This is a genomic window from Streptomyces sp. GSL17-111 (genome assembly GCF_037911585.1).
In the GTDB taxonomy this organism is placed as follows: domain Bacteria; phylum Actinomycetota; class Actinomycetes; order Streptomycetales; family Streptomycetaceae; genus Streptomyces.
Genome location: NZ_JBAJNS010000001.1, coordinates 4,589,852 through 4,644,365, shown reverse-complemented (window position 1 = coordinate 4,644,365; position 54,514 = coordinate 4,589,852). Strand labels below are relative to the sequence as shown.

The window sequence follows — 54,514 nt, the reverse complement described above, 5'->3', positions numbered from 1 at the left end:
CGCCGCCTTCGACGCCGACCTGGCCGCCACCGTCCAGAACGGCTCCCTCGGCGACATGGAGCGGGCCTCGCTGACCGCGCGGAAGGCCGTGAGCCCCGAGGGCGACACGGAGTTCGACCCACTGGAGCTGGGCGAGCCCGAGTTCCACATCCCCCGACAGGCGGGCTGGCCGAAGTACTTCCTGGCCTCCGCCCCCGGGCAGGTCGGTGACACCGAGGCGCACTGGCTGGTCATGTTCTCCCGCGACGGGGTCGACGCCGACTGGAAGGCGTCCTACCTGACGGTGCTGGACCCGAAGGACGTCCCGGCCTTCGCGGAGGACGAGGAGGGCTACGCCGAGCCGCTGCGCGCGGACGCGGAGGACGACCTGTTCGTGCCCCCCGCCGACCTGGGCGAGAAGTACACGGACTTCCTGCGGACCGGCGAGGGCGAGGTCTTCGCCCCGGGTCCGTCGACCACCGAGCGGCGCGAGACGCGGGCCGAGGCGGCCAACCGTCCGGCCGCCCGCAACGAGTGGGACGACAGCCCCGCCGACCCCGAGCGGTACCCGGTGATGGGCCTGTACACCGAGGACGGCGGCGCGGTGGCGTTCTTCACCGTGCACCAGCACACCAGGCAGACGGTGGCCGACGGCTACACGCCGACCGTCGACCCGCTGGTGAAGCCGCTGCTCAAGGGCGAGGCCGAGCGGTCGCTCACGCAGGCCTACCTCTACCAGCAGCTCGTCACCGTGCCTGAGGCGCCGGACCCCGGCGCGCGCGTCGACTTCCTGGGCCAGCGTTCCGCCCTGGTCTCCGCCGAGGGCGCCTGAGCCCCACCGCTGCGGCCGCGTCCCGATGACCGCGTCCCGATGACCGCGTCCCGGTGACCGGCCGCGCGTTCGGGGCCCGTCCACCGGCTCGACCGAACGACCCCTCCGTACCGGCGCGGCGGGCGGGAACACCGGCCCCCGGGCCCGCACCGCCGCGAGCCCGCTTGGCGTCGCCGCACCGGGGGTACCAGGATCAGCGTCCCACTCATCGGACGACAGGGAGGATCGGTGCCGGACATCAGCGCACTCACCTGGACGGTCACCATCGGCCTGATCCTGGTGCTTCTCGCGGTGGACCTGACCCTGGCGGCGGCGCGCCCGCACCGGGTCCGCTTCGGCGAGGCCACCGCGTGGTCGGTGTTCTACATCCTGGTCGCCGTGGCCTTCGGGGTCTGGTTCACCGTGCGGTACGGCGGCGACTTCGGCACCGAGTACTTCGCCGGGTACATCGTCGAGAAGAGCCTGTCGGTCGACAACCTGTTCGTCTTCGTCATCATCATGACGACCTTCGCCGTGCCGGAGGAGCACCAGCACAAGGTGCTCACCTTCGGCATCGTGCTGGCCCTCGCCATGCGGGCGGTCTTCATCGCGCTCGGCGCGACCCTGCTGGCGCTGTTCTCGTTCATGTTCCTGCTGTTCGGCCTGTTGCTGATCTACACGGCCGTCCAGTTGTTCCGGCACCGGAACGAGGACCCGGACGTCGACGACAACGTCATGGTGAAGGCCGCCCGCCGGTTCCTGCCCATCACCCCCGACTACGTGGGCGGCCGGCTCACCACACGCGTCGACGGGCGCCGGATGGTCACCCCGCTGTTCATCGTCCTGCTCGCCATCGGCAGCATCGACCTGCTCTTCGCGCTCGACTCCATCCCGGCGGTGTTCGGCGTCACGCAGGAGCCCTACATCGTCTTCGCCGCGAACGCCTTCGCCCTGCTCGGCCTGCGGGCCCTGTTCTTCCTCGTCAAGGGGCTGCTGGACCGGCTGGTCTACCTCTCGGCCGGGCTGGCCCTGATCCTCGCCTTCATCGGCGTCAAGCTCATCCTGCACTGGGCGCACGTGGACCTCAGCGAGAGCGTCCCCGAGATCTCCACCCCGGTCAGCCTCACCGTGATCGGCGTCGTGCTGACGGTCGTGACCGTGGCGAGCCTGCTCAAGACCCGGCGCGACCCGACGGCCAAGGCGCACGCCGGTTCGCTGCGCGCCCATCCTCCGAAGGCCGCCGCGTCCGACCGGGAGGACGGCGCCCGCTGACGGCGGCGCCGGTCAGCGGGCGGGCCAGGCGGCGGAGCCGTGGAAGTCCGGATGGTCCTGGGCGGCTGCGGAGCCGGCGTAGGCGGCGCACGCGTCGGTCAGGGCCTCCAGCAGCGACAGCGGGTCGGGCAGCGGGCGCTCCGGTGCCCGCACCCACGCGACCTCCGGCCGGTGGACGCCGGGCAGCCGGGCCGGGGGGACGAGGACGTAGCTGCCCTGGCAGTGCCAGCGCAGGCCGGGGTGCTCGTCCATCGTCTCCGGGTGGCAGTCCAGCTCGCAGGGCCACCACTCGTCCTCGTCGTCGGGGGTGCGGGTGGTGGTGAAGAAGAGCAGCCGCTCCTCACCGAGGACGGCCACCGGCCCCGTCTCCACACCCTCGCTCTCCAGCCGTTCCAGGGCGGCGAGACCGGGCTCGTAGGGCACGTCGAGCACGTCGTGGACGATCCCGGTGGCCGTGATGAAGTTGGCCTCCGGGCGGCTGCGGGCCCAGCGCAGGACGGTGTCCGGGTCGCTGCTCGCCTGCGTCCGCCAGGCGAAGGACAGCGGGTGCCGGGCGGGGGTGGGACAGCCGATGCGCTCGCAGGAGCAGCCGTACCCCTCGGGGTGGGCGGCCAGGGCGAGCGGGAATCCGGCGGCGGCGGCCGCGAGCAGCAGGTCCTCCCGGGCCCGTGCCTCCTGTTCCGCCCGCGTGACGGCGTTGCGCGCCCGGCGCCGCAGCCACCAGGAGACCCTGCCTTCCCGGCCTTCCCGTTCCATCCGCTCTCCCTCGCTGCCCGGGGCGCCCGCATCGCGTCCTGATGGCCCGCTGAATCCTCCGAGGATACGGAACGTGGGGCCATGTCCGGGAATCCGGCCCGGTGACCCCTCGACGCGGTCAGGAGTCGCGGGGCCGCAGACCGGCCAGGACGGTGTCGACCAGGGCGTCGGTGAACGCGTGGGTGAGGCCGCCGGAGCGGGAGAGCCAGCGGGCGAAGAAGGGACCGGTCAGCAGCTCGACGGCGACGTCGAGGTCGATGCCGGGGGCGATCTGGCCGGCCTCCCGGGCGGAGCGCAGCCGCTCCCGGTAGGCCGCGAGCCCGGGCTCGTTGAGGCGCTCGGTGAACTGCCGGGAGAGGTCCGGGTCCAGGGCGCCGGCCACGGCCAGAGCCCGGTAGGGCGCCTCGAAGGCGGGGTCGTTGAACTCGTCGACGGTCGCGCGCAGGACGAGCTTGAGGTCGGCGGCGAGGTCCCCGGTGTCGGGCAGGCCCGCCGCGTACTCCGGGTCCTCGGTGCGGGCGGTGAAGGCGTCGAGCAGGACGGCGGCCTTGGAGGGCCACCAGCGGTAGATGGTCTGCTTGCCGACGCCGGCCCGGGCGGCGATGGCCTCGATGGTCAGCTTGTGGTAGCCGACCTCGCCGACGAGGGCGAGGCTGGCGTCGAGGATGGCGCGCCGGGACCGTTCGCTGCGGCGGCCGGCGTCGGGGGTGCGGGCGGGTGTCCGGGGCATGGAGGCACGGTAGCAGTCCGAAGACGAGACGAACCGTCTTGACGAGACGAACCGTCTCGTTACATGGTGGAGGTGTCGCCGCATCCGGCCCCTCCCCGGGCCGAGCGGCGCGGCCACGCGGCGACGAACGCACCCGAAGGAAGGAGTCGCCCCATGAGCTCGGCACGCGGCAAGGACCTGCTCGGCGTCGGAGGCCGCCGGAACCACCTGTCCCGCAAGGCGCTCTCGGGCGCCGGAGGCGAAGGCGCAGGCGCCGGACGGGGCGGTCCTCAGGACGTCATGGCCGCCCGGCGGGAGCTGGTGCGCAAACTGCGGGAGGGGCGCGGGTAAATCATCCGGAAGGATCAATGCGTTCTCGTTCCCCACGGTGGACCATGTGGTCACCAGTCCACGGCGACCCCGTGAGGAGCTCCCTTTGTACGCAGCCCGGCGCTACCTGATGTGCCCACCGGCACACTTCCGTGTCACGTACTCCATCAACCCCTGGATGGACCCCGGCAAGCCCGTGGACCTCCCGCTCGCCGTCGCGCAGTGGGAGGTCCTGCGGGACCGCTACCGGGCCCTCGGCCACACCGTCGAGGAACTGGCTCCCGACCCGGGGCTGCCCGACATGGTGTACGCCGCCAACGGCGCCACCGTCGTCGACGGACGGGTGCTCGGCGCCCGGTTCGCCCACCCCGAGCGGGTGGCGGAGGCCGCCGCCCACCGCGCGTGGTACCGGGCCCACGGGTTCGCGGAGATCCGCGAGCCGGACCACGTCAACGAGGGCGAGGGCGACTTCGCCGTGACGGCCTCCTGGCTGCTGGCCGGGCGCGGGTTCCGCAGCAGCCCGCTGTCCCACCCGGAGGCGCAGGAGTTCTTCGGCCGCCCGGTCATCGGTCTCGACCTCGTCGACCCGCGCTACTACCACCTGGACACCGCGCTGTGCGTGCTGGACGACGGCTCCGACAGCGAGGTGATGTACTACCCGCCCGCGTTCTCGCCCGGCAGCCGGGCCGTCCTCGCGGGGCTCTTCCCCGACGCGATCCTGGCCTCGGAGGCCGACGCGCTCGCCCTGGGCCTCAACGCGGTGAGCGACGGCCACCACGTCCTGCTGCCCCAGGCCGCCACCGGGCTCTTCGAGCCGCTGCGCGAGCGCGGCTACGAGCCCGTCCCCGTCGACCTGACGGAGCTGCTCAAGGGCGGCGGCAGCGTCAAGTGCTGCACGGCCGAACTGCGGGCGTGACGCGCGTGGAACCGCCGCCGGCCTGACGGCGGCACCGCGTCCCCACCCCGCCGGGGGCCCGGCGCGCCCCGTCGTGCGCCGAGCCCCCGGTGCCACGCGCGGCTCAGTCCGGCCGGGAGGGCCAGGAATCGCCCCAGTCGGTGTCGCGCGCCTCCCGGTAGGCGTCGCGGTGGCGCTTGGTGACCGTGGCGCGCGTCAGCTCCCCCTCGGGCGTACAGAGGTCCAGCAGGACCTGGCCCTTGCGGATCTGCGGCCTGCGGACGACGCGGGACGCCACCGCGTCCCCCGGCGGCGCGTCCCCCGGCGGCGCGAGCTCCGGCCGGACGGCGGCCACGTAGCTGTACTTCTCGTCCTCGTAGGGCAGCGTGCCGCCCTTCACCCTGCGGTGCAGCGACGACCGGCTGACACGGGCGGCGAAGTGGCACCAGTCGCGACCGGGCACGATGGGGCACTCGGCGTCGTGCGGGCAGGGCGCGAGCACCCGCAGCCCGGCCGCGAGGAGGTCGTCGCGGGCGGCGCGGATGCGCAGGTAGCCCTCCGGGGTGCCCGGCTCCACGAGGACGACCGCCCGTCCCGAGCGGGCCGCCGCCGCGACGACGTCGGCCCGGTCCGCCTCCGTCAGCTCCCCCAGGACGTACGAGACGGTGACGAGGTCAGCCTGCGGCAGCTCCTCCCCGCCCGCCAGCCGGGCCTGCCGCCAGCTCACGCCCGGCAGCGCGGCGCGGGCCAGCTCCGCGCCGAGGGCCAGGGCCGGTTCGGCCCAGTCCAGCACCGTGCTCGCGCAGCCCTGCGGCCACGTCCCGGCGACGGCCCAGGTCGCGGCGCCCGTCCCGCCGCCCAGGTCGGTGTGGGTGGCCGGGGACCACCCCGGCAGCCGGGCGGCCAGCGCCGCGAGCGCCGCCGAGGCGGCGCCGTAGGTCGCGGGCATCCGGTAGGCGGCGTAGGCGGCGGCGTCGGCGGCGTTCCGCAGGACGGGGGCGTGGGTCTGGGTGGCGCCCCGGTAGCTGGCGATCAGCCGGTCGACGGCCGCCGTGGCCTGCCGGGGCGGCAGGCCGTCCAGGAGGGCGTCCAGGGCGGCGCGGAGGTTCTGCTCGTGCACGGTGCCAGGGTAGGCCGGACGGGCGGCGGGGGGGCGCACCGGTCGCCGCCGTCCGCACACCGCCGCGCACGCACCGCCGCCCGCGCGCACCGACGCCGTCGGTTCCGGGTCACCGCACCGCGCGGGCCAGGTGGGTGGCGGCGACGGCGCGGGGCGTGCTGTCCGGGCGCGCCGGCCGGAGCGGGTGGACGGTCGTCGCGAGGAGGACGAGGAAGGTGTCCGTCGCCCGGTCCAGCACCAGGCTCGTGCCGGTGAAGCCGGTGTGTCCGGCCGCTCCCCGCCCGGCCAGCTCGCCCATGAACCAGGGCTGGTCGACGGCGAACCCGAGGCCGGGCGCGTCCAGCAGCAGGGCCACCGACTCCGGCGCGAGCAGCCGGACGCCACCCAGCGTGCCCCCGGCCAGCAGGGCGCGGCACAGCACCGCGAGGTCGCGGGCGGTGGCGAAGAGGCCGGCGTGCCCGGCGACGCCGCCGAGCGCGTGGGCGTTCTCGTCGTGGACGACGCCGCGCAGCAGCCCCCGGTCGGCCTTGGCCACCGGCCGCCGCTGGTCCTCGGTGGCGGCGGCTCCGGGGACCGGCCCGTACCGCAGGCTGCGCAATCCGAGCGGGCCGCTGACGTGCTCGCGGACGAGCGCGTCGAGGGGCCGGCCGGTGGTGCGTTCCAGCACGGCCTGGAGGGCGAGCAGGTTGAGGTCGGAGTAGCGGGGGCCGGTGGTGGTGGGCGGCTCCGCCCACAGCAGCTCCAGCCCGTGGCCGTCGTGGAAGGGCAGCTCGGGGCGCAGGCCCGAGGTGTGGGTGAGGAGCTGCCGCACGGTGATGCGGTCCTTCCCCGCCGCGCCGAACTCGGGGACGTGGGCGGCCACGGGGTCGTCGAGGCCGAAGGCGCCGCGCTCCATCGACCGCGCGGCGACGACGGCGGTGACGAGCTTGGTGAGGGAGGCCAGGTCGAACGGGGTGTCCACGCGGGCGGGCACCGGGGCGGCGGCCGGCGTCCCGGCGGCGTCCCAGCGCAGGGCCCACCCCGTCGCGTGCTCCACGGCGAGGTACGGGCCGCGCCCCGCCGCCACCACGGCCGCCCCGCACCAGCCACGGGAGGGCAGGGCGTCCACGTGGCGGACCAGGGCGGCCAGTTCACCGGCGTCCAGCCCGGCCTGCCGCGCGGAGCCGGGCGTCAGCCCCTGCGGCGCCACGGGCGGCACATCCCCACGAAACCGGCGGTGGCCAGGGCCAGGGCCACCACCTGCACGACGGCCATCGGCACCGCCGTGTGCTCCCCCGCGATGCCGACGAGCGGCGAGGCGACGGCGCCGACGAGGAACGGCGTCGTGCCCAGCAGGGCGGAGGCGGAGCCCGCCGCGTGCCCGGCCCGCATGAGCCCCTGCGAGTTGGCGTTGGGCAGGACGAGGCCCATGCCGGACATCAGCACGAACAGCCCCGCCGCGACCCCGGTCAGCCCCGGCTCGCCGAACACCCCGGACGTCATCAGCAGCAGGGCGACGGCGGCCGCGCCGGTGATGCCGAGCCCGAGGAGCAGGACCCGGTCCAGGTCGCAGCGGCCCACGAGGACCTTGCCGTTGAGCTGACCGAGCGAGATCAGGCCGATCGAGTTCACCATGAACAGCAGGCTGAACGTCTGCGGGGACGCCCCGTAGATCTCCTGGACGACGAACGGCGAGGCCGCGATGTAGGCGAACAGCGCGGCGAAGCCCAGCGAACCGGCGATGAGGTAGCCCACGAACGCGCGGTCGGCCAGCAGCCCGCGCATGGCGCGCAGCGCGGTGGGCAGGCCGCCGCGGTGCCGGTCGGCGGGGGCCAGCGTCTCGGGGAGGTACCGCGCCGTGACGAGGGTCAGCACCAGGCCGACGGCGGCCAGGGCGACGAAGGTGCCGCGCCAGTCGGTGACCCGCAGCAGTTGGCCACCGAGGACGGGGGCCAGGATGGGGGCGGCGCCGGAGATCAGCATGAGGGTGGAGAAGAACCGGGCCATGGCCAGGCCGTCGAACAGGTCCCGGACGACGGCGCGGGCGATGACGATGCCGGCCGCGCCGGTGAGGCCCTGCACCAGCCGGAAGACGGTGAGCATCTCGACGCCCGACGCGAGGGCGCAGGCGGCGCTCGCGGCGACGTAGCAGGCCATGCCGACCAGCAGGGGCCTGCGGCGCCCGAACTGGTCGCTCATCGGGCCGACGACGATCTGGCCGAGGGCCAGGCCCAGCAGGCAGGTGGTCAGGGTCAGCTGGGCCTGGGCGGCCTCGGTGCCCAGGGCGTCGGCCACCTGCGGGAGCGCCGGCAGGTAGAGGTCCATGGTGAGGGCGGGCAGGGCGGTGAGGCTGCCGAGGACCAGGGTGAGCAGCAGCCCCGCCCGCTGGGCGCGGGTGAGCTGCGGCTCCTTGGAGGTGGTGCCGCCGCCGGCGCGCGCGGCGGTCGGAGCGGCCTGCGCGGGGACGGCCTGCGCGGGGAGGACGGGCCGCCCGGAGGCGTCCGTCGCGGAGGTGGCGGGAGGGACGGAGGGGGTCGTCGCGGGGGCGACGGACGGCGGGGCGGCCGGACTGCACGGGCCGGGGTCGGACATGCACCTCTCCAGGTTTTGTTGACGGCGCACACATTCTCCCAGGCGCACCGCCCCGACCCCAGCCGTCCGAGGCATGCGACCGATCACACCGGATCGGCCGTCCCGTTCCCCCGGCCATCCCGGTCACCCCGGCGCGCGCGGGGTGACCGGGATGAGCGCCGAATCGACGTCAGGCGGGGCGCAGCCCCGGGTCGCCCGCCGCCGAGACGAACGACGCGGCCGTGGTCACGGGCGCGCCGGGCGTCGTCACGTGCGGCACCGTGCGGTAGTCGGCGCGCAGTTGACGCTCGTCGAGGGTGAGCAGGGTGTAGCCGCGGCGCCCGTCGTAGAACCGCAGATGCGGGTTGGCGGCCATGAGGGCGTCCCAGTTGGCGGGCCGCTCCCGGCCGTCGCCGCCGCTGGAGACGGACGTGGTGACCACCTCCACTCCCACCGTGCGGGAGGACGGGTCGTCGAAGTCCCGCTTGATGTCCAGGCCGTAGTGCACGTGGACGTCGCCGGTGAGCACCGCGAGGTTCCGCAGCCGGGCCGACTCGGCGGCGCGCAGCACCCGCTCGCGGGCGCCGGGGTAGCCGTCCCAGGAGTCCATGGACAGCGGCCAGGGGCCCTCGACACGGTTGCGGCGGCGGGCGAAGACCACCTGCTGGGCCAGGACGTTCCAGGTGGCGTCGGAGGCGCGCCAGCCGTCGGCCAGCCAGCGTTCCTGGGTGGCGCCGAGGAGCTGGCGCGCGAGGTCCTGCGACGCGGGCGTGGGGACCTTCCAGCCGTCCCCGTTCGCCTGGTCGTCGCGGTACTGCCGGGTGTCGAGGACGTCGATCTGGGCGAGCCGACCGAACCGCAGCCGCCGGTAGAGGGTGAGGTCGGGGCCGTGGGGGCGCTGCGGCCGGCGCAGCGGCATGTTCTCCCAGTACGCGCGGTAGGCGGCGGCCCGGCGCACGAGGAACTCCTCGGGCGGCACGCTGTTCTCGGGGATGTCCCCGGCGTAGTTGTTCTCCGTCTCGTGGTCGTCCCAGGTGACGATCCACGGCGCGGCGGCGTGGGCGGCCCGGAGGTCCTCGTCGCGCTTGTAGAGGGAGTACCGCAGCCGGTAGTCCTCCAGGGTGACGGTCTCCCGGGCGAAGTGGGCGGGCAGCCGCCGGTCGCCGGTGTAACCGCGCGCCCCGGCGGCGGCACCCACGGCGTACTCGTAGAGGTAGTCGCCGAGGTGGATGACGGCGTCGAGGTCCTCCTCGCCCGCCAGGTGCCGGTAGGCGGTCCAGTAGCCCTGGTCGTAGCGCTGGCAGGCGGCGAGGGCGAAGCGCAGCGCGTCCGGGCCGGTGCCCGGTGCCGGGGCGGTGCGGGTGCGGCCGACCGGGCTGAGGTGGGCGCCCGCGCGGAAGCGGAAGTAGTAGTCGGTGCCCGCCCGCAGCCCGTGGGGCTCGACGTGCACGGCGTGGTGGTACTCGGGGTGGGCGACGGCGGTGCCGCGCCGGGCGATGCGGCGGAACCGCGCGTCGTACGCCATCTCCCAGTGCACGGGGACGGGCCGTGCGGGCATCCCGCTGTCGGGCTCGAAGGGGTCCGGTGCCAGCCGGGTCCACAGCACGACGGATCCGGGCAGGGGGTCGCCGGAGGCGATGCCGAGGGTGAAGGGGTCCTGGGGGAACTTCGCCTCGCGCAGGCCGGTGGCGGCCCGCGCGGTGTCCGGAAGGTTGGTGGCGAAGGCGAGGGCGGCGGCCGCGCCCGTCACCGTCAGAAACCGGCGGCGGCCGACGTGGCGGGCCGCGGCACGGAGTTCGCTGTCTGCGCTCCCTGAGTGCGTCATGCGGAGAAGTGCAGCGGACCGGAGCGGCGCACCGTTGGCACGTACGCGACAAACACATGGCCATCGGTTGACGTCGGGCACCGCTCGACGCATCGCGTACGCTGCGGACATGACGGACATCAACAAAACGTTGAACGAAGCGCGGGGGGCCGCCGCCGGAGGGACGCGCGGCGCCGTGGTGACGGGCGCGGGCTCCGGCATCGGCCGCGCCGTGGCCCTCGCCCTGGCCGAGGCGGGCTGGTCGGTCACGCTGGCCGGACGCCGGGCCGCCGCGCTGGAGAGCACGGCCGCGCTGCTCTCCCCCGACGCCGCCGGGCGTGTCGCCACCGTACCCACGGACGTCACCGACCCCGACGCCGTGACCGCGCTGTTCGCCGCCGCCGTCGACCGCTTCGGCCGCGTGGACCTGCTGTTCAACAACGCCGGCACCTTCGGCCCCACCGTGCCGCCCGACGAACTGACGTACGCCGACTGGCAGTCCGTCGTCGACGTCAACCTCACCGGTGCCTTCCTCTGCGCCCGCGCCGCGTTCCGCGTCATGAAGGACCAGACACCGCAGGGCGGCCGCATCGTCAACAACGGGTCGATCTCGGCCCACACCCCGCGCCCGCACTCCCTCGCCTACACCACGACCAAGCACGCCATGACGGGGCTCACGAAGTCGCTGTCCCTGGACGGGCGGCCACACCGCATCGCCTGCGGCCAGATCGACGTCGGCAACGCCGCCACCGAACTCACGGCCCGCATGCGGACCGGCATCCTCCAGGCCGACGGCACGACGGCCGCCGAGCCGACCATGGACGCCGCCGACGTCGCCCGGACAGTCCTGCACATGGCCGAACTGCCGCTGGAGGCCAACATCCAGTTCGCCACCGTCCTCGCCACGACGATGCCCTACATCGGCCGCGGCTGAACCTCCCGCGCCGAGGGCGGACAATGGAGGCCGACCCGGGGCCCGCAGCAGGCGGCTGCGCGCCCACGACCGCCCTTCATCGCGGAGAGCCCATGCACGACGACGCACCACGGAGCACGGCACCGGGCGTACAGGTCCGGTCGACGGACGTCCTGCGCGCCGTGCCCGACCATCGCGGCGGAGCCGTGTGGCGGCTCGACCGGCCGGGCCGCCAACTCGACGCGAACCTCGTGCGGCTGCCGCCCGGCAGCCGGGTCGGCGCGTCCGTCGAACCCGAGGTGGACGTGATCCTGTACGTCACCGGCGGAAGTGGCCGGCTGGAGCTCGACGGCGTGTCGCAGGAGCTCCGGGCGGGCTCGGTCGTCTGGCTGCCACGCGGCGCCCGGCGCGCCCTGGCGGCGGACGAGGACGGGCTGACGTACCTCACGACCCACCGGCGGCGCTCCGGCCTCACCGTCCGGACGCGGAGCGAGGGCGGCGAGCCGCCGTGCCTGCAGCACCTGCTGTGCGACGCGTGCGGCCGCCCGGCCGCCGAGACCGACGCCCGCTTCTGCGCGCGGTGCGGCACCGCCCTGCCCGAAGCGGGATGACCCGGCTTCAGGCGACGTAGAGCCGCCCGAGGGACGGTTCGAGCAGGTCGAAGGCGTGGGCCGCCTCGGGCGCCACGAGCCGTTCGATCTCCCGCGCCGTGCGCCCCGCGAGGGTGAGGTGCTGGATGCGCTGGAAGAGGACACGGTGCACGGCGCCGAGCAGCCCGGCGACCGTGCGGGCGGTGGCGTCGTCGCCCGGCGCCCCTCCTGCGTCGGCCAGCGCCTCGGCCAGCGCCTCCTCCCGCCGGTCGTGCAGACCCCGGACGCAGTGCGTGAGGGTGGGGCTCTCGGCGACCATGCGGGCGAACTCCGGCCCCGTGAAGCCCGTGACCGGGTCGTGCGCGGCCAGGGACCCGTCGAAGGCGCGGCGCAGCGCGCCCAGCGCCGACTCCCCGGGCCGCCGCGCCGCGACGGCCGAGGCCAGGGTCGCGACGAAGGCGTCCTGGCGGTCGAGGGCCAGGTCCTCCTTGCGCGCGAAGTAGTTGGTGACCGTCTTCTTGGAGACGCGGGCGGCGTCGGCGATCTCGGCGATCGTCGTGGCGTCGAAACCCTGCGCGAGGAAGAGGCGGGTGGCCTGGTCGGAGATGTGCTGCCGGGTCTCCTGCTTCTTGACCTCGCGCAGCCCGGTGAGCCGCGGCGGCGTGCCCGCGCTGTCGTCACTCATGGGCGAATCTTACATCGGTGGTAAATATACGTTGACACCCCCAAGAGGGGGAGGTATTTTTTACGCTCGACGTAAATTTACGTGAGAGGCACATTCGGAGGAGCCCGCCTTGCCCGACCCGCAGACCGCCACCCCGGCCCCCCTGCCGCCGCTGCGCGTCCAGGCGGACCACCTGATCGCCCTGGGCGTGCACACCCACGCCGCACTACCGGCCGAGGAGGTCCGCGCCTTCGCCGAGCGGCACGCGGACGACAGCGGGGGCACCCTGCTGGCCGTCCATCCCGAGCGGGTGGCCGCCTCCGTGCTCGCGCCGCTGCTGCGCCACAGCGGCAAGCCCGGCTTCGTCGTGGCCGACATGCCCGACGTCGACCGCTTCACGCCCAGCGGGATCGACCTGCCCGAAGGCCCCCTGTACCTCGTCAGCGGCGTCGACCGGGGCGACCACCTGGCCAACTGGAGCCCGGAGGAGGCGCTCCCCGCCCTGACCGAGCACCACCGCACCCCGCTGCTGCTCACCGAAGGCATCCACTGGGTGCTCCAGCAGCCGGCGGCCCTGGAGCGCAACCGGTGCTTCATGACCATCGGCTCACGGCTGCGGAAGCCCAACGGCACCTACGACGCCCGCACCCCCGCGCTCTGGATCAGCAACGGCACCGGCCGCGACGGCCGGGAGCGGCGCGACGCCCCGAAGGTCGGGTGGTGCTGGTGGCGCAACCGCCACACCTGGCTGGGCTTCGCCTCCGCCACGGGCCGGATGCCGTAGGGCCCCGACCTGCGCCTGACCAGCGCACCTAGCACGTTCGGCGGCCTCCGGCATGCGGAGGGCGCCGAAGCGTGCGCAGGGTGGAGCCATGGACACGGAACGCCCGGCCGAGCCGCAGTACCGGGTCGTGGTGGGGTCGTTCGGCGACGCCGACCACGGCTACCGGCTCGTCTGGCTGCGCGGCATCGGATGGGAGCCCCTCACGGAGGAAGAGCTGGAGCCCCGCCTGCGTGAGGTCTTCCCCGACATCGACCTCGCCGACCCCGAACAGGTGCACTGGGTGGACGAGGAGGAGGCCTGGCCCGCCGCGCCCCATCCGGACGACGAGTCCTGAGGCGGGCCCGGGGCCGGGCGTCAGGGCGTCAGGGCGTCAGGGCGTCACGGTATGCGGACGCCGGACCCGCTGACGTGGATCCGCGCGTCACCGTGCCGCAGCTCCACCGTCAGCTCCCCCGGACGGCCGAGGTCGGTGCCCTGGTGGAGGGTGAGCACGGCGCTGTCCGGAGCGAGGCCCAGCTCGCGCAGGTAACCGCCCAGCGCCGCGGCGGCGGCGCCCGTCGCCGGGTCCTCCACCACCCCGCCCACCGGGAACGGGTCGCGGACGTGGAAGACCGTGACGTCCTGCGGGTCGCGGTGGACGAGCTGCAGCGTCGTCAGGTCGAGCCGCAGCATGAGGGCCTTGAGCCGCTCGAAGTCGTAGTCGAGCCGGGCGAGCCGCTCGCGGGTACCGGCCGCCAGCACCAGGTGCCGGGCGCCGGCGAAGGCGATGCGCGACGGCAGTGCGGGGTCGAGCTCCTCGGACCGCCAGTCCAGCGCCGCCAGCGCCTCCGCGAGGTCGGCCGGGGCGATCTCCTCGGTGTACGGCGGGACGCTCGTCAGCGTCGCGCGCAGCTCCCCCGACCCCGTCCGGACCACGGAGACGGGCACGGTACCCGCCCGCGTCGCGAACACCAGCTCCCCGGGCCCGATGCGCTCGGCCAGGGCGACGGCCGCCGCCACCGTGGCGTGGCCGCAGAACGGGACCTCGGCGACGGGACTGAAGTACCGGACGGTGAACGACCGCCCCGAGCCGTCGGCGCCCGGCGCGGGGGTCAGGAAGGCCGACTCCGAGTAGCCGACCTCGGCCGCGACGGCGAGCATCGCCGCCTCGTCGAGCCCCGAGGCGTCGAGCACGACGCCGGCCGGGTTCCCGCCGTGCGGCGAGGAGGAGAAGGCGGTGTAGCGCAGGACGTCGGTGCGGTCCGGTTCGGACTGAGCGTGGTTCCCCATGCCCCCCGCAACCACCCGACCCCGGACCGTATTCCCCGGCCCGCTCCGACCCGTCCCGCGTCAGTCCAGGGTCTCCGCCGCCCTGGTCAGCGCACCGCCCGCGTCGCCCGTGTTGACGGTGCCGGACGGTTCGAGGAGCAGGGCCGCCGTCTCCTCCTCGGCGAACGGGCAGTGCTCGACACCGCGCGGGACGACGTACAGCTCGCCGGGACGCAGGACGACGTCGCCGTCCCGCAGCCGGATCGTCAGCCGGCCGCTGAGCACGAGGAACAGCTCGTCCGTGTCCTCGTGCGTGTGCCAGACGAACTCGCCCTTCACCTTGACGACCCGGACGTCGTAGTCGTTCAGCGTGGCGACGATCTTCGGTGACCAGTGCTCACCGAACCGGGCGAGCTGCTCAGCGAGATTGACGGGCCGGGGCGCCCGGGGGGTGGAAGAGGAGGACATGGCGTTCCTTCCGCAGCTTCAAGAAGACCACCGTCCCCCGCGCCGGTGTCCGGCGCGGGGGACAGGACGCGTCGAGCGGGTCAGCGCTCCGACGCGAAGCGCACGAACCGGCTCCAGCCCTCACTGCCCACGGTGAAGGCCGGGAGGGTCGTGTCCTTGGAGTCGCGCACGTGGACGGCCTGTTCAGCGATCGCGACCTCCACGCAGTCGTCACCCTGGCTGCCGCTGTAGCTGGACTTGAACCAGGCGAGTTCCGTCGAACCGCTGCTCATAGCTCTCCTCTTAGTCGCTCCAGCAGGGCCCGGGATTCGATGGGGCTCAGGGCCTGCGAGCGCAGTGTTTCATAGCGCTGGGAGAGCAGTCTCATCTCTTTCCGGTCCGAGATCAGCCGTCCGTTCTGCTGCCCCTCGGAGTAGCCGAACCACCGCCCCTCCGGTGTCTCCAGGATGCGCGTCGGCCCGTCCAGGCAGGCATGCAACCCGGCCTCAATCGAAACGAGCTGGAACGTCACGTTGCGCGGGGCGGTGAGGTCGAGGACGTGGTCAAGGAGTTCGCGCACCACCTGCCGTTCGGCGAACCGACGCCGGAAGACGTGCTCCTCGACGATGAAGCTGAAGGGCGTGGTCGGCCGCTCCCGCATCATCACCTGTCGGTCCATGCGTGCGCTGAGCTGGGCCTCCAGCTCGTGGTCATTGCGCACCGGGATCGTGCCGTCGAACACCGCGCACGCGTAGGCCTCGGACTGCAACAGACCCGGCACCAGCCGGCACTCGTAGGTGGACAGGCTCACCGCCTTGCGCTCCAGCCGTGCCCACTGCCGGAACCACGCGGCGAGTCCCACCTCGCTCCGCGTGAGGTGGCGGGCGGCCTTGCGCAGGGCGCCGGTGTTGCCGAGCACTTCCTCGGCACGTTCGACGAACACCTGGTCCGGCATGCGGCGTCCCAGCTCAACCGACGCCACCGTGTGCTTGGAGTACCCCACGTAGGCGGCGAGTTCGGCGCGGCTGAGGCCCGCGTGCTCGCGCAGGGCCTGGACGACGGCGCCGAAGGTGCGCATGCTGTCCGAGGGGTGCGGCTCCCGGTCCCACTCCGTGTCGGTTCCCGCGTGCTCGTCGCCGGTGTCCCAGCCGGGCTCGGCTCCGACCTCACCTCCGACTCCAACCTCGATCCCGACCCCGGGCCTCTCGACGTTGTCCATCCGTCGCCCTCTCTCCGTGCATCGTGCCTCGCGCTTGGACCGCGATGGCTACCGGAGCCGCTCGCGGGCATCACCCAGCGTGACGGAGCGGCACCGGTACCGTCCACCCTCAGTGCGCGTACTCTCACCCCCCGTACGCGGTTCCGCGCTTGTTCACGCCCCGCGCGCCCCGTGCCGCCGCCCCGTGCAAGGGCCGTGAAGGGCAGCCTGCCGCCGCCCTGCCCCGCGACCACCAGCGCCGTCCCGGCCCCGTGCGCCACGGGGGCGACGCACGGGGCCGGGACGGCGTGCTGTTACTTGTCGTCAGTGGGCTTCGGCTCGGGCGGGCGTGGAGCCTCCGGGGGCATCGGTCCCCCGTCGTGCTTGCCGCCGTCCATCAGCGGGTGGGCGAACGGCACACCACGCCAGCCGTCGGCGTCGGCGGTGCGCGTCTCGTAGGTGTCCACTGCGAGTGCGCTCACGTGCACTCTCCCTTCTCATCCGGTGAGTGGCGGTGTGGAACCCCGCGTCGGAAGTCGGGCAGGGTTCAGGGGAGCTTGCCGGTGGCGGCCTGGCCGACCGGCCGAGGAACCTCACGTCCGCCCCTTGAATCGGCACACCGAGCAGGGGAACGGGCAGGGCCTCATGGGCTGGTCGGCGGGCACGAACACCACACCGGATGCCCTGTCGGTGCGTGGCCGGTCCGACCGAGCGGGAACGGTCGACATCACCGGTTCCATCGGGCGTGCGGGTGGCGTCGGATCTCCACGTTGCAGTCGGTGACCTTGGACCAGTCCATGACCGCCCGCGCCGCCTCCCGCTGGCTTGCCAGGGCGCCGCATACGTCGCAGCCGCTCGCCGGAGCGGGCATCACTCCCTCACCCGGTTCACAGACCGGTAGACCAGGGTTCGCCGTCGTCGTGCTCCATGTTCTCCCCATGAACAGGACGCTAAAGACGCCGACTTACCGGTTGCCACGAACGTGCACGGACTTGCAGGCATTCACTCGTCGAGAGACTCGATGGCCGAGGTGATCAGCGCTCGTGCGGCTGCGCCGTACACCGCGACGGCGGAAAGCTCGGCAAAGGTCCTGGCGTACTCGCGTACCTCGCCGGGCTGCGTGACCGTCAGGTGTGCCGAGACCAGCTCCACATTTACCTGTTGGTCGTCGTACAGGGTGAACGACTCCACCGGCCACCCGGCACCGCGCACACAGCCCATCGGGATGACGCCGAGACTCACGGACGGCAGCGACGCCACGGAGATCAGGTGGCCGAGCTGCCCGGCCATCACCTCGGTGTCGCCGATCACCGTGCGCAGCACCCATTCCTCGACCAGCATGGCGAAACGGTGGTCCCCCGAATGCAGGACACGCTGCCGGTCCAACCGCACCGCCACAGCGGACGTGATATCACCCGGCACTTCGCGCAGGGAGGCAACGGTACCGAGAACGGCAGCGATGTACGCGGGAGTCTGGAGGAGGCCCGGCAGCACCCAGACTGGTAACAGCGGAAGCGGCGGCTGCGCTTGAACAGCGGCGCCACGGACTCCTGCACCCGTTTCAGACCGGCTCGCTCCAGGCGCTTCCACTCCATGTACTGACTCTCGACCGCCCGCGCGGTGGCGATCAGGTCAGCCGTCTGGTCCTCGGCTCCGCAATGCCGCGTCCACGCCCGGATGTCGGTGTCTGCTGGGGTAGTTCGTCCATGCTCGATGCGGGAGCACTTCGACTCGTGCCAACCAGCCAGGAGGGCCAGCGCTCGCGCGGTCAGCCCGGAGTCCTTCCGGATCTCGCGCAGGCGCTGGCCGAGTGCCTGACGTGCCTCGGCGACGCTTGATGACGGAGACGACAAGATGACGGGTTATCCGTGTCGGCTGAGGCGATATTCGTCGTGCGGAGTGGCGCGTTTCCATACGTCACCGAACGCGGACGTGCACATCCTCACTATGTCCCAGTCCTCTATGACTTCCTCGTCCTCGGGCGCCAGTTCGCCGTCGCCGTCGAAGTGATGGAACACCACGACGCGGTGGTCGAGAACCCAGAAGTCGTTACCCGGCAGGGCCAGGTCGGAGGCGCGACGGCGCGGCAGCCACCGCACCTGTTCCCCAGCGGTCACGTTGGCGTCCGTGGTGTGGTGCTCGAACTCGATGTAGTCGCTGACCGGTTCGGAGACGACACGAGCGCGGCGCACGGCCACGCCTCGACCGACCAACTCGGCGACCAGCGCGAGCCACGGGCGCAGTTCCGGATCGTTGTCCTCTGGAGCGTTGCGCACGCCCTGCTGCCACGCGGCGAAACGCGGATCGGAACGCATGTACCCGTCGCGCATCTCCAGGTGAAGTGCTGACTTCGTGCAGCTCCTCAGCCGCTCCTCAAGCGTCAGTGGTGCCAACGTCCTTAACCTCCGGGAAGAACTGCATCATCCGCCTCGGGAACTCGATGACGGTCTCGTACTCGGGGACGTCCATCTGGGCCAGCCGTTCCGCGTCGGTGACCTTCCACCCTTGCAGCACGTAGTGGCCGGTCTTCTCATCGAGGTACACCGTGGGCGACTTGCCGTCCGGGCTGTCCGGGTCCTGGCCGAGTTTCCGCAGTGCCATGATCGCCTCCTCGCAGGGGACTTGACCTCGCTGTGTGTCAGATCTTGTGTGACCGGCGTCCGCCCCGCCACCAACTTGCGCGAACTTGCGCGATCCGCGACCCGAGGCGTCGCCGATAGGGCTTCCAGGGAGACGCCGCCGAAGGTGGCGGAGGGGCTGGGTCACAGCGACCCGGCGTTCAGCTCCGGAGACGTACTCCAGTTCATGCCGCAGCCGGGTGGCAAGGGCATGGAGGCGCTGGGCCAGTGGCTTGCTGACGGCTGATTCTCCCCAGGGGGCGTTCAGCGGCCGGTGCACAGTGCGTCTTCCCAGCTCAGAAGCGTAAGCGGCAGACGAGTCGTGCTGTACGCCGGATTCTGTCTCCGGACGCCCTCGCGGGCGGCCGGGAGGCGGCCATCCATCTGGGGCCGGTGTCACCACCGGCCTCGGTGCGGTCCACCCGCGGACTCGGGCGAGCAGCCCTCGTGCGTCCGCGCAGGGCCGCCTCGCGACGGCCCCTCTTGACCTTGCTCCGGGTGGGGTTTACCGAGCCGCCCAGGTCACCCTGGGCGCTGGTGGTCTCTTACACCACCGTTTCACCCTTACCGGGCACCGTTTCCGGCCCCGGCGGTCTGCTTTCTGTGGCACTTTCCCGTGGGTCGCCCCAGGTAGGCGTTACCTACCACCCTGCTCTGCGGAGTCCGGACGTTCCTCGACGTGACCGGTGAGGTCACGCCGCGGCCGCCCGCACGGCTCGTCTGCCGTGAGGTCATCCTACGCGCTCAGGCCGGGCCGAACCGCACGGGTGACCTGCCCGGATCGGCGTGCAGGAGGCGGACGCGGAGGGGTTCGCCGAGCGGGAGGGGCGGGCCGTCGGGCGGGGCGGAGACCCGGCCCGCGACGGGGGGTTCGCCGAGGTGGACGGTGCCTTCGTGGGGGCGGTCCTCCCGGACGTCGGTCACGAGGCCGTCGAAGACCTCCCCGATGTGGTCCCACAGGACGGCGGCCGTCATCAGCTCCACGCAGGCGTCGTCGGCCTCGGCGGCGCGGCGGTCGCCGCGCTCCATCGCGGCGGGGAGTCCGGCCAGCGCGCCGGTGACCCAGGCGGGCGGCTCCGTCCCGGCGACGGCGGCCAGGCACAGCTCGCCGGTGTAGCGGTCCACCAGGCGACCCAGGGGCGCGGCGCAGTGGGTGTAGGGGGCGGCGACGGCGGCGTGCTCGGGGTGGGCGGGGCGTCCGGCCGCCCGAAGAGCGGAGCCGCCAGGGCTGAAGGCGGTGTAGCCGGCGCCGCGCAGCAGCGTCGTGCACTCCTGGAGGAAGGCGGCGTGGCGGGGGCGGTGCGGGTCGAGGGAGCGCAGGAGCGCGGCGTAGGACGTGTGCGGGGGCCAGTCGACGTCCAGGGCGCGGGCGACGCGGTGGAGGCGGGCCACCGCTCCGTCGGGGGCCTGCGGCAGGGTGCGCAGGACGCCGGTGCCGCCGTCGAGCATCAGGGCGGCGGCGGCCGTGCCGAGGAGCACGGAGAGCTGCGCGGTCCAGCGCTCGGCGGGGAGGAGGGCGCGGTGGTCGAGGCGGTAGCGGTCGCCGTGCGGGACGATCCGCTGCTCGGGCGCGGCGAGGGAGATGCCACCCCGGGCGCGTTCCCGCTCCTCACACAGGCGGCCGACGTCGCGCAGGAGGGCCACGGAGTCCTCGGCGGTTCCGTCGTCGATCTCCCGCTGCACGGTGGCGGGGTCGAGCCGGGCGTGGGAGCGGACGAGGGCCCGGCGGACGTCGGTGGCGGTGAGGGTGCCGTCGGCGTCCAGGTCGAGCGTCCACAGCAGCGCGGGCCGGGGCACGTCGGGCAGCAGGCTCGCGGCGTCCTCCGCGATGCGGTGCGGGTGGAGGGGCACGCGCAGGTCGGGGAAGGACAGGGCGACGGCCCGGCGGTGGGCCTCGGTGTCCAGTGGACGGCCGGGGGTGACGAAGGCGGCGGTGTCGGAGACGGCGTGGTGGACGCGGAAGCCGCCGCGGGGCGCGCGGGTGAGGTGGAGGGCGTGGTCCAGTTCGTGCGAGCCGGGCGGGTCCACGGTGAAGAAGGGCAGGTGGGTGGCGTCCTCGGCGGGCAGCCGGGGAGCGCGGGCGGCGCGTTCGGCGTCGGCGAGGACGGAGGCGGGGAAGGCGTGCGGGACGCCGATCCGGTGGCGCAGGTCGTCGAGCGCCGCGCGCAGGGCGGCGCCGTCACCGCCGGTGATGTGCGGATGGCGGCTGGGCATACGGCGAGCGTAGGGCCGTAGGCTGCTGGTCGCCGCTTGTGGCCGACCGTGAGGAGAGAAGACCGTGCTCGTGCTGCTGCCGCCGTCCGAGGGGAAGGCGTCCCCGGAGCCCCGTGCGGACGACCGCACGCTGCGGCTGGACGCGCTGGCGCTGCCGGGGCTCACGGAGGCCAGGGAGCGGGTGCTCACCGAGCTGACCGGCCTGTGCGCGGAGGCGGAGGGCGGGGACGACGCGAAGGCCCGCGAGGTGCTGGGGCTCAGCGAGGGGCTGCGCGGGGAGATCGCCAAGAACGCGGCGCTGCGGAGCGCTCCGGTGCGGCGCGCCGGGGAGATCTACACCGGTGTGCTGTACGACGCGCTGGGGTTGGGCACCCTGGACGCCGCGGCGCGGGAGCGGGCCGAGCGCACGCTGCTGGTGTTCTCGGGGCTGTGGGGGGTGGTCCGGGTGGGTGATCCGATCCCGTCCTACCGCTGTTCGGGCGGCGTCAGGCTGCCGGGGCTCGGCGGACTGGGGGCGTTCTGGCGCGGGCCGTTGCAGGAGGTGCTGCCGGCGGCGGCCGGGGAGGGTCTGGTGCTGGACCTGCGGTCGTCGGCGTACGCGGCCATGTGGAAGCCGAAGGGCGAGGTGGCCGGGCGGGCGGCGACCGTGCGGGTGCTGCAGTCGAAGGTCGTGGACGGCGTCGAGAAGCGCTCGGTGGTGAGCCACTTCAACAAGGCGACGAAGGGCCGCATCGTGCGGTCGCTGCTGGTGGCGGGCGCGGAGCCGCGCACACCGGCCGAACTGGCGGGGACGCTGGCGGAGCTGGGCCACCGGGTGGAGCACACCGCGCCGGAGCGCCCGGGGCAGCCGACGCGGCTGGACGTGGTCGTCAGCGACGTCCGCTGAGCCGACGTGCGGCCGTGCGGCCGTGCGGCCGTTGGACCGTTGACAGGGTGCGGGGCGTCGGCCAACAATAAGCGACCGCTTAGTCTGCCTCTCCGGATCGGATGTGCCCATGCCCGCGACCCCGGCCGACTCCTCCCTGCTGATGTCCCGGCGGGACCTCGCCTTCCAGCTGTACGAGTGGCTGGACGCGGAGGCCCTCGTCCGGCGGCCCCGCTACGCCGAGCACTCGCGGGAGACGTTCGACGCGGTGCTGGAGCTCGGGGAGCAGCTGGCCGCGCGCTACTTCGCTCCGCACAACCGCGCGGGCGACCTGGCCGAACCCCGGCTGACGGACGGCACGGTGGAGACGATCCCCGAGGTGCGGGAGGCGCTGGAGGCCTTCGCCCGCTCGGGCCTGGTCTCGGCGACCATGGACGAGGACCTGGGCGGGATGCGGCTGCCGCACGTCGTCTCCACGGCCTGCTTCAGCTGGTTCCAGGCCGCGAACATCGCCACGTCCGCCTACCCGTTCCTCACCCTCGGCAACGCGCGGCTGCTGTGCGCCCACGGCACACCCGAGCAGGTCGACCGCTACGTGCGCCCGATGCTCGCCGGGCGGTTCACCGGCACGATGTGCCTGTCCGAACCGCAGGCCGGCTCCTCGCTGGCGGACGTCCTCACCCGCGCGGAGCCGCAGGACGACGGCACCTACCGGCTCTCGGGCAACAAGATGTGGATCTCCGGCGGCGACCACGAGCTGAGCGAGAACATCGTGCACCTCGTCCTCGCCCGCATCCCCGGCGGGCCGCCCGGGGTGAAGGGTCTGTCGCTGTTCGTCGTCCCCAAGCGCCTCGTCGCTCCCGACGGCAGCCCGGGCGAGCGCAACGACGTCGTGGCGGCCGGCCTCAACCACAAGATGGGCTACCGGGGCACGACGAACGCGGCGCTGAACTTCGGCGAGGGCGCGCACCTCCCCGGTGGACGGCCGGGCGCGGTGGGCGAGCTGGTCGGGGAGCCGCACCGGGGCCTGGCCTACATGTTCATGATGATGAACGAGGCGCGCATCGGCGTCGGGGCCGGGGCGGCGGCGCTCGGCGTCACGGGCTACCTGAAGTCCCTGGCGTACGCGCGCAGCCGCCCGCAGGGCCGTCCGGTGACCGGACGCGACCCGGGCGCGCCGCAGGTGCCGATCATCGAGCACGCCGACGTGCGCCGCATGCTGCTGGCCCAGAAGGCGTACAGCGAGGGCGCCACCGGGCTGGTGCTGTACTGCGCGCGGCTGGTGGACGAGCAGCACACGGCCGAGGACGAGGCCGGGCGTCGACGGGCCGGCCTCCTGCTGGACGTCCTCACGCCCATCGCGAAGAGCTGGCCCTCCCAGTGGTGCCTGGAGGCGAACAACCTGGCGATCCAGGTGCACGGCGGGTACGGCTACACGCGCGAGTACGACGTCGAGCAGCACTACCGCGACAACCGCCTCAACCCCATCCACGAGGGCACGCACGGCATCCAGGCGCTCGACCTGCTGGGCCGCAAGGCCGTGCTGGACGGCGGCGCCGGGCTGCGGGCGCTGGGCGACGCCGTCGCCGCGACGGCCGGGGAGGCCGCCGCGCGGGGCGGGGAGGCGGCCGAGCTGGCGGCGGCCCTGACGGCCGCCTGGGAGCGGGTGACCACCGTGACGGCCGCCCTGTGGGCGACGGGCGAACCCGACCGGGCCCTGGCCAACGCGGCGGTGTACCTGGAGGCCGTCGGGCACGTCGTCCTGGCGTGGGTGTGGCTGGGGCAGTACCTGGCGGCCTCGGCGTCCGACGACGCCTTCCACCAGGGCAAGCGGCAGGCCGCGCGCTACTTCTTCCGCCACGAACTGCCGCGCACCACGGCGCAGTTCGCCCTGCTGGAGAGCGGCGACACGACCGTCCCCGACACCGACCCCGGCTGGCTGTGACCCCGGCGGGCGCCGGGGCCGGTCAGCGCAGGTGGGAGGTGTCGTTGAGGAGACGCACGGAGGCGTTGCCGTCGGCGTAGTAGGCGACGGCCGAGACGGACGCCGCCGACAGCTCCATGCGGAACAGCGTCTCCGGCGGGGCACCGAGCGCCAGCCGCACCAGCTGCTTGACCGGCGTGACGTGGGTGACCAGCAGCACGGTGCGCCCCGCGTAGCGGGCCAGCAGCTTGTCGCGGGACAGCGCGACGCGGCGGGCCACCTCGGCGAACGATTCGCCGCCGCCCGTCGGCCCGACGGTGTCGGAGGCCAGCCACGCGTCGAGGTCGTCCGGGTGGCGCTCCTTGACCTCCGCGAAGGTGAGGCCCTCCCAGGCGCCGAAGTCCGTCTCGCGCAGGCCCTCGTCGACGCGGACCTCCAGGCCGAGCCGGTCGGCGACGGCGGCGGCCGTCTCCCGGCAGCGCAGCAGCGGGGAGCTGACGACCGCCTGCACGGTGCCCCGCGCGGCGAGCGCGGCGGCGGCGGCCTCGGCCTGACGGCGGCCCGCCCCGGACAGCTCCGGGTCCGCTCCCCCGCTGCCGGAGAACCGCTTCTGCGGCGTCAGGGCCGTCTCACCGTGCCGCAGGAGGACGAACGTCGTGGGCGTGCCCAGGTCCGCCGACCAGCCCGACGGCGGCGCGGCGGGGGCCGTCGGGCCGGTGTCCTCCGCCGAGGGGGCGGCGGCCGGATCGGGGACGCCGGAGGGCCGCCACTGCTCGCCGCGCTTCCCGGCGTCCATGGCCTCGTTGGCGAGCCGGTCGGCGTGGCCGTTGCGGGCGCGGGGGATCCACTCGTAGCGCACGGCCTCGGGCGGGAAGATCTCCTTGGCCTCGGCGGCGAGCGGCCGCATGCCGGGGTGCTTGATCTTCCAGCGTCCGGACATCTGCTCCACGACGAGCTTGGAGTCCATCCGGACCTGCACCGTGGCCTGCGGGTCGAGGTCGCGGGCCGCGTACAGCCCGGCGATCAGGCCCCGGTACTCGGCGACGTTGTTGGTGGCGTGCCCGATGAACTCGGCCGCCTCGGCGAGGACTTCGCCCGTCCCCGCGTCCTTGACCACCGCGCCGTAGCCCGCAGGGCCGGGGTTGCCCCGGGAGCCGCCGTCCGCCTCGACGACGAAACGTCGTGCCATCGTCCGCGTCACAGCCCCGACTCGGGGGTGCGCACCAGGATGCGCCGGCAGTTCTCGCACCGCAGGACGGTCTCGGGGGCGGCCTCGCGCACCTCGTTCAGCTCGGTGATGTTCAGCTCCAGTCGGCAGCCCTCGCAGCGGCGCTGGAACAACTTGGCCGCCCCCACGCCGCCCTGCTGCCCGCGCAGCTTCTCGTAGAGCTTCAGCAGGTCGGCGGGGATCGCGGCGGCCACGACCTCGCGCTCCTTGCGCACGGTCTCGATCTCGGCGTCGATCTCCCCGCTCGCCGCCGTGCGGCGGGCCCGGGCGTCCTCGGCCTTCTCCTGGACGGCGGTGACGCGCCCGGTCAGTTCGGTGACGCGGCCGGCCGCGGCCTCGTTGCGCTCCATCACCTCCAGGACGACGTCCTCCAGCGTGCTCTGCCGCCGCGCCAGCGACGCGATCTCGCTCTGCAGGCTCTCCAGGTCCTTGGGGTTGGTGACCATGCCGGAGTCCAGCCGCTCCTGGTCGCGGGTGGCGCGCTTGCGCACCTGGTCGACGTCCTGCTCGGCCTTGGTCTGCTCGCGCGCGGTGTCGCTCTCCTCGGTCTGGGCGGCGACCAGCAGGTCACGCAGCTGCGTCAGCTCCTCCTCGCGGGTGCGCACCTCCTCGTGCTCGGGGAGGGTCTCGCGGCGGTGGGCGAGCTGCGAGAGCCGGATGTCCAGGGCCTGGACGTCGAGAAGGCGGATCTGGTCGGCGGGCTCGGCGTTCAGTTGGGGGCTCCTGAGTGGTCGGGGTGGGGTCCGGACGTCGCGTGGGCGGTCCAGGGGTCGGTGACGGTACGGGAGACGTGCGTGCGCAGGTCCCAGCCGTGCCGGTCGCTGATCGCGTCGAGTTGGGCGGCGGCCTGCTCGCACCAGGGCCACTCGGTGGCCCAGTGGGCGGCGTCGAGCAGGGCGAGCGGGGAGTGCTCGCGCGCCTCGGAGGCCGGGTGGTGCCGCAGGTCGGCGGTGAGGTACGCGTCGACGCCGGCCGCCCGGACGGCGTCGAAGAGGCTGTCGCCGGAACCGCCGCAGACCGCGACGGTGCGCAGAACGGCGTCCGGGTCGCCGGCGGCGCGGACGCCCTGGGTGGTGGCGGGCAGCCGCTCGGCGGCGTACTGGGCGAAGGCGGCCAGGGACAGCGGCTCGGGCAGCTCGCACAGCCGCCCGATGCCCCGGCGGCCCGCCGGGTCGTCCGGGTCGGGCGCGAGCGGCCCGGTGACGCGCAGGCCTAGGGCCCCGGCCAGGGCGTCGGAGACGCCCGGGTCGGCGCGGTCGGCGTTGGTGTGCGCGACGTGCAGGGCGACGTCGTGCTTGATGAGCGTGTGGACGACGCGGCCCTTGAAGGTGTGGGCGCCGACGGTGGTGGTGCCGCGCAGGTAGAGCGGGTGGTGGGTCAGCAGCAGGTCGGCCCCGAGGGCGACGGCCTCGTCGGCCACCTCCCGTACCGGGTCGACGGCCACGAGGACCCGGGACACCTCGGCCTCCGGGTCACCGCAGACCGTGCCGACCGCGTCCCAGGACTCCGCCCCGGCGGGGGGCCAGAGGGCGTCGAGCGCGGCGATGACTTCGGACAGTGCGGGCACGGGGCCAGGCTACCGCCCGTCCCCGCACCGGCGGTGGGGCGGCATCGGCCCAGGGCCCGACGCACGGGACGGGCGGCGGGCAGGGGCCGGGCGACGGCCGGGGCGGGCGTCCGCGCAGCACACTTCGGAGCACGCGGGGCGGGGAATTCCGGCACGGCCACCTGAACGAATGAAGTCGGGTAACTCTTCCCCTTCGGACCGGCGTTCTATCCCTAGCGTCGGTACCGGAGGTGATCGCCACATGACTGTCTGTGCGGTCCGACCAGGAACGGTCCAGTCCGAGCGACCCATGGAAGGCACCGACGCGACCGCCGACGGGACGCCCGTCGGCCCCTGCCCGGACGGGCCCGCTCCCGGGCCCGCTCCCGGGCCCGCCGAGGCGCCCGCCGAGGAGAGCCCGGCGGACAGACCCTCGCCCGTCCTCCCCCCGCCGCCCTACCGGCCGCTGGCCTGCGTGCTCTCGGCCGACGGCGGCTACGCGGCCCGCCTGGCCTCGCCGGGCGGCACCGACCGGTGGTGTCCGGAGCGGTGGACGCTGGACGGGCCGGAGCCGTACGCCGTCTCGCTCCCCGGCAGCCAGCCCGAGGACCCGCACAGCCAGGTGCTTCCGCTGGCCGACGGCCGGGTGCTCATCCTGCGGCGGGTGGACGGGCGGTACCGGCCCTCGCTGCTGTACCCCTCCGGAGCGGGCACCGGCGAGGTGCCCCTCGGCACCGTGGACGCGGCCCAGCTGGCCCTGCTGCCCCCGGCCCCGGACGGGCGCGGCGGCTTCGCACTGGCGGCCGGGGCGGGCACGACCGTGGTGTGGCGGCTCGTGGGGGGTGACGGCCCCGAGCGGGTGGCCGTCGTGCCGGGTCTGTGCACGGACGGCGTGTGGCTCGACCGGGACGGCCGGATGCTGGCGCTGAACCGGCGCGGGGACGACGGTGTGGTCAAGGCCGTGGTGGTGGACCTCGGCCGGGGCGGCGCGGTCTCCCCCCTCCTGGAGATCGCGGAGGGCAGCAACGACCGGGTCCTGCTGGCCGACCCCGACAGCGGTCTGCTGCTGGTGCGCTCGGACGCGCCGGGCGCCGACCGCGTCGGCTGGGGCGTGCTCGGCAGCCACCGCCCCGTCCGCTTCCCGGAGGCGCTGCACCCCCCGGGCGCCACGGTCACGCCCTTCGCCGCCCAGCCGGGCCAGGCGCTGCTGCCGGAGCGGTGCGCGGTGGCCCTGCGGGTGGACGGCGTCCCCCGCGCCGACCGCCCCTGCGACCCGGCGCTGCCCTGGCTGGCGCTGTGGCGGCCGGGGTGGCGGGCGATGAGCTACGTCCCCGCGCCGCACGGCTGGCTGCGGGCCGGACGGTTCACCGCCGAGGGCGCGTTGCTCCTGCCGTACGCGACGCCGGAGGTCCGCTGCGCGGTGGCCCGGCTGCGTCCCTCCGGGCCTCCCGCCGCCCCGCGCCGAGCCGCCCACGCCGCGCCACGGGCGGCGAGCGGGCCCGGTGAGCAGGGGGCGCGGGCCGGGGGGACGGCGCCGACGGCCCGGCGGGCGCCCGAGCCGGGGCGGGCGCCCCGGCCGGTCCCGCTGGCCCAGGCGCCCCTGGCGGCGGCGGGACGCTGAGCGTCGCGCCGCGAACCGCCCGCACGCGAACCATCCGCACGCGAAATCGATGTGACGCCGGGTCGGCTCGGCGGAGATCATCGAAGGGCGCACACCGGTGAACCCACGACACGGAGCCTTGGTATGTCCGAGCAGCACAGCACCACCCACGGCGAGCGGAACGGAGACACGGCCCGGGGCCGGCACCGGGGGCGGGCGGCGTCCGGTGAGGACCGGGCGGCACCGCCGCACGGCCGCCACCGGCGCCCCGGCGGTGAGCCGGACGGCCGTCCGACCGGCTGACGCCGGGCGGTGCGGGCCGTGCGGCGGCGTCAGGTGTGTTCGACGACGGTGTCGGTCAGGACCGGCGCGTCGTCCCGCCCGGTCGTCGTGACGGACACCTGGACGCGCCCGGCGTCCAGCCGCCAGGCCCGCACCCGCAGGGTGTCGCCGGGGAGGACGACACCGGCGAAGCGGGTGCCGTAGGCGGTCACCCGGGAGACGTCGCCGCCGAGCAGCTGGTCGACGACGGCCTTGAGCGTCATCCCGTAGGTGCACAGCCCGTGCAGGATCGGCCGGTCGAACCCGGCCAGGCGCGCGAAGTCCGGGTCGGCGTGCAGCGGGTTCAGGTCACCGCTGAGCCGGTAGAGGAGCGCCTGGTCCTCCCGTACGGGCCGCTCCAGCGTCAGGTCGGGCACGCGGTCCGGCACCGGGTGGCGCTCGGTGGCCCCGCGCTCCCCGCCGAAGCCGCCCTCCCCCCGCACGAACAGCCGGGTGTCGCACGTCCACAACGGTCCCGCCGCGTCCTCGACCTCCATCCGCAGGACGACGAGCGCGGCCTTGCCCTTGTCGTGGACCGCCGCGACGCGGGAGCGCTGGGTCGCGGTGCCGCGTACGGGGACCGGCCGGTGCAGCTCGATGCGCTGCCCGCCGTGCAGGATGCCGGCCAGGTCGACGTCGATGCCCGGCGCGTCGATGCCGTCGACGAACGCCATGCCGCCGCCCGCCACGGTCACGAAGCTCGGCAGGACGTGCAGCCGGTCCTCCAGCGCGTAGCGCAGTTCGGCCGGGTCGGTGGCGGGCACACCGGCTCCCAGACCCAAGTGGTAGAGCTGCACGTCCCGGTGGTCCCAGGCGAGGTGCTTGACCGTGGGCGGCGCCGCGAGGGCGGTGGCGACGTCGATGGGCATCTGACGTGTCTCCCGGGGCGGTCGGGGCGGAGAACGTGTTCCAGTTTCTCGCTGACTCCTTGTATAACGCATCGGTCCGCCCCGGGGAACACCTCCGGCACCCGCACGCGGCCGGACCCCGCACCGCCCCGCCCGCGACGATGCGGCAGCATGGGCGCCATGACGACACCGAAGCCGGAGATCATCGCCGCGTTCGAGGCGGCCCAGGGCTTCATGCCCCGCGACGAGGGCCTGGCCCTGTACGCGGCGGCCGCGCGGGCGGCCCGGCTCGGACACCCGCTGCTGGAGGTCGGCACCTACTGCGGGCGCTCCACGATCCTGCTCGCGGACGCGGCCCGCGAGGCGGGCGTCACCGCCGTCACCGTCGACCACCACCGGGGCAGCGAGGAGCAGCAGCCCGGCTGGGAGTACCACGATCCGGGCCTCGTCGACCCGGAGGTGGGCCTCATGGACACCCTGCCCTCCTTCCGCCGGACGCTGCACGCGGCCGGGTTGGAGGACCACGTCCTCGCCCTCGTCGGCCACTCCCCGCAGGCCGCCGCGCTCTGGGGGACGCCGCTCGGCCTCGTCTTCGTCGACGGCGGGCACACCGACGAGCACGCCCACGCGGACTACGCGGGCTGGGTGCCGCACCTGGCGGACGGCGGGCTGCTGGTCGTCCACGACGTCTTCCCGGACCCGGCGGACGGCGGCCAGGCCCCCTACCGCGTGTACCGACGGGCCATGGACTCCGGGGCGTTCACGGAGGAGCCGGGGACGGGCTCGCTGCGCGTGCTGCGCCGCACCGCGCCCGGGGCCTGAGGTGTCCCGGCCGCGCAGGGCGTTCCTCGTCGTCGCCGTCCTCCTGCCGTGCGCGCTGGTCGCGCTGGCCGTACTGCACCTGACGCGCCCGGACTCCGGGCGGCCGGCGGCCCGGCCGGAACCCGCCGAGCCGGCGTCCCCGTCCGGCGTCGCACCGGCGTCCCCGGAGTCCCCGGACGGGGACGCCCGGCCGCTGGCGGGCACGGTCGTCGTCCTGGACCCGGGGCACCACCCCGCCAACCGCGAGCACCCGGAGGCCATCTCCCGGCAGGTCGACGTGGGCACCCACCGCAAGGCGTGCGACACCACCGGCACGGCCACGGAAGCGGGCCGTCCCGAGGCGGAGTTCACCCTCGACCTCGCCCGGAGGGTGCGGGAGCGGCTGGAGGAGCGCGGCGCGCGGGTCGTCCTCACCCAGGACGGCGACCGGGGCGACGGCCGGGGCGGGGGCCCGGAGCGGGCGCGCCCCTACGGTCCGTGCATCGACGAACGGGCCCGGATCGGGAACGAGGAGCAGGCCGACGCCGTCGTCTCGCTGCACGCGGACGGGTCGGGTCCGACGCATCGCGGCTTCCACGTGATCCTCCCGGCGGCCGTGCACGAGGGCGAGGCCGACACCCGCGCGATCACGGAGCCGTCGCGTGCGCTCGGAGCGCGTCTGGTCGAGCACTTCGCCCGCGCCACCGGCACCTCCCCCGCGACCTACCTCGGGCCGCGGACCGCCGACTCCGGACTGGACGTGCGCGACGACCTCGGCGGGCTCAACCTCTCCACCGTCCCGAAGGTCTTCCTGGAGTGCGGCAACATGCGCAACGCGCAGGACGCCGCCCTGCTGACCGACGACGCGTGGCGCGACCGCGCGGCGCGCGGGATCACGGAGGGGCTCACGGAGTTCCTCACCGCGGACCGCGCCTGAGCAGGGCCGGGCCGGTGATTCGGGGACAGAGCCGGACAAGCCGTTGGGCCCCGCCGCGCCGGTGAGCGGACCGGCGCGTCCGCCGGGACGGGATTCGTGGGGGTCGTCCCCAACCTGATCAGAGTGTCCGTACGATGGGTCACCGCCCCCGTGATGACCGGACCATGACGACGAGAGATCGACGAAGGATCTGACGTGAACAACCGCTCGCTCCAGCGAGGCGATGCAGTGGTGATCGGAGCAGCGGTCCTGCTGTTCATCGCCTCATTCCTCGACTTCTACACCATCGGCTCCGGCTTCGGGGACGAGGACAGCCGCAACGGATGGTCGAACTTCTGGTGGCCGGTCATGCCGACCGTCTTCCTCGGCGGCCTCATCGCCACCGTCCTCATCGTGGTCTCCCGCTTCCTTCCGGCGGAACTGCGGATCGTGGGCATGAAGCTCGACCAGTGGGGCATCGCGCTCACCGTGTTCGCCGTGTGGTCGGGCTTCTGGACTCTGCTCGCCAACCCCCTCGGCGCGAAGGAGGCCATGGACGTCGGCGCGGGCCAGGTCATGGGGTTCATCGCGGTGATCCTGATGGCCGCCGGTGCGGTCGCCACGCCGCTGCTGCCGCCGCTGCGCGCGGGGCTGATCCCGGCGGGCGGCTTCAAGCAGTCCCAGCCCTACGGCGGTCAGCCGCAGCCCGGTTACGGCTACCCCGGCGCCCCGCAGCAGGGCCAGCCCCAGCCCGGTTACGGCTACCCGGGCGGCCCGCAGCCGGGCGTCCAGGACCCGTCCTACGGCGGCCAGCCGCAGCCGGGCGCCCAGCCCGCCGGCGGTCAGCCGCAGCCCGGCCAGCAGCCGCAGGCACCGCAGCAGGCCCAGGCACCGCAGGCCGCGGCGGACCCGAACTTCCAGCCGTTCTGGTTCGCCGTGCCCGTCGCCCGTCCGCTGACCGGCGAGGACGGCTCGCCGACGCCGATCGCCGAACTGACCCCGGGCACCTGGTACCTGGCGGTCGAGCAGCGCGGTCAGGCGCTCATCGCGCAGACCCAGGACGGCCGCCGCGGCCTCCTCGCCGACACCTCCGGCATCCAGCGCGGCTGACGCGCGCTGCCGGGCTCCACGCCCGCGCACCCGACGGTGGCCCCGTCCCCTCCGAGTGGTTCGGAAGGGGGCGGGGCCACCGTCGTCCGCAGGTGTCAGCAGCAGGGCGGGGTGAAGTCCGGGGTGATCGCGGGCACGCCGAAGACGTCCGTGGTCGCCGGGTCGCCGCCGAGCGCGGCGACCGCGAGGAGCAGCGCCCCGGCCGTCCACGCCGTCTGCTCGCGCGGCCAGACGGCGTCGTCGTCGAAGACGTAACCCGTCCAGTACATCCCGTTCCCGGCCCGCAGGTGGTTGATCGAGCGGAGGATCTCCACGGCCCGGTCGGACTCCCCCGTCACCCACAGGGCGAGCGCGAGCTCGGCGCTCTCCCCGCCGGTCACCCAGGGGTTGGGCGTCACGCAGCGCACGCCGAGGCCGGGGACGACGAAGCGGTCCCAGTCGGCCTCGATGCGCTCCTTGGCGGCCGGTCCGGTGACCGCGCCGGTGAGGACGGGGTAGTACCAGTCCATGGAGTAGCGGGACTTGTCGGCGAAGCGCTCGGGGTGCCGGGCGATGGCGTGGCCGAGCCGGCCGAAGGCCAGCTCCCAGTCCGGCTGCGGCTCCTCCCGGTGCTCGGCGACGGCCAGGGCGCAGCGCAGGGCCTGGTAGATGGAGGAGCACCCGGTCAGCAGCGCCTCCGTGCGGACGGTGCCGTCCTCCTCGCGCTTCCAGGCGACGGTGCCGTCCGGCTGCTGGAGGCCGAGGACGAAGCCCGTCGCGGCGGCCACGACGGGCCACATGCGGTCCAGGAACGTGTCGTCGCCGGTGGCCAGGTAGTGGTGCCAGACACCGACGGCGACGTAGGCGCAGAAGTTGGACTCCCGGCCGAGGTCGGTGGGCGCCTCCGCGTCCCCGTCGGCGTAGGCGGCGTACCAGGAGCCGTCGGGGAGCTGGTGGCGGGCGAGCCAGGCGTAGGCGGCCTCGGCCCGGGCGTGTTCGCCCGCCGTGTCGAGGGCCATGGCGGCCTCGACGTGGTCCCACGGGTCGAGGTGGTGGCCCCGGAACCAGGGGATCGCGCCGTCGGGACGCTGCTGGGCGGCGATCCCGGCGACGGTGGCGGCGGCCTGCTCGGCGGTGAGGACGCCGGGCAGGGTGAGCAGTTCGGTGCGCTCCGGGCTGCTCACGCGGGTGTCCCGGCGGTGCTCGGCAGGTGCGGCTTGGTGGCGTAGGCGACGAAGCTCTTGCCGATGAGGGGGTCCAGGGCGCGCTCGGCGAGGCGGGTGGCGAGCGGCTTCTTCATGATGTCCCAGACGAGCATCCGGTGGTAGGCGCGCACGGGCAGTGCGGCGTCCTCGCCGTCCTTGTGCACGCCGAAGGCGCACTTGAGCCACCAGTACGGGGAGTGCAGGGCGTGCGCGTGGTGGCTGCCGTAGGGGCGCAGCCCGGCCTCGCGCATCCTGGCCAGCAGTTCGGTCGCGCGGTAGATGCGGATGTGGCCGCCCTCGACTTCGTGGTAGGCGTCGGAGAGCGCCCAGCAGACCTTCTCCGGGCCGTAGCGGGGCACGGTGACGGCGATGCGTCCGCCGGGGCGCAGGACGCGGACCATCTCGGCGAGCACCCCCTTGTCGTCGGGGATGTGCTCCATGACCTCGGAGATGATGACGACGTCGAAGCTGTCGTCGGGGAACGGCAGGGCGAGCGCGTCGCCCTCCATCGCGGTGGCGGTGGCCGTCGCCGGTGCCTCGCCGGCCTCCCGCATGGCGGCGAACCAGGTGGCCACTTCGCGGATCTCTTCGGCGTTGCGGTCCAGCGCGACGACGTGGGCGCCGCGCCGGTAGCACTCGAAGGCGTGGCGTCCGGCGCCGCAGCCCAGGTCGAGGACGCGGTCGCCCGGGGCGAGCGGGAACCGGGAGAAGTCGACGGTCAGCACAGCGGGTTCTGCTTTCGTGAGGGTCGGGGCGGGCGGAGGCGGCCGGCGCCGCGAGCGGTCAGCCGGTGGGACGGCCGGTGGAGCTGCGGGCGATGGCGTCCCGGTAGTGCTCGGCGGTGCCGATGGCCGCCTGCCGCCAGGTGAAGCGGCTCAGCACCCGGGCCCGCCCGGCCCGGCCGAGCCGGGCGCGCAGCGGGGCGTCGGACAGCAGCCGGGTGAGGGCGGCGGCGAGCGCACCGGGGTCTCCGGGCGGCACCGCGAGGCTCGTCTCCCCGTCCGGCCCGGCGACTTCGGGGATGGCGCCGCCGGTGGTGGCCACCAGGGGCGTGCCGGTGGCCATGGCCTCGGCGGCGGGGAGCGAGAAGCCCTCGTAGAGGGAGGGGACGCAGGCGATCTGGGCGCCGCGGACCAGGTCGACGAGTTCCCCGTCGCTGATGCCCTTGACGAACTCGACGGGGACGCGCCCGGTGTGGTCGGGCTCGTTCAGCCCGAAGCGTTCGACGGCCCGGGCCACCGGGCCGCGTTCGGCCCGCCGGCCCACGACGACGACGTGGGCCTCGGGGTGTTCGGTGCGCACCTTGGCCAGGGCCTCCACCAGGTGGACCAGGCCCTTGAGGGGGACGTCGGCGCTGGAGGTGGTGACGATGCGGCCGGGCACCTCGGGGACGGCGGGGTCGGGGGCGAACCGCTCGGTGTCCGCTCCGATGTGGACGACGTGCACCCGCCCCGCGTCCACACCGAGGTGGTCGACGATCTCCTGCCGGGAGGTGCCGGAGACGGTCAGGACGGACGGCAGCCGGCGCGCGACGCGGCGCTGCATGCGGGTGAAGCCGTACCAGCGGCGGACGGAGAGGCGGCGCCGGAGGGTGGTGGCGGCGGCCAGGTCGAGCTGTCGGTCGACGGTGATGGGGTGGTGCACGGTCGTGACGAGCGGGGCGCCGAGCACGCCGGGGCCGCCGAGCAGTCCGTAGCCGAGGGTCTGGTTGTCGTGGACGACGTCGAAGTCGCCGCGCCGGGCGGCCAGGTGGCGGCGGGCCCGCAGGGAGAACGTCAGCGGCTCGGGGAAGCCGCCCGTCCACATGGTGGCCACCTCCAGGGCGTCCACCCAGTCGCGGTACTCGCCCCGGCCGGGGGTGCGGAACGGGTCCGGCTGGCGGTAGAGGTCGAGGCTGGGCAGCTCGGTGAGGGTGACGCCCTCGTCGAGGACGGGGTAGGGCTGCGCGCCGATCACCTCGACCCGGTGCCCGAGGCGGGCGAGCTCGCGCGAGAGGTGGCGGACGTAGACGCCCTGACCCCCGCAGAACGGGTTGCCCTTGTAGCTGAGCAGGGCGACGCGCAGGGGACGGTCGCCGTCACCGGCGCCCTGACGGGATCGGGCCGCCGCGTCCCGGATGGCCTCTGCGGTCACTCGCGGTCCCCTTCTCGCCGGACTTTCGCGGGAGCGTAACGGCTCGCGCTAAGGTAGAACAAGTTTCAGATGCTTGCCCTCAGGGCCTCTGCACTCCCTGAATCTACCGGCCGGTCACCCAGCAGTTCCGTCCGGAGCCGGTGATTCCCACCACGGCCCGCACCCTGACAGGATGCACAGGCCATCGGCGCCCCGCCCGCCGGACCGCCGCCGCCCGGACGACCCCGCACTGTGAGACCGACGCACCGCACACCATGACGCCACCGACACCGCGACCCCGTCCGGGGACGCCACCGAGGACGCCCGCGAGGGCGGCGACGTCCCCGCGCCCCCGCCTCACCCCGCCGGACGGGCCCGCGCTGACCGAGCGGCAGGAGGAGCGCCGCCGCCGCATCCTGCGCGCGACGACGCAGCTCGCCCGCCGGGGCGGTTTCGACGCGGTGCAGATGCGGGAGGTGGCCGAGTCGGCCCAGGTGGCCCTGGGGACGCTGTACCGGTACTTCCCCTCCAAGGTGCACCTGCTGGTGGCCGCCATGCAGGACCAGTTGGAACAGCTCCTCGCGACGCTGCACAAGCGGCCGCCGACCCAGAGCGACCCGGCGGAGCGGGTCGCCGAAACCCTGATGCGGGCGTTTCGCGCCATGCAGCGGGAACCTCACCTCGCGGACGCCATGGTGCGCGCCCTGACCTTCGCCGACCGTTCGGCCAGCTCCGAGGTGGACACCGTGCTGCGGCTCACCACGGAGATCGTCCTGGACGCGATGGGGCTGGAGGAGGAGCCGACGCCGCGCCAGCTCTCCGCCGTACGGGTGATCGAGCACACCTGGCTGTTGAGCCTCATCACCTGGCTGGCCGGGCGCGCCTCCCTCGACCAGGTGCGGACGGACATCACGACGGTGTCCCGGCTGGTGGAGCAGCCCCCTTCGCAGAGGTGAGACCGGGAGGCGTGCGGAAGGGGTGAGGGCGCACGGTAGGCGCGCGTTCACACCCCGTGTGCGCCCCTTTACTCCCCCGTGGCTTGTTCTGTGTCGTCCCACGGCGTCCGGGCCGGATTCAATTGCGCGAGTACCGCCGTCCCGGGGTACCCGTTCATCCTCGCCCGGGCCGCTCCGGGCCGACGCGTGACCTGAGCTCCACGGAAGGAATCAACCTGTGATCCGGGTTCTGCTCGTGCACGACGCCCGCCTGCTGAGATCCGGACTCGCCGAACTGCTCGGCAAGGCACGGGACATCACCGCCACCTGCACCCCCTGGCGGAGCGCCGAACGCACCGCTCGCTCCACCCGGACCGACGTCTGCGTGGCCGACGTCGACGAACGCAACGGCGAGAGCCGCGACCTGACGGCCCTGATGCGCCACACCTCCCCACCCGGCTGCCGGCTCCTCGTGCTGGCCACCGCCGGCCGGCCCGGCCCGCTGCGGCACGCCTTCGAGGCCGACGCGCTGGGCTTCGTCAACAAGGACGCCAGCCCCGACCAACTGCTCACCGCGATCCGCCAGGTGGCCGCAGGGGAACGTTTCGTCGACCCCTCGCTCGCCCTGGGATTCCTCCAGGCGAGCCAACTGCCGCTGACCCAGCGGGAGCTGAGTGTCCTGTCGCTGGCCGCCGAGGGAGCGTCGGTGGCGGAGATAGCCGCCTCCCTCCACCTGACCAACGGGACCATACGGAACTACATGTCAGCGATCACCCGGAAGACCGGCGCGCGCAACCGCGTGGACGCCATCTGCATCGCCCAGCGTTCCGGCTGGCTGTGACCCCACGGCGGCGTCCCAACCGCCGCACAGGTCACGGAAGAGCGCCGAGCCCGCCGCGACCTCGGCCGGACGCCCCACCACGGCCCGCGTCCCGTCCAGCACGAGCACGAGGTCCGCGCGCCGCGCCGAGGAGATCCGGTGCGCGATGACGACGACCGTGCCCGGCCGGGCGCGGAACGCCAGCTCCGCCCGCGCCTCGGCGGCCGGGTCCAGGTGGCACGTCGCCTCGTCCAGGACGACCACCGGGTCCGGTGACGCGTAGGCCCGCGCCAGGGCCAGCGACTGCCGCTCGCCCGCCGAGAGTCCGGCCGGGTCCAGCACGGCCTCCGGGCCGCCGAGCCGCGCCAGCAGCTCCGCGCAGCCCACCGCCTCCGCCGCGCGGAGCAGCACCGCGTCCGGCACCGGCTCCGGGCACAGATAGGCGAGGTTCTCGCGCACGGTGCCGGTGAAGACGTACGCCTCCTGCGGGAGGAGCGTCACCGGCCCGTGCGCGGCGACGTGCCCGGAGGTAGGCCGCAGCAGTCCGGCGAGCAGCCGGGCCAGCGTCGACTTGCCGATGCCACTCGGCCCGACGACGGCGAGGTGTCCTCCGCGCGGCACCGTGACGTCCACGGCGTCGAGCACGGGGGCCGCGCCCCGTCCGTAGGAGAAGGAGACGCCGCTCAGTTCCAGGGCGGCGCCCGGAGCCCGGGGCGGAGGCGGGCGGTGCCGGACGGGCCCGTCGTCGGTGGGGCCGCCGCGCAGCCGGGTGAGGACGACGGCCAGCCGCGCCCCGGCGCCGCCGAGGCCGTGCACCAGGCTCTCCAGTGCCGGGGCGAGGGACTGGAGCAGGTAGGTCAGGGCGCCCGCGAGCGCGCCCGCGCTGACCCCCCGGTCGAGCAGCCAGGGGGTGAGCAGCAGCAGGAGCAGCACGGGCAGCCGGCCGCCGAGCCCGAGCGCCACGGCCCGCGTCGCCCCCCAGCGGGCCAGCGCACTCGCGGCGCGCCGCTCGTCGGTGACGCGGTCGCCCACCTCGGCGCGCACCCGCTCCTGGGCCCCGCAGGCGACGACGTCGCGCAGCCCGCCCAGCGTCGCGTCCAGTTCGGCGGCCAGAGCCTCGTCGGCGTCCAGGAACCGGCGCTGCCGGCGGGCCAGGGGGCGCAGGCTCGCCGCGAACACGGCGAGCCCGCACAGCAGCGGCGGCAGGACGACGAGGAGCAGCAGCGGGTGCAGGGCCGCCAGCCCGGCCAGGGCGGCGGCCGCCGTGAAGACGAAGGCCCGGCCGGCCATGAGGAGCCCGGCGAAGCTGTCCCGGGCGATCTCCACCTGGTGGGTGAGCCGGGAGACGGCTCCGGCCCCGGCGGCCCCGGTGGCGCTGCCGCGCGTCACGGCGGTGTGCAGGCCGCCGCCCACGACCCGTTCGACGAGCAGGTCCCGCAGGGGTTCGGTGAGGGCGCCGACGGCCCGGTGGACGCGGCCCGTGCCGAAGGCCCCGGCCACGATGCCCACGGCGCCCACCCCGAGCCAGGCCAGGCCGGTGGCGGGGCGGTCGCGCAGGAAGCCCTCGTCCAGGGCCCGGGCGACGGCCAGCCCGAGCAGGAAGGTGTGGGCGGCCTCCAGCACGGACCAGCCGGTCAGGGCCAGCAGGGCCCGGGGTCGGCGCAGCAGCCGGCGCACCCCGGCGGCGAGCAGGCCGCGCCGGGGCGGCGGGGCCTCGGTGGTCTGCTGGGAGGACTCTTCAGGCATCGGCGGGCTCCGGTCCGGTGGCGAACACGGCGCGGTAGTCGGGGTCCTGCCACAGCCGGGCGTGCGGGGCGAGGGCGCGCAGTCGTCCCGCCTCCAGCCAGGCGACCAGGTCGGCGCGGGCGGCGGTGGCGGCACGGTGGGCGACGAGCAGCCGGGTGCCCGGCCGGTCCCCGTTCAGGAGCGCCTCGGTGACCTGGCGTTCGGTGGCGGTGTCCAGGCTGGAGGTGGCGTCGTCCAGGATGAGCAGCCGCCCCCGGTGGGTGAACGCCCGGGCCAGCCCGAGGCGTTGGATCTCCCCGCCGGAGAGCGGCACGTCGGCGCAGGGCGTGTCGTAGCCGTGCGGCAGGGTGCGCACGAAGGTGTCGGCGCGGGCGGCGCGGGCGGCCTCCGTGATCCGCTCGGGGCCGGGGGGCGGCAGCGGACCGAAGCCGATCGTGCCGGCGAGGGTCCCGCCGAGGAGGACGGGACGTTCGAAGGCGTAGCCGACGGCACGGCGCAGCGCGGTGGGGTCTGCCTCGGTCAGCGGGACGCCGTCGAGGAGCACCTCGCCGTGGTCGGGCTCGGCCAGCTTCCCCGCCAGTCGGGCGAGTTCGGACTTGCCCGCGCCGGAGCGCCCCACCACGGCCACCGTCGCGCCGCCGGGCACGGTGAGGTCGACGCCGTCCAGCACCGTGCGCCCCCCGCGGACCGCGCTGACGCCGCGCAGCTCCAGCCGGCCCGGCCCCGGCGGCAGCGGCGTCGTGCCGTAGGGCACGGCGGGCACGGCGTGCACCTCGGCCAGGCGGGCGCCCGAACGGCGGGCTCGGACGAGCGCGGCCAGCCGTCCGGTGAGCACGCCGATCCCGGCGGCGAGCGCGGCGTACCGGGTGGCGGCCAGGAGCGTGCCGACGCTCAGCTCACCGGCGACCAGCAGAAGGCCGCCGGTGGCGACGACGGCCGTCTGGAGCAACGGCACGAGCACCGCCGCCTGGGCGTTGGAACGGCCCTGGACCCGCCACATGCGGTGCCCCTCGCGGCTCAGCCCGGGCAGCGCGGCGAGCACCCGCTCGCGTTCGCGGCGCAGCGTCCCGGCGGCGGCGATGGTGCGGGCCCCGGCGAGCGTCTCGGTGAAGCGACCGGCGATCTCCCCCTGGAGGCGCAGGTACCGCTCGACGGTGTCGCCGGTGCGCCGGGTGAACGCGCGCAGGACGAGCGCGAGGACGGGCACGCCGAGCAGGAACGTCCCGGCCAGCCGCCAGTCGATGAGGACGAGGGCGGTCAGACCGCCCAGCGGGAGGGCGCAGGAGGCCAGCAGCGCGGCGACGGCACCCGGCGCCGTGCCGCTCTGGGCGGCGAGCGCGGTGGCGCGGGTGACGAGGTCGCCCCGGCTGAAGCGGGCCGCGCCGGCCGGTCCGGTGGCCAGGAGGTGGCCGACCAGCCGGGTGCGCAGGCGGGCGGTGGCGTGCGCGGTGGTGGTGCCCGTCAACACGGTCTCGACGGCGTCGAGGAGGAAGAGGGCGGCCAGCAGGGCGGCGGCCCCCGCCAGCGCGGCGGTCGCCGGTTCACCGGCGAGCAGCAGGTCGAGGGTGCGGCCGAGGGCGGCGGGCAGCAGCAGGACGGCGGCGGCGTCCGCCGTGGTGACGAGCGCGATCAGGGTGGCGCGGACGGCCTGGTGGCGCAGGGCGTCGCGAAGGACGCGGTCGGCGGGTGTCATCGGGCCGGTCTCCTCGGGCCGTTCTCCTCGGGGCCGTTCTTCGCGGGACACCGCCTCGGCCTCGGCGGCCGGGGACGGTCCCGGGCGGGTGTGGTCCGCCGCCCGGGACCGGGCCTCTCCGGTGCGCCGACACGCGGGCGCCCGAGCGCCTCAGCGCGTCAGCGCGTCACCCGGAACACCGGTGCTGTGTCAGAGGCACAGGATGGTGCTGGCGGAGCTGACCTTGTCGCAGGCGAGCAGGCTGACGTTGCTGCCCGCGTCGCCGCCGGTCTCCGGGGTCTCCATCTTCTGCAGGTCGAGAAGCGCCATGATGTTTCCTCTCTGTAGGGACGGTGTGTTACTTCCTGACCCCTGGCCGGGGCAGGTCATCGGGGCCGCGGTGGCGGCGGGAGGAACGGCAGCCGGACGGGCTCGTCGTGCCGGGCGGAGCCGACGGCGAGCAGGCATCCGGCGGTGCCGGTGGACAGGTCCATGGACAGGCGCATCATCTGGTCGCCGGGGAAGGCGAGCCCGCCGCCGTAGGACATGGCGTACCAGCCGAGCGCGTCGAGCTGCCGCTCGACGTCCTCGCGGGACGCCTGGGGGGTGGCGGTGCGGGCCAGGTGCCAGATCATCCCGGCGCGGCCCCGGAAGAGTCCGGGCTGCGCGTAGAAGCGGGAGCGGGCGGCGGGCAGGATCTGCCCGCGGGCCTCCTGGAAGGCGCTGTCGTCGGGCCGGTGGGTGAGGTAGTCGTCGAGGACGGCGGCGATGCCGACGCTGCCCGCGCCGAGGTACGGCATGGTGCGGGCGCCTTCGTCCACGTGAAGGGCGCCGCTGCGGTCGGGGACGCAGCGCGCGAGGTCCCGCCGCAGCGTCTCGCCCGCGAGGTCGAGCAGGGCGGTGTCTCCGGTGCGTTCGTAGAGGCGCAGGAAGAGCAGCGCGGGTCCGGTGCCGCCGTGCAGCAGTCCCGCTCTCGGGATGCGGCCGTCCTCGTCGCTCGCGCCGGCCAGCAGGTCGGCAGCGCGGGAGGCCGCCTCCAGGGCGTGGTCGTGCAGGGCGGGATCGTCCGTCCGGGTGCCCAGATGGTCCAGGGCCAGCCCCACTCCGGCGAGGCCGCCGTCGAGGTCGTGGCCGAGGCGCTGCCACCGCTCGGCCAGGGTGCGCTCGACGAGTTCGGCGGCACGGGCGCGGTGGCCGAGCCGGTCCAGGACGAGGGCGACGCCGAGCAGCCCGTCGTAGAGGCCGAGCGGGGTGCGGCGCGGTGGCGCCGCGGTGTGGGCGAGGAGCCACTCCTCGCCCTGCGGGTAGCGCGGCGCGCCGGTCTCGGCGAGCGCGTACAGGACGCCGGCCGCTCCGTGGGCGAGACCGAGCCCCCGGCCCTCCCCGAACTGGGCGACGTCGCCGGGGAACAGGCGGTCGTCGCGCTCGGGCGTCGCGGAGGCGAGGATGGCGCGGACCATGGAGTCGCGGCTGTGCGGCCAGTCGCCGGGGTGGACGCCGGGCGCACGGTCGCCGTCCACCCGGTCGGTGGACCGGGCGGCCGTCGCGAGGCGCCCGCCCGGCGCGGCGCGTTCCGGCGCGGGGCGTTCCGGCGCGGGGCGCACGGACCCGTCCCCCGGGGGGACGCTCCGTGCGCCGCCCTCGATCTCGGCCACCGCCTCGTCCAGGAACGACCGGGGCACGTCGGGGAACTGCTCGGTGACGACGTCCGCCAGGTGGGCCGCCATGCCGCGGTCCACGGCCAGCAGCGTCGTCACGGGCAGGAAGAGAGCCAGGCGCAGGCAGGCCAGGGCGTAGGTGTCGATCGCGAAGCCGCGGCGGTCGGCGGGGGCCAGGAAGCCGGGGTGCGCGACGGCCTGCCGCGGGTCGTCCTCGACGGGAGCGGCCGCCTCGAAGTCGAGCAGCGAGATGGACTTCTCGTCGGGCGCGACCATGATGTTGAACATGTGCAGGTCGTTGAAGACGATGCCGCGTGCGTGCACGGCGGCGACGGCGTCGGTGACGGCCCGGTGGACCGTCAGGGCCCACTGGGTGTAGTCGGCGACGGCGCGGGGCTCGGGGTTCTCGGTCAGCAGGGGGTGACGCTGGGCGAAGAAGGCGTTGAGCGTCTGGCCGGGCAGGTGGTCCATCACCAGGAAGCGGTGGCCCTCCAGGGTGAACCAGTCCCGTACGCCGGGGGCCACGCCGCTGCCCGCGAGCCGCTCCAGGGCCGCCTTCTCGCGCTCCAGCCGGCGCACGGCGTCGGCGCCGTCGGCGGCCAGACCGGCGTGCGGGCGTCCCTCCTTGAGCACGACCTCCTCGCCGGTGCGGGTGTCCTTCCCGGCGTAGACCCCGCCGCCGTTGGAGAAGTGCAGGGCCCGCTCGATGCGGTAGGGCAGGTCGGCGACGGTCGCGGAGTTGCGGGCGTCCAGGTGCGGTTGGAGGCAGGCGGGGAGAGTGACCCACTCCGGGACGGTGAACACCGGGTCCCTGCGGTCGGGCACGAGGGTGCCCTCGGCGTTCTCCAGCGCGGGGACCAGCGTCCCGTGCTCGTCCAGGCAGTGCCGTGGGGCGAACGCGCCGTACCGCACGTAGAGGGGGCCCTCGTGCCAGCGCAGGTCGGTGAGGATGTAGGGGCCCGGCTCCCCGGAGAGCTCCGCGTCCAGCTCGGTGAGCACGGTCCGCAGCTGCTCCTCGTCCACCGGGTAGACGGTCACCGCCTTGCCGCTGTGGCCGCGATCGGCGTACTTGGCGTTGCGCAGGTGCAGCAGGTGCAGGTCGGGGACGAACTTGAAGGCGACGCCGCGCGGGACGCAGTAGTCCCAGACGCGTTCGACGACGGTGCCGGCGTTCCCCAGCGTGGCCGAGACGTGCACCTTCCACCCCTGCGCGGGGAACTCACCCTGTTCCGGGCGCAGTTCCAGCCAGTCGCCGCTGCGGGCGGACAGCCAGCCCTCGGGGACCGGGCGGCGGGCGGCGGCGAGCGTCGCGTCCCGGCCACCCGCCGCGGTGGAGAGACGGTCGGGGGTCTCGTAGAAGTGCGGGTCGGCCAAGCAGTAGGCCTCGTACCGGCTGTCCATCGTCCCCCTTCGGTTCCGGGTCGGTGCACGGGGGGGGGTCGGCCCCTCGTTCCGGCTCGGCACAGACGTTTCCATGCCGGTGCGTGACCGAACAGTCACGGCTGTCATGAGACCGGTATGACAAACGCATGGGCTGTTGGGCCCCGGTGGACCAGTCACCGTGCGGCACCAAGAAGAACGCTGCGTGTCCCACCTGCTGAGCGGGTGTGACCGGCGGCACCGCGGCCCGGGCCCGTTGCGCCGTTAGAGTGTCCGGTGCAGTACGCGCCCTGGTCGGGGGAAGCCGGTGGGAATCCGGCGCTGACCCGCAACCGTGAACGGCACCGCAGGACCGCACCGGAAGGAGCGGCTCCGGCGGGCCGCGAGCCGGAAGACCCGCACCACGGCGTACCCCTCCCCCGGGAGGGTCCATGGCTCCCGGCGGAGCGTTCGCAGCGCGCCGCCGGCACCGTCGAGGTCTGCGGATGCCGAGCCCGGAGAGCCGCGCGCCCAGCGTGGCCCGCCCGTGGTGCCGGTGTGCGCGACCGCCACCGAAAGGCACCTGATGCTCCTGCGCCGCTGCGCCACGGCCCTGGCCGCCGCCACCGTCCTGAGCGCGTCGGCGGCCCCCGCCGCCCTGGCCGACGCCTCCCCGTCCCCGTCCGCCGAGGTGACGCTCCCGGCCGGGTTGTACGGCGCCGGGGACCCGCAGTACGACGCGGTGTGGCGGCAGTCGACGGCGCTGCTCGCGCAGGACGCGCTCGGCGTCACCCCGGCCGAGTCGGCCGTGGAGTGGCTGACGGACCAGCAGTGCGACGACGGTTCCTTCACCTCCTACCGCGCGGACCCGCAGGCGCCCTGCGACGCGGAGACACCGCGCGACACCAACGCGACGGCCATGGCCGTGCAGGCCCTGGCGGCGCTGCGCGGAGCGGACGCGGGCGCGGTCGGGGACGCGGTGGCGTGGCTGGAGTCGGTGCGCAACGAGGACGGCGGCTGGGCGTACTACGCGGGCGACCCGGCGTCCGACGCCAACTCCACGGCCGTCGTCGCGGGCGCGCTGAACGCGGCGGGCCGCGACGGCTCGGGCGAGGACTCCCCCGCCGCCGCGCTGAGCGCCTTCCAGCTCGGCTGCGACGCGCCGGACGGGCAGGCCGGCGCCTTCGCCCACGTCCCCGAGGAGAACGGCGACCTGAAGCCGAACGGCCTGGCCACGGCGTCCGCCGCGCTCGGGGCGCAGGGCCTGGGCCTGGCGGCCGAGGCCGCCGGTCAGGACGCCGGGACGCCGACGCTCCCGGAGTGCGACGAGGACGGCCGGTTCCCGGCCGAGCGGTCCGCGCAGGCCGCCGCCGCCTACCTCAGCGCCGAACTGGAGCGCAACGGCGGCTACCTGGAGTTCGCCATGCCGGGCGCCGAACCGCAGCCCGACCACAGCGGGACCGCGCTGGCCGTCATCGCCCTGGCGGCGGGCGGTCACGAGGACGCCGCGCGGGAGCCGCTGAACTGGCTGGCGGACCACCACGGCCAGTGGCAGGGCCTGAACGAGAGCCCGGCGGGCCTCGGTCAGCTGGTGCTGGCGGTCCGGGCCACGGGCGGCGACCCGGAGGCGTTCGGCGGCTCGGACCTGCTCGCCCGGCTGAGCGCCACCGGGCCGGAGCCGCAGCCCTCGAAGGAGCCCAAGGGGTTGGCGTCCGAGAATCGCGACGGCGCGGACGGCGAGGAGGGGAACGGCGCGGCCGTGTGGTGGGTCGTCGGCTCGATCTTCGTCGCGGGCGTCGGCATCGGCCTGCTGGTGAGTCTGCGCAAGCGCGGCACGGGCACGAACGGCTCGGCCGACCGCTCCGCGAACGGGCCGGACGGCTCGTCGGACGGCCCCTCGGACGGCTCGTCGGACGGCTCGTCGGGCGGGGACGCGCGCTGATGGGCCGCGTCCGCGCCTCGGCCGCCGCCGCGCTCGCGGGCGTGCTCGGTGGCGTCCTGCTGCTCCTGCTCGGCGCCACCCCCGCGCACGCGGAGGGCTACCGGTACTGGTCGTTCTGGACGCGCGAGGACGACCGGTCCGACTGGGCCTACGCCACCCAGGGCCCGGCCACCCTGCGTCCGGCCGACGGCGCGGTGGTGGGGCTCCGGTTCGCGGTGACCGAGAACTCCGAGAACGCCGCGCGGCCACGCCAGCGCGACGGCTTCGAGGCCGTCTGCGCCGACACCCCGCCGCGCGAGGGGCGCAAGCGGGTGGCGCTCGTGATCGACCCCGGCACCCCGGCGGACGCGCCCGAGGGCGAGACGCCGCCCGAGCCGTGGGAGGTCTGCGCCGCCGTCGCGCCGGACGCCTCGGTGGGCGACGCCCTCGCCGCCACCGCGCCGCCCCTGCGCTACGACGCGTCGGCGCTGCTGTGCGCCGTGGCGGGGTACCCGGCCACGGAGTGCGGCCCCGAGGTCGACGCCTCGGCGCCGCGTGCCGGGGCGGACGGCACGGACGGGGCCGACGCCGCCGACGGCGCCGGGGACGAGCCGTCCGGTCCGGCCGGGGAGGACGGCGTCCCGTTCGGGCTGGTGTACGGGGGCGGGGCCGTCCTCCTCCTCGGCGGTGCGGCGGCCTGGCAGGCCCGGCGGCGTCGGCGGTCATGACCCCCGGCCCGCTCACGGTGCCCCGCCCCGCGCCGCTGGCCGCACTGCGCGCCCCGCTGGCGAACCGCACCAACGCCCTGCACGCGGGCGCCTGGTGGCTGTGGGCGCTGGGGCTGGCGGCGGCGGCCTCCCGCACCACGAACCCCCTGCTCCTGGCGTTGCTGGTGGTGGTGGCCGGGTACGTCGTGACGTCCCGGCGCACCGACGCCCCGTGGGCCCGCTCCTACGGGGTCTTCCTGCTGCTGGGGCTGGCCGTGCTGGCCATGCGGCTGCTGTTCGCCGTGCTGCTGGGCTCGCCGGTGGGCGGCACCCGGGTGCTGTTCACGCTGCCCGAGGTCCCGCTGCCCGACTGGGCCCAGGGCGTACGGATCGGCGGGCGGGTCACGGCGGAGGGGATGGCCTTCGCGTTCCGGGACGGGATGCGGCTGGCGGCGCTGCTCGTCTGCGTCGGCGCGGCCAACGCCCTGGCCAGCCCGGCCCGGCTGCTCAAGTCCCTGCCGGGCGCGCTCTACGAGGCGGGGGTCGCCGTCGTCGTCGCCATGACGTTCGCCCCCAACCTCGTCGCCGACGTGCGGCGGGTCCGGGCCGCGCGGCGACTGCGCGGGCGGCCCGACCGGGGGGTGCGGTCCGTCCTCCAGGTGGCCCTGCCCGTGCTGGAGGGTGCGCTGGAACGCTCGGTCGCGCTGGCCGCCGCGATGGACGCGCGCGGGTACGGCCGCACCGCCCGGGTGTCACCCGCCGTCCGGCGCACCACGACCGCCTGCACGCTCGGCGGACTGCTCGGCGTGTGTGTCGGGGCCTACGGCCTGCTGTCGGCGGACGGCGCGGCGTTCGCGCTCCCCGCGCTGGGGCTGGGGCTGGCCGCCGCGCTGGTGGGGCTGCGCCTCGGTGGACGCCGCGCGGCCCGTTCCCGCTACCGCCCCGACCGGTGGGGCGTGCGGGCCTGGCTGGTGGCCGGTTCGGGCGCGGCCGTCGCCGTCGGGGTGCTCGCCGCCGCGGCGGCCGACCCGTCGGCCCTCACGCCGCCCGCCGTCCCGCTGACCGCGCCGACGCTGCCCGTGGGCGCGGTGACCGCCTGTCTGCTCGGGCTGCTGCCCGCGTTCGTCGCCCCGCTGCCCGCCGAACGGGCCGGCGCGGCGTCCGCCGGGGAGAGCGGGCGCTCGCCGGCGCCGGTGGCCACGACCCGGGCACGGTCCGTCCCGAGGCCGCGAAGGAGCGCGCCGTGATCCGTTTCGAGAACGTCCGGGTGACCTACGCGGAGGCCACCGCGCCCGCCGTGTCGGGGCTCGACCTCACCGTGCCCGAGGGCGAGCTGGTGCTGCTCGTCGGGCCGTCCGGAGTCGGCAAGTCGACCCTGCTCAACGCGGTGTGCGGCCTGGTGCCGCACTTCACCGGCGGCACGCTGACCGGCCGGGTCACCGTCGACGGCCGCGACACCCGCACCCACCGGCCGCGTGAGCTGGCCGACGTCGTGGGGACCGTCGGCCAGGACCCGCTCGCGCACTTCGTCACCGACACCGTCGAGGACGAGCTGGCCTACGGCATGGAGTCGCTCGGACTGCCCCCGGCCACGATGCGCCGCCGGGTGGAGGAGACGCTCGACCTGCTCGGCCTGGTGGAGCTGCGCGACCGCGCCATCACCACCCTCTCGGGCGGCCAGCAGCAGCGGGTGGCGATCGGCTCGGTCCTCACCACGCACCCGAAGGTCCTCGTCCTCGACGAACCGACCTCCGCGCTCGACCCGGGCGCCGCCGAGGAGGTGCTGGCCGTGCTGCAACGCCTCGTGCACGACCTCGGCACCACCGTGCTCATGGCCGAACACCGGCTGGAACGCGTCGTCCAGTACGCCGACCAGGTTCTGCTCCTGCCCGAACGGGGCGCGCCCGCCAGACTCGGGGCGCCCGCCGCGCTCCTGGCCGACTCCCCCGTCCGGCCGCCCGTGGTCGAACTCGGCCGGCTCGCGGGGTGGCGGCCGCTGCCGCTGTCGGTGCGGGACGCCCGGCGCCGCGCGGGCCCGCTGCGGGAGAAGCTGGCGCCGCACACGCCCGGCCCGTCCGACGCGCCGCCGGGCGCCACGGCCGCCGGAACCGTCGCCGCGTCCGGCACCGGGCCCGTCGCCGAGGTCACGGGGGTGGACGTCCGCCGGGGCCGCAGCACGGTCCTGCACGACGTCGGCCTCACCGTGCGCCCGGGCGAGACGGTGGCGCTGATGGGCCGCAACGGCTCGGGCAAGTCGACGCTGCTGCGCACCCTGGTGGGACTGCACGAGCCCGCCCGGGGACGCGTCTCCGTCGGCGGCCACACCCCGCACCGCACCAAACCCCGGCGGCTCCTGCGGCACGTCGGCCTCGTCCCGCAGGACCCCCGCGACCTGCTCAGCGCCGAGAGCGTGGCCGCCGAGTGCGAGGACGCCGACCGCGACGCCGCCGCGGCGTCCGGCACCTGCCGCTCCCTGGTCGCCGAGCTGCTGCCCGGGGTGGACGACGGCCTCCACCCCCGCGACCTGTCCGAGGGACAGCGGCTGGCCCTCGCGCTGGCCGTCGTCCTCACCGCCGCCCCGCCACTCCTCCTCCTCGACGAGCCGACCCGGGGTCTGGACTACGCCGCCAAGCACCGGTTGGGCACCGTGCTGCGCGAGTTGGCCGCCCGGGGCCACGCCATCGTCCTGGCCACGCACGACGTGGAGCTGGCCGCCGAGCTGGCGCACCGCGTGCTCGTCCTGGCCCAGGGCGAGGTCGTCGCCGACGGGCCGACCGCCGAGGTGGTCGTCTCCTCACCGGCCTTCTCCCCGCAGACGGCCAAGATCCTCGCCCCCCAGCCCTGGCTGACGGTCGCGCAGGTACGGCGGGCCCTGGAGGGCGCGCCGTGACCGCGCGAGGCGACACCCCACGTGCGCGCACCGGCCGGCAGGACCGTCCGGTGCGGCTGGGCCCCCGCTCGGCGGCTGCCCTCGCCCTCGTCTCGGCCACGGGCGTCGTGGCGTTCGGCTGGCCCCTGCTGGCCGACTCCGCCTCCGGGCTCGCCCACTCCGCCGACGCGCCCTGGCTCTTCGCCGCGCTGCTGCCGCTGCTGCTGGCCGTGGTCGTGGCCACCGTCGCGGACTCCGGCATGGACGCCAAGGCCGTCGCCATGCTCGGCGTGCTGGCCGCCGCCGGAGCCGCGCTGCGTCCGCTCGGCGCCGGAACGGCCGGGCTGGAGCCGATGTTCTTCCTGATGATCCTCTCCGGGCGGGTGCTCGGGCCCGGCTTCGGGTTCGTGCTGGGCGCCCTGTCGATGTTCGCCGGGGCGCTCCTGACCGGCGGGGTCGGGCCCTGGCTGCCCTTCCAGATGCTCACCCTCGGCTGGGTCACCATGGGCGCGGGCCTGCTGCCGCGCCCGCACACCCTGCGCGGACGGCGCGAGCTGTGGCTGCTCGCCGCCTACGGCGCCCCCGCCGCGATGGCGTACGGGCTGGTGATGAACCTCCAGGGCTGGCCCTACATCGCCGGGCTGGCCACCGGCATCTCCTTCGTCCCCGGCGACCCGGCGGCGGAGAACCTGGCCCGGTTCACCGCGTACTGGCTCGCCACGTCACTGGGCTGGGACGTGCCGCGGGCCGCGCTCACCGTCGTCCTCACCCTCACCGTCGGCGGCTCGCTCCTGCGCGCCCTGCGCCGCGCCACCCGGCGGGCCGCCTTCGGCGCCGCGGTGACGTTCCGGCCGGCGGACGGCGCCGGTGCCGGTGACCGCGTGCGCCCCGGCCCGTGACGCGACCGGGCTCCCCGGGCCGCCGGGGCCGGCCGCACGCTGCGCCGGTATCACCGGCCGCTCCCCGGCGGGCCGCGCGGCGAGGCGGTGCCACCGGTGCGCCGCCGCGAAACCGGCGGCCACGACGGCGGCGCCCCCGACCGCGTCCAGCAGGTAGTGGTTGGCCGTGCCCATCACCACCACGGTCGTCAGCAGCGGGTAGAGGACGGCCGCGATGCGCAGCCACCGGTTCGACGTGAGCCGCAGGACGACGACCGTCGCCCACAGCGACCACCCGACGTGCAGCGAGGGCATCGCGGCGTACTGGTTGGAGATGCCCGTCAGGACGCCGAAGTCCGGGTCGTCGAAGTCCTGCGGACCGTGCGCGGTGTCCACGTAGCCCAGCCCCGGCATGAGCCGGGGCGGCGCCAGCGGGTAGAGCCAGAAGCCGACGAGCCCGAACAGCGTCGCGAAGGACAGCGCCGTGCGGGCCCAGCGGTAGGCGGGCGGGCGGCGCAGGTACAGGACGACGAGCAGGGCGATCGGCACCAGGAAGTGGAAGGCGCCGTAGTAGAAGTTCATCGCGTCGGTGAGCGCCCGTGAGCCCGCCACGAACCGGTTCAGGCCGTGCTCGACGTCCAGGCCCAGCGGCCGTTCGAGGGCCAGGATCTGCGCGCCGTGCGCCTCGGCCGTCCCGCGCCCTCCGGCGGCCAGGGACCGCACCCAGGAGTAGACGAAGTAGCCGACGCGGATGAGGAGCAGCTCCAGCAGCAGGTTGGGGCGGCTGAGGACGCCGGAGGGCTCCGGCCGCGCCCACAGCACGGAGCCGCGCGGAACGAACCGCAGCACGCAGGCGGCCAGCACGGCCGCCAACAGGGGTGCGTTCTGGCCGAACGGGGCGAGCCAGGGGATGTGCGGCACCAGCGCGTCGGCGTCCATCGTCATGACCAGCACGACGAACACCGGCCACACGTAGCGGTCGCTCCGGCGTCGGCCCACCCGGCCCACGGCGGCGAGCAGCACCCACAGCTGCTGGTGCTGCCAGGCCACCGGCGAGACGGCGACGGCGGCGCAGCCGGTGATCGCGGCGGCCAGCAGCCACTGGCCGTCGCGGGCGTAGAAGACCGCGCGACGCAGGCCGAGCACCGCCACCGCGGCGGCCAGCACCGCCCACAGCGCCAGCTCCAGCGGGCCGGTCAGCCCGAGGCGCAGCAGCAGGCCGTGCAGCGACTGGTTGGACAGGCCGTCCGACGCGCCGCCCAGGCCGACACCGGCGACGTGGTGCACCCAGTACGCCCACGAGTCCGCCGGGCGCGCCGCCCAGGCCAGCACCGTCGCCACGGCGAAGACGCCGCCCGCCGTCACCGCCGCCCGGCCGCAGGACGGCCGGGCCGGCCCGGCCGTCCGCGCCGCCACCCACAGCGCGCCCGCGAACAGCAGCAGCGGGGGCTGGAGTGCGGCGGCGGAGCCGACGAGCGCCCCGGCGAGGCCCGGTCGGCGGCGGGCGCCGAGGAACCCGGCGAGGACCAGGAGCACGGGCAGGACGCTGGTCTGCCCGAGGGAGAAGGTGTTGCGGACGGGCGTGGAGAGCATGAGCACCGCGATGGCCACCGGCAGTGCCGCGGCCGCCACCCGGCGCCCGCGCACGTCCGGCAGCGCCCGCACGGCGAGCGCGGCGACCCCCGCGACGAGCAGCAGGGTCGCCCCCGTCCACACCACGCCCAGCCCCTGTCCGGCTCCGGCCAGGGGTCTGAGGACGAGCCCGGCCAGCGGCGTGCCGGTGAAGCTCCCGTCGCCGTAGAGCGATCCGTCACCGCTGAGGACGCCGCGCTCCCCCAGCCACGCCCACAGGTCCGTCAGCCGCCGCTCGGGCGGCAGCCGCAGCACCGCCACCGCCTGCCGTGCCAGCAGCGCCGCCGCCAGCAGCCACAGCAGCACCGTGACGGCGGGCGTCGCGCCCCCGAAGGCCTGCCGACCGGCCCGCTCTCCCGTATCCGCCGTCACACCCGCCCCGTTCGTACGTCCTGTCGGGCGTCATTCTCCCCGACGTTTCCCTCCTGTTCGCTCTCCACCCGGACGCCGCACGCCCCCGGGCCACCTGAGCGACGGTGCGGGGGAGCACGGCGCAACGGTGGGGCAGGATGGGGACATGAGCATCGTGAAGATCAACGTCCTGTCCGTCCCGGAGGAGCAGCGGGAGGTCCTGGAGCAGCGCTTCGGCTCCCGGGCCGGAGCGGTGGAGAGCTCCGACGGCTTCGAGTGGTTCGAGCTGCTACGCCCCGTGGAGGGCACGGACCAGTACCTGGTCTACACCCGCTGGCGGGACGAGGCGTCGTTCCAGGCGTGGATGGAGGGCCCGATGAAGGCCGCGCACCAGCGGGGCGGCGAGGACGCCCCGCAGCAGAAGCCGGCCGCCGCCGGGTCCACGCTGTGGTCCTTCGAGGTCGTGCAGCAGGCGGCGCCCAAGCAGGGCTGACCGCGCTCGCGGGGTCGCACCGGCCCGGGACGGGCCCGCGCTCAGCGGGCGGGCCCGTTCACCAGGTCGACCAGCAGATCGTCCACAGCCGCGCCGGGGAAGGACGCGTACACCAGGCTCGGTTCGTCGCCCAGGATGCCCTCCGTCTTGATGGACCCCGGACAGGTCTCCCCCGACTCCACGTCGAAGGACGTCACCTCACGGCCGGTGCGCAACTCGTGGACGGTGACCTCGAAGGGCTGGGCGTGGAGCGGGTACGCCTCGCCCTGCAGGGCGGCGATGCGGTCGCTGTACTCGCACGTGCCGATGCGCTCCTCCGTCTCCCTGCCCCGCGCGCAGGCGACGAGCCGGGCCTCTTCGGGGCTGTCCGGAAGCCACTTCTCGTACGTCCCGTACCCGTCCTCCACGTCGGCGTCGAACTCCACGTCCGAGCGGTCCTCCAGCACGTGGACGACGATGGGGTGCGGCCCCGGCCCGGTGTACTCGGCCGCCGCGTCCCACCCCTGGCCGCCGCGCTCGTGCTCGTAGCAGAAGGCGCGCAGGTCCGCCAGCGTCTCGATCGCCTCCTCCGGAGACGCCGAGGGGGACGGCGAGGACGACGGCGAGGAGGACGCGGACGGCCGCTGCTCGTCCGCCGGGGCGGCCGCGTCCGGGCCGTCCGAACAGCCGGCCAGCGCCGCGAGGAGCCCTCCGGCCGTCACGGCGCCCGACAGGCGGAGTAGGAGCCTCGTGCGCCGTCCGTACCCGTGCCTCGCCATGCGGTGATTCCCCCTGTGATCCGGTGCCCGCTTCCCCCCGACGCGCCCAGTGTGCCAGCCGAAACCCGCCCGGCCCAGTGGGGGTTGGGGCCGGCCCGAGCGGAGTTGACGGCTCCGGTGGGCGGTCGCCGGCAGGGGCGCGACGGGGTGTCAGAGGCCGAACGGCTCCGGGTACCTGACGGCACCGGCGGGGACCGGCCCGTCGTCGAGGGCGAGCGCGAGGAAGGCCTCGGTGGGCCAGTCGTGGCCGGGCGGGGGCGTCACCCCGAAGTCCGCGCACGGCCGGAAGCCGAAGCGCGGGTAGTACGTGGGGTGCCCGAGCACGACGACCGTGCTCTCCCCCGCCCTGCGCGCCGCGTCCAGCGCCGCGCGGATGAGGGCCGTCCCGACGCCGCCGCCCTGCCGTTCGGGGACGGTGCCGCAGGGGGCGAGCGCCAGCGCATCGGCGGAGGCGATGTGACAGCGGCTCAGCAGCACGTACGCCACCGGCTCGCCCTCGGGCGTCTGCGCCAGCATCGACAGGCCGGGAAGCCAGGCGGGGCCGCCGCGCAGCGCGTCGAGGAGCTCGGCCTCGTGCGGCGTGTCGAACGCCGACCGCAGGATGCGGCGGACGGTCGCGGCGTCCACCGTGTCGCCCGGGACCTCGGCGCGGAAGCGCCAGTTCTCCTCACCCATGGCGGCATCCTCGCACGGGAGCGCCCGCCGCCCGGGGCGGCGGTGGCGCGGGTCCGGCGCGCGCCGGATCAGCCGCGCGTGGCGCCGGGGCGGCGGCGCAGCAGGAAGGCCGCCAGCGAGCCCGCCGCGCACAGCGCGACGAGTGAGAGCAGGGTGCCGCCCCAGCTGACGCCGAACAACCGGCCCCCGAAGTAGCCGAGGGCCACGCTGTAGCCGGCCCAGACGAAGCCCGCCACGGCCGACCACACGGCGAAGGTCCGGGCCTGACGCCGTGTCGCGCCCGCCGCCATGCTCATCACCGTCCGCCCCGCCGGGGCGAACCGCGCCAGCACCATCAGCGGTCCGCCGCCCCGCCCCAGGGCGTGGCCGAGCCTGCGCTGGGCCGAGGACAGCTGGCCGGAGCGGGCCATGACGGCGGCGAACCGCTCACCCCCGCGCCGGGCGAGGGCGAAGGCGGCCAGGTCGCCGAGGACGGAGGCGACGGCGGCGCACAGCAGCAGGACGAACGTTTCGGGCAACCGGGAGCCCGCGCCGACGGCGACGGTGTCGGCGAACCCGGCGGCGGCCGCGGTGGCGGCGGTCATGAGGAGGATGCCGCTGGGCAGGACGGGCAGGAACACGTCCAACAGGACGGAGAGCACGACGAGCACGTAGATCCACGGTTCGTAGACCAACGTTCCCAG

Annotated in this window: 53 protein-coding genes, 1 other RNA gene, 2 pseudogenes and 1 riboswitch (2 of these 57 cut by a window edge); of the genes and pseudogenes, 23 read left to right on the top strand and 33 right to left on the bottom strand. The window is 75.1% G+C overall.

The genetic code is table 11. The features are described from left to right. Positions 1-811, top strand: the 3' portion of a protein-coding gene (locus V6D49_RS20770; protein ID WP_340561836.1) for a hypothetical protein. The gene continues 170 nt to the left of window position 1, outside the view; the window shows 811 of its 981 coding nt (coding positions 171-981); its start codon lies off the left edge, out of view; the stop codon is at positions 809-811. Positions 812-1,039: 228 nt separating this feature from the next. Beyond that, complete coding sequence (locus V6D49_RS20765) at positions 1,040-2,062, top strand: TerC family protein (protein WP_340561835.1); 1,023 nt, start codon at positions 1,040-1,042, stop codon at positions 2,060-2,062. A gap of 12 nt (positions 2,063-2,074) precedes the next feature. Here V6D49_RS20765 and V6D49_RS20760 read toward each other — a convergent pair whose 3' ends face one another. Continuing rightward, entirely contained in the window at positions 2,075-2,818 is a 744-nt protein-coding gene (locus tag V6D49_RS20760; protein ID WP_340561833.1) for a bifunctional DNA primase/polymerase, read from the bottom strand. 118 nt (positions 2,819-2,936) lie between these two features. Further along, positions 2,937-3,548 carry a TetR/AcrR family transcriptional regulator gene (locus V6D49_RS20755; protein ID WP_340561832.1) on the bottom strand — a complete coding sequence of 204 codons (612 nt, stop codon included), beginning with the start codon at positions 3,546-3,548 and terminating at the stop codon, positions 2,937-2,939. A 153-nt stretch (positions 3,549-3,701) separates the two neighbouring features. Here V6D49_RS20755 and V6D49_RS20750 point away from each other — a divergent pair, with 153 nt between their 5' ends. Then, a complete protein-coding gene (locus tag V6D49_RS20750; protein ID WP_340561830.1) occupies positions 3,702-3,878 on the top strand; it encodes a DUF6243 family protein in 177 nt (58 codons plus the stop codon). A gap of 85 nt (positions 3,879-3,963) precedes the next feature. Continuing rightward, entirely contained in the window at positions 3,964-4,773 is an 810-nt protein-coding gene (gene ddaH / locus V6D49_RS20745) for a dimethylargininase (RefSeq protein WP_445330566.1), read from the top strand. Positions 4,774-4,876: 103 nt separating this feature from the next. On the opposite strand, the gene V6D49_RS20740 is transcribed toward ddaH, so the two are convergent. The 4 genes from V6D49_RS20740 to V6D49_RS20725 all read right to left on the bottom strand — a co-directional run bounded on the left by V6D49_RS20740 (position 4,877) and on the right by V6D49_RS20725 (position 10,247). Further along, entirely contained in the window at positions 4,877-5,872 is a 996-nt protein-coding gene (locus V6D49_RS20740) for a small ribosomal subunit Rsm22 family protein (RefSeq protein WP_340561829.1), read from the bottom strand. A gap of 109 nt (positions 5,873-5,981) precedes the next feature. Beyond that, positions 5,982-7,070, bottom strand: a complete 1,089-nt coding sequence (locus V6D49_RS20735; RefSeq protein ID WP_445330565.1) for a serine hydrolase domain-containing protein — start codon at positions 7,068-7,070, stop codon at positions 5,982-5,984. Then, positions 7,043-8,443, bottom strand: coding sequence for a multidrug effflux MFS transporter (locus V6D49_RS20730; RefSeq protein ID WP_340561828.1), 1,401 nt, complete (start codon positions 8,441-8,443; stop codon positions 7,043-7,045). The genes V6D49_RS20735 and V6D49_RS20730 overlap by 28 nt, the downstream gene beginning before the upstream one ends. A 169-nt stretch (positions 8,444-8,612) precedes the next feature. After that, complete coding sequence (locus V6D49_RS20725) at positions 8,613-10,247, bottom strand: alkaline phosphatase D family protein (protein ID WP_340561826.1); 1,635 nt, start codon at positions 10,245-10,247, stop codon at positions 8,613-8,615. 109 nt (positions 10,248-10,356) lie between these two features. On the opposite strand from V6D49_RS20725, the gene V6D49_RS20720 reads away from it, so the two are divergent. Next, on the top strand, positions 10,357-11,160 hold the full coding sequence (locus V6D49_RS20720; RefSeq protein WP_340561824.1) for an SDR family oxidoreductase: 804 nt from the start codon (positions 10,357-10,359) through the stop codon (positions 11,158-11,160). 92 nt (positions 11,161-11,252) lie between these two features. Further along, the gene (locus tag V6D49_RS20715; RefSeq protein ID WP_340561822.1) at positions 11,253-11,750 is read left to right on the top strand and encodes a cupin domain-containing protein; all 498 of its coding nucleotides are present in this window, start codon (positions 11,253-11,255) and stop codon (positions 11,748-11,750) included. 7 nt (positions 11,751-11,757) lie between these two features. On the opposite strand, the gene V6D49_RS20710 is transcribed toward V6D49_RS20715, so the two are convergent. Next, positions 11,758-12,414: a TetR/AcrR family transcriptional regulator gene (locus V6D49_RS20710; protein WP_340561820.1), complete on the bottom strand. Its 657-nt coding sequence runs from the start codon at positions 12,412-12,414 to the stop codon at positions 11,758-11,760. Between the two features lie 109 nt (positions 12,415-12,523). On the opposite strand from V6D49_RS20710, the gene V6D49_RS20705 reads away from it, so the two are divergent. Both V6D49_RS20705 and V6D49_RS20700 read left to right on the top strand, forming a co-directional pair. Continuing rightward, positions 12,524-13,177 (top strand): DUF5701 family protein, encoded by a 654-nt coding sequence (locus tag V6D49_RS20705; RefSeq protein WP_340561818.1) that lies wholly within the window; start codon positions 12,524-12,526, stop codon positions 13,175-13,177. 88 nt (positions 13,178-13,265) lie between these two features. Then, a complete protein-coding gene (locus V6D49_RS20700) occupies positions 13,266-13,511 on the top strand; it encodes a hypothetical protein (protein WP_340561816.1) in 246 nt (81 codons plus the stop codon). A 44-nt stretch (positions 13,512-13,555) separates the two neighbouring features. Here the strand turns inward: V6D49_RS20700 and V6D49_RS20695 are convergent, their stop codons facing one another. The 11 genes and pseudogenes from V6D49_RS20695 to V6D49_RS20645 form a co-directional block, all read right to left on the bottom strand. Beyond that, on the bottom strand, positions 13,556-14,446 hold the full coding sequence (locus tag V6D49_RS20695) for a PhzF family phenazine biosynthesis isomerase (protein WP_340561814.1): 891 nt from the start codon (positions 14,444-14,446) through the stop codon (positions 13,556-13,558). Positions 14,447-14,506: 60 nt separating this feature from the next. Further along, the gene (locus V6D49_RS20690; RefSeq protein ID WP_340561812.1) at positions 14,507-14,893 is read right to left on the bottom strand and encodes a cupin domain-containing protein; all 387 of its coding nucleotides are present in this window, start codon (positions 14,891-14,893) and stop codon (positions 14,507-14,509) included. An 80-nt stretch (positions 14,894-14,973) separates the two neighbouring features. After that, a complete protein-coding gene (locus V6D49_RS20685; protein WP_340561810.1) occupies positions 14,974-15,165 on the bottom strand; it encodes a DUF397 domain-containing protein in 192 nt (63 codons plus the stop codon). Beyond that, on the bottom strand, positions 15,162-16,091 hold the full coding sequence (locus V6D49_RS20680; RefSeq protein ID WP_340561809.1) for a helix-turn-helix domain-containing protein: 930 nt from the start codon (positions 16,089-16,091) through the stop codon (positions 15,162-15,164). Before V6D49_RS20680 ends, V6D49_RS20685 begins: the two co-directional genes overlap by 4 nt. 293 nt (positions 16,092-16,384) lie before the next feature. Continuing rightward, positions 16,385-16,552: a hypothetical protein gene (locus V6D49_RS20675; protein WP_340561808.1), complete on the bottom strand. Its 168-nt coding sequence runs from the start codon at positions 16,550-16,552 to the stop codon at positions 16,385-16,387. Positions 16,553-16,797: 245 nt separating this feature from the next. Next, the gene (locus tag V6D49_RS20670; protein ID WP_340561806.1) at positions 16,798-16,941 is read right to left on the bottom strand and encodes a hypothetical protein; all 144 of its coding nucleotides are present in this window, start codon (positions 16,939-16,941) and stop codon (positions 16,798-16,800) included. Positions 16,942-17,072: 131 nt separating this feature from the next. Then, positions 17,073-17,926: pseudogene (locus tag V6D49_RS20665) on the bottom strand (DUF5753 domain-containing protein). A gap of 6 nt (positions 17,927-17,932) precedes the next feature. Continuing rightward, positions 17,933-18,400, bottom strand: coding sequence for a DUF6879 family protein (locus tag V6D49_RS20660; RefSeq protein WP_340564177.1), 468 nt, complete (start codon positions 18,398-18,400; stop codon positions 17,933-17,935). Between the two features lie 43 nt (positions 18,401-18,443). After that, positions 18,444-18,671, bottom strand: coding sequence for a hypothetical protein (locus V6D49_RS20655; RefSeq protein ID WP_340561805.1), 228 nt, complete (start codon positions 18,669-18,671; stop codon positions 18,444-18,446). A gap of 329 nt (positions 18,672-19,000) precedes the next feature. Continuing rightward, positions 19,001-19,407: RNase P RNA component class A (rnpB, locus tag V6D49_RS20650), an RNA gene on the bottom strand. A gap of 25 nt (positions 19,408-19,432) precedes the next feature. Beyond that, a complete protein-coding gene (locus tag V6D49_RS20645) occupies positions 19,433-20,902 on the bottom strand; it encodes an RNB domain-containing ribonuclease (protein WP_340561803.1) in 1,470 nt (489 codons plus the stop codon). A gap of 64 nt (positions 20,903-20,966) precedes the next feature. On the opposite strand from V6D49_RS20645, the gene yaaA reads away from it, so the two are divergent. Together yaaA and V6D49_RS20635 are read left to right on the top strand one after the other, a co-directional pair. Beyond that, entirely contained in the window at positions 20,967-21,788 is an 822-nt protein-coding gene (gene yaaA, locus V6D49_RS20640) for a peroxide stress protein YaaA (protein ID WP_340561801.1), read from the top strand. Positions 21,789-21,897: 109 nt separating this feature from the next. Further along, complete coding sequence (locus tag V6D49_RS20635) at positions 21,898-23,712, top strand: acyl-CoA dehydrogenase (RefSeq protein WP_340561799.1); 1,815 nt, start codon at positions 21,898-21,900, stop codon at positions 23,710-23,712. Between the two features lie 22 nt (positions 23,713-23,734). Here V6D49_RS20635 and V6D49_RS20630 read toward each other — a convergent pair whose 3' ends face one another. From V6D49_RS20630 to V6D49_RS20620, 3 genes are read right to left on the bottom strand one after another with little or no spacing between them, the layout of a single operon-like run. After that, the gene (locus V6D49_RS20630; protein ID WP_340561797.1) at positions 23,735-24,880 is read right to left on the bottom strand and encodes a bifunctional RNase H/acid phosphatase; all 1,146 of its coding nucleotides are present in this window, start codon (positions 24,878-24,880) and stop codon (positions 23,735-23,737) included. 8 nt (positions 24,881-24,888) lie between these two features. Continuing rightward, the gene (locus V6D49_RS20625) at positions 24,889-25,632 is read right to left on the bottom strand and encodes a zinc ribbon domain-containing protein (RefSeq protein WP_340564175.1); all 744 of its coding nucleotides are present in this window, start codon (positions 25,630-25,632) and stop codon (positions 24,889-24,891) included. Beyond that, on the bottom strand, positions 25,629-26,486 hold the full coding sequence (locus V6D49_RS20620; protein WP_340561795.1) for a Nif3-like dinuclear metal center hexameric protein: 858 nt from the start codon (positions 26,484-26,486) through the stop codon (positions 25,629-25,631). Before V6D49_RS20620 ends, V6D49_RS20625 begins: the two co-directional genes overlap by 4 nt. Positions 26,487-26,775: 289 nt before the next feature. Here V6D49_RS20620 and V6D49_RS20615 point away from each other — a divergent pair, with 289 nt between their 5' ends. Together V6D49_RS20615 and V6D49_RS20610 are read left to right on the top strand one after the other, a co-directional pair. Beyond that, positions 26,776-28,086: a hypothetical protein gene (locus tag V6D49_RS20615; RefSeq protein ID WP_340561793.1), complete on the top strand. Its 1,311-nt coding sequence runs from the start codon at positions 26,776-26,778 to the stop codon at positions 28,084-28,086. A 123-nt stretch (positions 28,087-28,209) separates the two neighbouring features. Next, complete coding sequence (locus V6D49_RS20610; protein WP_340561791.1) at positions 28,210-28,368, top strand: hypothetical protein; 159 nt, start codon at positions 28,210-28,212, stop codon at positions 28,366-28,368. A 29-nt stretch (positions 28,369-28,397) separates the two neighbouring features. Here the strand turns inward: V6D49_RS20610 and V6D49_RS20605 are convergent, their stop codons facing one another. Next, a complete protein-coding gene (locus tag V6D49_RS20605) occupies positions 28,398-29,255 on the bottom strand; it encodes a MaoC/PaaZ C-terminal domain-containing protein (RefSeq protein WP_340561789.1) in 858 nt (285 codons plus the stop codon). Between the two features lie 159 nt (positions 29,256-29,414). On the opposite strand from V6D49_RS20605, the gene V6D49_RS20600 reads away from it, so the two are divergent. The 3 genes from V6D49_RS20600 (at position 29,415) to V6D49_RS20590 (ending at position 32,061) form a co-directional block, all read left to right on the top strand. Continuing rightward, complete coding sequence (locus V6D49_RS20600) at positions 29,415-30,056, top strand: class I SAM-dependent methyltransferase (protein ID WP_445330564.1); 642 nt, start codon at positions 29,415-29,417, stop codon at positions 30,054-30,056. Position 30,057: 1 nt separating this feature from the next. Next, the gene (locus V6D49_RS20595) at positions 30,058-30,972 is read left to right on the top strand and encodes an N-acetylmuramoyl-L-alanine amidase (RefSeq protein ID WP_445330563.1); all 915 of its coding nucleotides are present in this window, start codon (positions 30,058-30,060) and stop codon (positions 30,970-30,972) included. 195 nt (positions 30,973-31,167) lie between these two features. Continuing rightward, positions 31,168-32,061, top strand: coding sequence for a hypothetical protein (locus V6D49_RS20590; RefSeq protein WP_340561785.1), 894 nt, complete (start codon positions 31,168-31,170; stop codon positions 32,059-32,061). A 95-nt stretch (positions 32,062-32,156) separates the two neighbouring features. On the opposite strand, the gene V6D49_RS20585 is transcribed toward V6D49_RS20590, so the two are convergent. From V6D49_RS20585 to V6D49_RS20575, 3 genes are read right to left on the bottom strand one after another with little or no spacing between them, the layout of a single operon-like run. Continuing rightward, a complete protein-coding gene (locus tag V6D49_RS20585; RefSeq protein ID WP_340561783.1) occupies positions 32,157-33,224 on the bottom strand; it encodes a prenyltransferase in 1,068 nt (355 codons plus the stop codon). Then, positions 33,221-33,970, bottom strand: coding sequence for a class I SAM-dependent methyltransferase (locus V6D49_RS20580; RefSeq protein ID WP_340561781.1), 750 nt, complete (start codon positions 33,968-33,970; stop codon positions 33,221-33,223). The genes V6D49_RS20585 and V6D49_RS20580 overlap by 4 nt, the downstream gene beginning before the upstream one ends. 58 nt (positions 33,971-34,028) lie before the next feature. Then, a complete protein-coding gene (locus V6D49_RS20575; RefSeq protein ID WP_340561780.1) occupies positions 34,029-35,378 on the bottom strand; it encodes a glycosyltransferase family 4 protein in 1,350 nt (449 codons plus the stop codon). A 254-nt stretch (positions 35,379-35,632) separates the two neighbouring features. On the opposite strand from V6D49_RS20575, the gene V6D49_RS20570 reads away from it, so the two are divergent. Further along, on the top strand, positions 35,633-36,313 hold the full coding sequence (locus V6D49_RS20570; RefSeq protein ID WP_340561779.1) for a TetR family transcriptional regulator: 681 nt from the start codon (positions 35,633-35,635) through the stop codon (positions 36,311-36,313). A gap of 217 nt (positions 36,314-36,530) precedes the next feature. Further along, on the top strand, positions 36,531-37,133 hold the full coding sequence (locus V6D49_RS20565; RefSeq protein WP_340561778.1) for a response regulator transcription factor: 603 nt from the start codon (positions 36,531-36,533) through the stop codon (positions 37,131-37,133). Here the strand turns inward: V6D49_RS20565 and V6D49_RS20560 are convergent. The 4 genes from V6D49_RS20560 to lanKC form a co-directional block, all read right to left on the bottom strand. Beyond that, positions 37,056-38,858 (bottom strand): ABC transporter ATP-binding protein, encoded by a 1,803-nt coding sequence (locus V6D49_RS20560; protein WP_340561777.1) that lies wholly within the window; start codon positions 38,856-38,858, stop codon positions 37,056-37,058. The two genes, V6D49_RS20565 and V6D49_RS20560, sit on opposite strands and share 78 nt — an antisense overlap. Continuing rightward, a complete protein-coding gene (locus V6D49_RS20555; protein WP_340561776.1) occupies positions 38,851-40,551 on the bottom strand; it encodes an ABC transporter ATP-binding protein in 1,701 nt (566 codons plus the stop codon). Before V6D49_RS20555 ends, V6D49_RS20560 begins: the two co-directional genes overlap by 8 nt. Before the next feature lie 189 nt (positions 40,552-40,740). Further along, on the bottom strand, positions 40,741-40,860 hold the full coding sequence (locus V6D49_RS20550) for a SapB/AmfS family lanthipeptide (protein WP_191207801.1): 120 nt from the start codon (positions 40,858-40,860) through the stop codon (positions 40,741-40,743). 56 nt (positions 40,861-40,916) lie between these two features. Then, positions 40,917-43,589, bottom strand: coding sequence for a class III lanthionine synthetase LanKC (gene lanKC, locus V6D49_RS20545; protein WP_340561775.1), 2,673 nt, complete (start codon positions 43,587-43,589; stop codon positions 40,917-40,919). A 231-nt stretch (positions 43,590-43,820) separates the two neighbouring features. Next, positions 43,821-43,986, top strand: a riboswitch (cobalamin riboswitch). A gap of 147 nt (positions 43,987-44,133) precedes the next feature. Between lanKC and V6D49_RS20540 the strand changes: the two genes are divergently transcribed. From V6D49_RS20540 to V6D49_RS20520, 5 genes are read left to right on the top strand one after another with little or no spacing between them, the layout of a single operon-like run. Then, positions 44,134-45,489, top strand: a complete 1,356-nt coding sequence (locus V6D49_RS20540; RefSeq protein WP_340561774.1) for a prenyltransferase/squalene oxidase repeat-containing protein — start codon at positions 44,134-44,136, stop codon at positions 45,487-45,489. Then, positions 45,489-46,196, top strand: coding sequence for an SCO2322 family protein (locus tag V6D49_RS20535; protein ID WP_340561773.1), 708 nt, complete (start codon positions 45,489-45,491; stop codon positions 46,194-46,196). Before V6D49_RS20540 ends, V6D49_RS20535 begins: the two co-directional genes overlap by 1 nt. Continuing rightward, positions 46,193-47,422: a CbiQ family ECF transporter T component gene (locus V6D49_RS20530; protein WP_340561772.1), complete on the top strand. Its 1,230-nt coding sequence runs from the start codon at positions 46,193-46,195 to the stop codon at positions 47,420-47,422. Before V6D49_RS20535 ends, V6D49_RS20530 begins: the two co-directional genes overlap by 4 nt. Further along, on the top strand, positions 47,419-49,065 hold the full coding sequence (locus tag V6D49_RS20525) for an ABC transporter ATP-binding protein (protein ID WP_340561771.1): 1,647 nt from the start codon (positions 47,419-47,421) through the stop codon (positions 49,063-49,065). The genes V6D49_RS20530 and V6D49_RS20525 overlap by 4 nt, the downstream gene beginning before the upstream one ends. Then, complete coding sequence (locus V6D49_RS20520) at positions 49,062-49,943, top strand: ECF transporter S component (RefSeq protein WP_340561770.1); 882 nt, start codon at positions 49,062-49,064, stop codon at positions 49,941-49,943. Before V6D49_RS20525 ends, V6D49_RS20520 begins: the two co-directional genes overlap by 4 nt. On the opposite strand, the pseudogene V6D49_RS20515 reads toward V6D49_RS20520, so the two are convergent. Then, positions 49,911-51,926: pseudogene (locus V6D49_RS20515) on the bottom strand (bifunctional glycosyltransferase 87/phosphatase PAP2 family protein); the annotation flags it as partial. The gene V6D49_RS20520 and the pseudogene V6D49_RS20515 sit on opposite strands and share 33 nt — an antisense overlap. A gap of 145 nt (positions 51,927-52,071) precedes the next feature. Between V6D49_RS20515 and V6D49_RS20510 the strand changes: the two are divergent. Beyond that, the gene (locus V6D49_RS20510; RefSeq protein WP_340561769.1) at positions 52,072-52,398 is read left to right on the top strand and encodes an antibiotic biosynthesis monooxygenase family protein; all 327 of its coding nucleotides are present in this window, start codon (positions 52,072-52,074) and stop codon (positions 52,396-52,398) included. A gap of 41 nt (positions 52,399-52,439) precedes the next feature. On the opposite strand, the gene V6D49_RS20505 is transcribed toward V6D49_RS20510, so the two are convergent. From V6D49_RS20505 to V6D49_RS20495, 3 genes are all read right to left on the bottom strand, one after another. Then, the gene (locus V6D49_RS20505; RefSeq protein ID WP_340561768.1) at positions 52,440-53,156 is read right to left on the bottom strand and encodes a hypothetical protein; all 717 of its coding nucleotides are present in this window, start codon (positions 53,154-53,156) and stop codon (positions 52,440-52,442) included. Between the two features lie 150 nt (positions 53,157-53,306). After that, positions 53,307-53,831 carry a GNAT family N-acetyltransferase gene (locus V6D49_RS20500; RefSeq protein WP_340561767.1) on the bottom strand — a complete coding sequence of 175 codons (525 nt, stop codon included), beginning with the start codon at positions 53,829-53,831 and terminating at the stop codon, positions 53,307-53,309. A gap of 68 nt (positions 53,832-53,899) precedes the next feature. Next, positions 53,900-54,514, bottom strand: partial view of a DedA family protein gene (locus V6D49_RS20495; protein WP_340561765.1) — the 3' portion only. Its footprint extends 18 nt past the window's final position; only the last 615 of its 633 coding nucleotides appear in the window; its start codon lies off the right edge, out of view; its stop codon occupies positions 53,900-53,902.

Excerpts from the sequence above, each read along its gene's own strand:
- V6D49_RS20720 (WP_340561824.1), top strand. The coding sequence starts at position 10,357 with ATGACGGACATCAACAAAACGTTGAACGAAGCGCGGGGGGCCGCCGCC.
- V6D49_RS20630 (WP_340561797.1), bottom strand. The coding sequence starts at position 24,880 with ATGGCACGACGTTTCGTCGTCGAGGCGGACGGCGGCTCCCGGGGCAAC.
- V6D49_RS20680 (WP_340561809.1), bottom strand. The coding sequence starts at position 16,091 with ATGGACAACGTCGAGAGGCCCGGGGTCGGGATCGAGGTTGGAGTCGGA.
- V6D49_RS20755 (WP_340561832.1), bottom strand. The coding sequence starts at position 3,548 with ATGCCCCGGACACCCGCCCGCACCCCCGACGCCGGCCGCCGCAGCGAA.
- V6D49_RS20535 (WP_340561773.1), top strand. The coding sequence starts at position 45,489 with ATGGGCCGCGTCCGCGCCTCGGCCGCCGCCGCGCTCGCGGGCGTGCTC.
- V6D49_RS20550 (WP_191207801.1), bottom strand. The coding sequence starts at position 40,860 with ATGGCGCTTCTCGACCTGCAGAAGATGGAGACCCCGGAGACCGGCGGC.
- V6D49_RS20635 (WP_340561799.1), top strand. The coding sequence starts at position 21,898 with ATGCCCGCGACCCCGGCCGACTCCTCCCTGCTGATGTCCCGGCGGGAC.
- lanKC (WP_340561775.1), bottom strand. The coding sequence starts at position 43,589 with ATGGACAGCCGGTACGAGGCCTACTGCTTGGCCGACCCGCACTTCTAC.
- V6D49_RS20670 (WP_340561806.1), bottom strand. The coding sequence starts at position 16,941 with ATGCCCGCTCCGGCGAGCGGCTGCGACGTATGCGGCGCCCTGGCAAGC.
- V6D49_RS20685 (WP_340561810.1), bottom strand. The coding sequence starts at position 15,165 with ATGAGCAGCGGTTCGACGGAACTCGCCTGGTTCAAGTCCAGCTACAGC.
- V6D49_RS20690 (WP_340561812.1), bottom strand. The coding sequence starts at position 14,893 with ATGTCCTCCTCTTCCACCCCCCGGGCGCCCCGGCCCGTCAATCTCGCT.
- V6D49_RS20615 (WP_340561793.1), top strand. The coding sequence starts at position 26,776 with ATGGAAGGCACCGACGCGACCGCCGACGGGACGCCCGTCGGCCCCTGC.
- V6D49_RS20710 (WP_340561820.1), bottom strand. The coding sequence starts at position 12,414 with ATGAGTGACGACAGCGCGGGCACGCCGCCGCGGCTCACCGGGCTGCGC.
- V6D49_RS20750 (WP_340561830.1), top strand. The coding sequence starts at position 3,702 with ATGAGCTCGGCACGCGGCAAGGACCTGCTCGGCGTCGGAGGCCGCCGG.
- V6D49_RS20560 (WP_340561777.1), bottom strand. The coding sequence starts at position 38,858 with ATGCCTGAAGAGTCCTCCCAGCAGACCACCGAGGCCCCGCCGCCCCGG.
- V6D49_RS20505 (WP_340561768.1), bottom strand. The coding sequence starts at position 53,156 with ATGGCGAGGCACGGGTACGGACGGCGCACGAGGCTCCTACTCCGCCTG.
- V6D49_RS20760 (WP_340561833.1), bottom strand. The coding sequence starts at position 2,818 with ATGGAACGGGAAGGCCGGGAAGGCAGGGTCTCCTGGTGGCTGCGGCGC.
- V6D49_RS20510 (WP_340561769.1), top strand. The coding sequence starts at position 52,072 with ATGAGCATCGTGAAGATCAACGTCCTGTCCGTCCCGGAGGAGCAGCGG.
- V6D49_RS20660 (WP_340564177.1), bottom strand. The coding sequence starts at position 18,400 with ATGCGCGACGGGTACATGCGTTCCGATCCGCGTTTCGCCGCGTGGCAG.
- V6D49_RS20725 (WP_340561826.1), bottom strand. The coding sequence starts at position 10,247 with ATGACGCACTCAGGGAGCGCAGACAGCGAACTCCGTGCCGCGGCCCGC.
- V6D49_RS20610 (WP_340561791.1), top strand. The coding sequence starts at position 28,210 with ATGTCCGAGCAGCACAGCACCACCCACGGCGAGCGGAACGGAGACACG.
- V6D49_RS20655 (WP_340561805.1), bottom strand. The coding sequence starts at position 18,671 with ATGGCACTGCGGAAACTCGGCCAGGACCCGGACAGCCCGGACGGCAAG.
- V6D49_RS20695 (WP_340561814.1), bottom strand. The coding sequence starts at position 14,446 with ATGGGGAACCACGCTCAGTCCGAACCGGACCGCACCGACGTCCTGCGC.
- V6D49_RS20570 (WP_340561779.1), top strand. The coding sequence starts at position 35,633 with ATGACGCCACCGACACCGCGACCCCGTCCGGGGACGCCACCGAGGACG.
- V6D49_RS20500 (WP_340561767.1), bottom strand. The coding sequence starts at position 53,831 with ATGGGTGAGGAGAACTGGCGCTTCCGCGCCGAGGTCCCGGGCGACACG.
- V6D49_RS20600 (WP_445330564.1), top strand. The coding sequence starts at position 29,415 with ATGACGACACCGAAGCCGGAGATCATCGCCGCGTTCGAGGCGGCCCAG.
- V6D49_RS20540 (WP_340561774.1), top strand. The coding sequence starts at position 44,134 with ATGCTCCTGCGCCGCTGCGCCACGGCCCTGGCCGCCGCCACCGTCCTG.
- V6D49_RS20730 (WP_340561828.1), bottom strand. The coding sequence starts at position 8,443 with ATGTCCGACCCCGGCCCGTGCAGTCCGGCCGCCCCGCCGTCCGTCGCC.
- V6D49_RS20605 (WP_340561789.1), bottom strand. The coding sequence starts at position 29,255 with ATGCCCATCGACGTCGCCACCGCCCTCGCGGCGCCGCCCACGGTCAAG.
- V6D49_RS20555 (WP_340561776.1), bottom strand. The coding sequence starts at position 40,551 with ATGACACCCGCCGACCGCGTCCTTCGCGACGCCCTGCGCCACCAGGCC.
- V6D49_RS20530 (WP_340561772.1), top strand. The coding sequence starts at position 46,193 with ATGACCCCCGGCCCGCTCACGGTGCCCCGCCCCGCGCCGCTGGCCGCA.
- V6D49_RS20700 (WP_340561816.1), top strand. The coding sequence starts at position 13,266 with ATGGACACGGAACGCCCGGCCGAGCCGCAGTACCGGGTCGTGGTGGGG.
- V6D49_RS20645 (WP_340561803.1), bottom strand. The coding sequence starts at position 20,902 with ATGCCCAGCCGCCATCCGCACATCACCGGCGGTGACGGCGCCGCCCTG.
- V6D49_RS20715 (WP_340561822.1), top strand. The coding sequence starts at position 11,253 with ATGCACGACGACGCACCACGGAGCACGGCACCGGGCGTACAGGTCCGG.